At 63.1% G+C, this 57671-nt stretch carries 45 protein-coding genes and 1 pseudogene (2 of these 46 running past the window's edge); 6 read left to right on the top strand and 40 right to left on the bottom strand.

All coding sequences use genetic code 11. The features are described from left to right. Positions 1-2724, top strand: partial view of an Ig-like domain-containing protein gene (locus D5041_RS15025; RefSeq protein WP_265285068.1) — the end only. Its footprint begins 3438 nt before the window's first position; the window shows 2724 of its 6162 coding nt (coding positions 3439-6162); its start codon lies beyond the left edge, outside the window; its stop codon occupies positions 2722-2724. 26 nt (positions 2725-2750) lie between these two features. Here D5041_RS15025 and D5041_RS15020 read toward each other — a convergent pair whose 3' ends face one another. From D5041_RS15020 to D5041_RS14830, 39 genes and pseudogenes are all read right to left on the bottom strand, one after another. Beyond that, the gene (locus D5041_RS15020; RefSeq protein ID WP_265285067.1) at positions 2751-3920 is read right to left on the bottom strand and encodes a hypothetical protein; all 1170 of its coding nucleotides are present in this window, start codon (positions 3918-3920) and stop codon (positions 2751-2753) included. Between the two features lie 93 nt (positions 3921-4013). Then, positions 4014-4607: a hypothetical protein gene (locus D5041_RS15015; RefSeq protein WP_265285066.1), complete on the bottom strand. Its 594-nt coding sequence runs from the start codon at positions 4605-4607 to the stop codon at positions 4014-4016. Continuing rightward, a complete protein-coding gene (locus D5041_RS15010) occupies positions 4604-4810 on the bottom strand; it encodes a hypothetical protein (RefSeq protein ID WP_265285065.1) in 207 nt (68 codons plus the stop codon). The genes D5041_RS15015 and D5041_RS15010 overlap by 4 nt, the downstream gene beginning before the upstream one ends. 21 nt (positions 4811-4831) lie before the next feature. Next, on the bottom strand, positions 4832-5446 hold the full coding sequence (locus D5041_RS15005) for a DUF1444 family protein (RefSeq protein ID WP_029554408.1): 615 nt from the start codon (positions 5444-5446) through the stop codon (positions 4832-4834). 47 nt (positions 5447-5493) lie between these two features. Beyond that, entirely contained in the window at positions 5494-6822 is a 1329-nt protein-coding gene (locus D5041_RS15000; protein WP_265285064.1) for a DUF6630 family protein, read from the bottom strand. 25 nt (positions 6823-6847) lie between these two features. Next, entirely contained in the window at positions 6848-7390 is a 543-nt protein-coding gene (locus D5041_RS14995; protein ID WP_265285063.1) for a hypothetical protein, read from the bottom strand. A gap of 47 nt (positions 7391-7437) precedes the next feature. Next, positions 7438-8388: a DUF6630 family protein gene (locus D5041_RS14990; protein ID WP_265285062.1), complete on the bottom strand. Its 951-nt coding sequence runs from the start codon at positions 8386-8388 to the stop codon at positions 7438-7440. Between the two features lie 404 nt (positions 8389-8792). Beyond that, the gene (locus D5041_RS14985; protein ID WP_265285061.1) at positions 8793-10466 is read right to left on the bottom strand and encodes a polymorphic toxin-type HINT domain-containing protein; all 1674 of its coding nucleotides are present in this window, start codon (positions 10464-10466) and stop codon (positions 8793-8795) included. Further along, positions 10457-11380, bottom strand: a complete 924-nt coding sequence (locus tag D5041_RS14980) for a TadE family protein (RefSeq protein WP_265285060.1) — start codon at positions 11378-11380, stop codon at positions 10457-10459. The genes D5041_RS14985 and D5041_RS14980 overlap by 10 nt, the downstream gene beginning before the upstream one ends. A 40-nt stretch (positions 11381-11420) precedes the next feature. After that, complete coding sequence (locus tag D5041_RS14975; protein ID WP_265285053.1) at positions 11421-12539, bottom strand: hypothetical protein; 1119 nt, start codon at positions 12537-12539, stop codon at positions 11421-11423. A gap of 74 nt (positions 12540-12613) precedes the next feature. Further along, complete coding sequence (locus D5041_RS14970) at positions 12614-13147, bottom strand: DUF192 domain-containing protein (RefSeq protein WP_265285059.1); 534 nt, start codon at positions 13145-13147, stop codon at positions 12614-12616. After that, positions 13147-14085 (bottom strand): type II secretion system F family protein, encoded by a 939-nt coding sequence (locus D5041_RS14965; protein ID WP_265285058.1) that lies wholly within the window; start codon positions 14083-14085, stop codon positions 13147-13149. Before D5041_RS14965 ends, D5041_RS14970 begins: the two co-directional genes overlap by 1 nt. Before the next feature lie 4 nt (positions 14086-14089). After that, positions 14090-14326, bottom strand: coding sequence for a hypothetical protein (locus D5041_RS14960; RefSeq protein WP_265285057.1), 237 nt, complete (start codon positions 14324-14326; stop codon positions 14090-14092). Between the two features lie 10 nt (positions 14327-14336). Next, entirely contained in the window at positions 14337-15206 is an 870-nt protein-coding gene (locus D5041_RS14955; protein WP_010106643.1) for a type II secretion system F family protein, read from the bottom strand. After that, positions 15203-15943 (bottom strand): annotated as a pseudogene (locus tag D5041_RS14950) (CpaF/VirB11 family protein); the annotation flags it as partial. The gene D5041_RS14955 and the pseudogene D5041_RS14950, both read right to left, overlap by 4 nt. 400 nt (positions 15944-16343) lie before the next feature. After that, positions 16344-17123, bottom strand: a complete 780-nt coding sequence (locus tag D5041_RS14945) for a hypothetical protein (protein WP_265285056.1) — start codon at positions 17121-17123, stop codon at positions 16344-16346. Next, the gene (locus tag D5041_RS14940) at positions 17075-22474 is read right to left on the bottom strand and encodes a phospholipase effector Tle1 domain-containing protein (protein WP_265285055.1); all 5400 of its coding nucleotides are present in this window, start codon (positions 22472-22474) and stop codon (positions 17075-17077) included. Before D5041_RS14940 ends, D5041_RS14945 begins: the two co-directional genes overlap by 49 nt. Beyond that, positions 22471-23415 (bottom strand): TadE/TadG family type IV pilus assembly protein, encoded by a 945-nt coding sequence (locus D5041_RS14935; RefSeq protein WP_265285054.1) that lies wholly within the window; start codon positions 23413-23415, stop codon positions 22471-22473. The genes D5041_RS14940 and D5041_RS14935 overlap by 4 nt, the downstream gene beginning before the upstream one ends. A gap of 41 nt (positions 23416-23456) precedes the next feature. After that, a complete protein-coding gene (locus D5041_RS14930) occupies positions 23457-24575 on the bottom strand; it encodes a hypothetical protein (RefSeq protein ID WP_265285053.1) in 1119 nt (372 codons plus the stop codon). A 74-nt stretch (positions 24576-24649) separates the two neighbouring features. Then, a complete protein-coding gene (locus tag D5041_RS14925; RefSeq protein WP_265285052.1) occupies positions 24650-25183 on the bottom strand; it encodes a DUF192 domain-containing protein in 534 nt (177 codons plus the stop codon). Continuing rightward, entirely contained in the window at positions 25183-26121 is a 939-nt protein-coding gene (locus tag D5041_RS14920) for a type II secretion system F family protein (RefSeq protein ID WP_265285051.1), read from the bottom strand. Before D5041_RS14920 ends, D5041_RS14925 begins: the two co-directional genes overlap by 1 nt. A gap of 10 nt (positions 26122-26131) precedes the next feature. Then, on the bottom strand, positions 26132-27001 hold the full coding sequence (locus tag D5041_RS14915) for a type II secretion system F family protein (protein WP_265280831.1): 870 nt from the start codon (positions 26999-27001) through the stop codon (positions 26132-26134). Beyond that, positions 26998-28824: a TadA family conjugal transfer-associated ATPase gene (locus D5041_RS14910; protein WP_265285050.1), complete on the bottom strand. Its 1827-nt coding sequence runs from the start codon at positions 28822-28824 to the stop codon at positions 26998-27000. Before D5041_RS14910 ends, D5041_RS14915 begins: the two co-directional genes overlap by 4 nt. A 59-nt stretch (positions 28825-28883) precedes the next feature. Beyond that, positions 28884-29420 (bottom strand): hypothetical protein, encoded by a 537-nt coding sequence (locus D5041_RS14905; protein WP_265285049.1) that lies wholly within the window; start codon positions 29418-29420, stop codon positions 28884-28886. A gap of 42 nt (positions 29421-29462) precedes the next feature. After that, positions 29463-30563, bottom strand: a complete 1101-nt coding sequence (locus D5041_RS14900) for a hypothetical protein (protein ID WP_265285048.1) — start codon at positions 30561-30563, stop codon at positions 29463-29465. Between the two features lie 71 nt (positions 30564-30634). Next, entirely contained in the window at positions 30635-31582 is a 948-nt protein-coding gene (locus D5041_RS14895) for a hypothetical protein (RefSeq protein WP_265285047.1), read from the bottom strand. A 156-nt stretch (positions 31583-31738) separates the two neighbouring features. Continuing rightward, on the bottom strand, positions 31739-33898 hold the full coding sequence (locus D5041_RS14890; RefSeq protein WP_265285046.1) for a secretin GspD/PilQ domain-containing protein: 2160 nt from the start codon (positions 33896-33898) through the stop codon (positions 31739-31741). 45 nt (positions 33899-33943) lie between these two features. After that, positions 33944-34954: a Flp pilus assembly protein CpaB gene (cpaB, locus tag D5041_RS14885; RefSeq protein WP_265280968.1), complete on the bottom strand. Its 1011-nt coding sequence runs from the start codon at positions 34952-34954 to the stop codon at positions 33944-33946. A gap of 54 nt (positions 34955-35008) precedes the next feature. After that, positions 35009-35314 (bottom strand): hypothetical protein, encoded by a 306-nt coding sequence (locus tag D5041_RS14880; protein WP_265285045.1) that lies wholly within the window; start codon positions 35312-35314, stop codon positions 35009-35011. Further along, on the bottom strand, positions 35311-36111 hold the full coding sequence (locus tag D5041_RS14875) for a hypothetical protein (RefSeq protein ID WP_265285044.1): 801 nt from the start codon (positions 36109-36111) through the stop codon (positions 35311-35313). The genes D5041_RS14880 and D5041_RS14875 overlap by 4 nt, the downstream gene beginning before the upstream one ends. Positions 36112-36138: 27 nt before the next feature. Continuing rightward, positions 36139-36960, bottom strand: coding sequence for a hypothetical protein (locus D5041_RS14870; protein ID WP_265285043.1), 822 nt, complete (start codon positions 36958-36960; stop codon positions 36139-36141). After that, positions 36957-38411: a pilus assembly protein TadG-related protein gene (locus D5041_RS14865; protein ID WP_265285042.1), complete on the bottom strand. Its 1455-nt coding sequence runs from the start codon at positions 38409-38411 to the stop codon at positions 36957-36959. Before D5041_RS14865 ends, D5041_RS14870 begins: the two co-directional genes overlap by 4 nt. A gap of 19 nt (positions 38412-38430) precedes the next feature. Further along, positions 38431-38706: a Flp family type IVb pilin gene (locus tag D5041_RS14860; protein WP_265280973.1), complete on the bottom strand. Its 276-nt coding sequence runs from the start codon at positions 38704-38706 to the stop codon at positions 38431-38433. Between the two features lie 497 nt (positions 38707-39203). Further along, positions 39204-39917, bottom strand: a complete 714-nt coding sequence (locus tag D5041_RS14855; RefSeq protein WP_265285041.1) for a choice-of-anchor U domain-containing protein — start codon at positions 39915-39917, stop codon at positions 39204-39206. A 196-nt stretch (positions 39918-40113) separates the two neighbouring features. Beyond that, complete coding sequence (locus D5041_RS14850; protein WP_265285040.1) at positions 40114-44157, bottom strand: Ig-like domain-containing protein; 4044 nt, start codon at positions 44155-44157, stop codon at positions 40114-40116. A gap of 585 nt (positions 44158-44742) precedes the next feature. Next, entirely contained in the window at positions 44743-45522 is a 780-nt protein-coding gene (locus D5041_RS14845) for an ABC transporter ATP-binding protein (protein ID WP_010105173.1), read from the bottom strand. Continuing rightward, complete coding sequence (locus D5041_RS14840; protein ID WP_265256888.1) at positions 45519-46349, bottom strand: ABC transporter permease; 831 nt, start codon at positions 46347-46349, stop codon at positions 45519-45521. The genes D5041_RS14845 and D5041_RS14840 overlap by 4 nt, the downstream gene beginning before the upstream one ends. A 19-nt stretch (positions 46350-46368) precedes the next feature. Beyond that, complete coding sequence (locus tag D5041_RS14835; protein ID WP_265280978.1) at positions 46369-47343, bottom strand: ABC transporter substrate-binding protein; 975 nt, start codon at positions 47341-47343, stop codon at positions 46369-46371. 166 nt (positions 47344-47509) lie between these two features. Next, positions 47510-47761, bottom strand: a complete 252-nt coding sequence (locus D5041_RS14830) for a hypothetical protein (protein ID WP_265256890.1) — start codon at positions 47759-47761, stop codon at positions 47510-47512. 437 nt (positions 47762-48198) lie between these two features. Here D5041_RS14830 and D5041_RS14825 point away from each other — a divergent pair, with 437 nt between their 5' ends. From D5041_RS14825 to D5041_RS14805, 5 genes are all read left to right on the top strand, one after another. After that, complete coding sequence (locus D5041_RS14825; RefSeq protein WP_265285039.1) at positions 48199-49890, top strand: SulP family inorganic anion transporter; 1692 nt, start codon at positions 48199-48201, stop codon at positions 49888-49890. A gap of 171 nt (positions 49891-50061) precedes the next feature. Beyond that, positions 50062-50913, top strand: a complete 852-nt coding sequence (locus D5041_RS14820) for a segregation and condensation protein A (RefSeq protein ID WP_265280980.1) — start codon at positions 50062-50064, stop codon at positions 50911-50913. 72 nt (positions 50914-50985) lie between these two features. Continuing rightward, the gene (locus tag D5041_RS14815) at positions 50986-53196 is read left to right on the top strand and encodes a malate synthase G (protein ID WP_265285038.1); all 2211 of its coding nucleotides are present in this window, start codon (positions 50986-50988) and stop codon (positions 53194-53196) included. A 35-nt stretch (positions 53197-53231) separates the two neighbouring features. Continuing rightward, complete coding sequence (locus D5041_RS14810) at positions 53232-53420, top strand: 4-oxalocrotonate tautomerase (RefSeq protein ID WP_265280981.1); 189 nt, start codon at positions 53232-53234, stop codon at positions 53418-53420. 718 nt (positions 53421-54138) lie between these two features. After that, complete coding sequence (locus tag D5041_RS14805) at positions 54139-57114, top strand: SwmB domain-containing protein (protein WP_265285037.1); 2976 nt, start codon at positions 54139-54141, stop codon at positions 57112-57114. 146 nt (positions 57115-57260) lie between these two features. Here the strand turns inward: D5041_RS14805 and D5041_RS14800 are convergent, their stop codons facing one another. Then, on the bottom strand, positions 57261-57671 hold the 3' end of the coding sequence (locus tag D5041_RS14800) for an Ig-like domain-containing protein (RefSeq protein ID WP_265285036.1). Its footprint extends 25473 nt past the window's final position; 411 of the gene's 25884 nt are visible here — the last part of the coding sequence; the start codon falls outside the window, past its right edge; the stop codon is at positions 57261-57263.

The raw sequence follows: 57671 nt of genomic DNA, 5'->3' as shown, positions 1-57671 counted from the left end.
GCGGCCAACACCACGGCGGCGGCGAACACCATCAGCGTGAACAACCTCAGCGGCGTCACGGACGCTGCCGGCAACCTGGCCACGGGCAGCGACGTCACCAGCACCAACTACCGCGTGGACACCGTGGTGCCGCAGTTGCAGCGCATCACGCTCGACGACAGCGCGCTGAAAATCGGCGCGACGACCACCGTCACCGTCACCTTCAGCGAGGTGGTCGATGGCTTGGTCGCCGCGCACCTGACCACTCCCAGTGGCACGCTCGGCCCGCTCACGCGCAGCGCCTACGGCCTGAGCTGGACCGGCACGCTGACCCCGGCAGCGAACACCACGGCAGCGAGCAATGCCATCAGCGTGAACAACCTCAGCGGCGTCGCGGACGCTGCCGGCAACCCGGCCACGGGCAGCGACGTCACCAGCACCAACTACCGCGTGGACACCGTGGCGCCCCAGCTGACGCACATCGCGCTCGACGACAGCACGCTGAAAATCGGCGAGACGGCCACCGTCACCGTCACCTTCAGCGAAGCGGTCGATGGCTTTGGCGCCGCGCACCTGAGCACTCCCAATGGCACGCTCGGCGCGCTCACGCGCAGCGCCGACGGCCTGACGTGGACCGGCACGCTGACCCCGGCAGCAAACACCACGGCGGCGAGCAACGCCATCAGCGTGAACAACCTCAGCGGCGTCACGGACGCTGCCGGCAACCTGGCCACGGGCAGCCCGAGCAGCGCAAACTACGCCGTGAGCACCGTTGTGCCCACGCTCAGCAGCATCGCCATCGACGACCGCGCGCTCAGGACCGGCGAGACGGCCACCGTCACCATCACCTTCAGCATCGCGGTGAGCGGCTTTGGCAAGGCGAACCTGAACGTGCCCGCCGGCACGCTGTCCGATCTGACCGCGTCCGCAGGCGGCAAGGTCTGGACCGGCACGCTGACCCCCGCGGTGAACGTCACGGCAGCGACCAACGCCATCAGCGTGAACACCCTCAGCGGCGTCGCGGACGCTGCCGGCAACCCGGCCATGGGCAGCGACGTCACCAGCGAAAACTACGCCGTGGATACCGCCGTGCCCACGCTGAACAGCATCGCCATCGACGACCGCGCGCTCAAGGCCGGCGCGACGGCCAGCGTCACCATCACCTTCAGCGAAGCGGTGATCGGCTTTGGCAAGGCGAACCTGAGCGTGCCCCACGGCACGCTGTCCGATCTGAGCGCATCCGAAGGCGGCAAGGTCTGGACCGGCACGCTGACCCCGACAGCGAACACCACGGCGGCGACCAACGCCATCCACGTGAACACCCTTGGCGGCGTCACGGACGCTGCTGGCAACCCGGCCATGGGCAGCGACGTCACCAGCGCAAACTACGCCGTGGACACCGTGCGGCCCGCGCTGCTCGCGAGCAACGCCATCATGCTCAACGAGCGCATGTTGGCCTTCGGAGAAACCGCCAGCGTCAGCTTCCACTTCAACACGGCGGTGCAGGACATCTCCGCCGCCGCGAGCGCGAACAACGGCACACTGTCCAACTGGAGCGCCAACGCAGACGGCACGGTCTGGAGCGCCACCCTGACGCCCACGGCGAACGTGGAGGCCAGCACCAACCAAGTCACGCTGGACCCTTCCCGCGTGCTCAGCGTCAGCGGCAACGCCGGCGAGGGGCCCCCCGGATATTCAGAAAACTACACGGTCGACACCGTGGCCCCGACGTTCAACCGCGCCACGGCGAGTGGCAACCAGCTGGTGCTGAGCTACACCGAGGGAACGACCCTCGATGCGATGCATCCCCCGGCTCCCGGAAATTTTGAGGTGCGCTTGGATGACGCAGTCAACGCCGTCACCGCAGTCGCCGTGAATGCCGTGGCCAAGACCGTGACGCTCACGTTGGAGCACGCCGCGCTCCCCGGCCAGAAGATGAAACTCTGGTACACCAACCCCACGGCCGGCGACGACACCAACGCCATACAGGACGCCGCAGGCAACGACGCCGCGAGCCTTGCCGACGAATCGGTGGACAACCCCCGGCTCCCGAGCCGCAATAACGCGTCGGACCGCGACAACGACAGCGTGCCCGGCAACGTCGAAGACCGGGTCCCCGGCCTCTCCCGCCCCGACGGCTCGCTCCCCGTGGCGGGCGACGGCAACGGAGACGGAATCAAGGACAGCGAACAATCCACGGTCGGCTCGACCAACACCGCAGCCCCCCCTCCGGAGGAACGCGACAACCCGGGCAACGCGCCGGACACTGCCCCCTCCACCACCACGACCACCCTGGTGGCAAACAACCGGGGTGACCAGGACGGCAAGTCCGACACCGAGCACGGCACACGCGTCACCCACCTGGAGCAAAAAGACGCCCCCACCGACCTGCCCCCGGCGCTGGAGATGCCCATCGGACTGACCAATTTCCGCGCGGAACTGTCCATCGGCACGCACGTCGGGCATTTCAGCCTCTACGTGGACGCAGCGCAGGAAATCAACGGCTACTGGATGAAGAACCCCAGCGGCACCTGGGTGAACCTGGCGAGCGAGCCCTGCGGCGGCCAGATGGTGCTCGAGGGCGAGCGCCTGCGGCTCGACTTCCAGATTGAGGACGGCGGCGTCTTCGACGCCAACGGCCTGGTCGACGGAACCATCACCGCCCCCTGCGGCGCGGCGGCGCGCATGCCACTGTCCATCGCCGGGCAGGCGTCCGACGCGGAGTTGCTCGGGTTCTGGCTCTGAGGGAGGGGGCTTGCACGGGCGGGGGTTCAGGGCTTGGCAGGGGTCAGGGGGTAGTGGATGACGGGGTTCTTCCCCATCAGCTCAAACAAATCCTTGCGTACCAGCACTACGCGAACAATCCCCTTGGATCCCACGCCCCAAAGATTGATGAGCGCGGCCTGCTTGCCCACGATATCGCCTTCCAGCGCCTCGATGGCGAAATCGTGTCGGATGCGCGGGGTATCAGGGCGCGGTGCCCTCGGACGCTCGCCCTCGGGGCTATCGATCTCCGCGGGACCATCGATCTCGATGTCGAAGCGCTGCGTCCTTGAGATGCCCTCCAGCCGCGAGTGCTTGAACGTCAGATCGGGCAGTTTCAGGCGCGTATGCCTCTGCGTCTCGGGATTGGTGTAGTCGATGCGGACCCCGCTGAGCGAGCCCGTGTGCAGATCCAGCTCGGCCTCGTAGGTGACATGTGTATACAGAAAATCCGTACTACCGTTCTCGTCGAGCCGCTCTGCCGTACCTGAGAGTGAATGGTAGGTACCCACATAGGTCACTTTTCGGGTCCTGGGGGCATCGGTCTGGTCGGTGAGCAGTCCGAGCGAGGTACTCCAATTCGCAGTTCCCCTGTGGCTGACCAAACCGTGCTCTGCGAAGGAAAAAGACCAAGCCTGGTTCTGACCCATCTCCAGGTTGAACATCAAGGCGACGCCTCCCCCCTGTTCGCCTGTGTAATCGATCATTGCGGCAGACGGGTGGCGTTTGGCATTCCCGTACCGCCTGCCATCCACGACGAAGCCATTGCGCCCGGCCTGGATATGGCGCCACACCAAGTCGCGGGAGGGATTGGTCAGGGCGGGGTTGCCCTGACTGTCCTTGGTGAGGAGACCGTCGATCAGGTAGCCCGGGCTGTCAAAGTTGATCATCGGGGCGTCGGGGTCCGGGTTGGTCATGGCCTTGTGCAGCGCCAATTCATCGGTGGATGACGACGTGGGTTGGACGCAGTTGCCGTCCCTCTCGCGCCGGGCGCACAGCGCACCAGCCGGAGCAATGAAGAGGTCACCGTGCATTGCGTCACGCGCAACGGCCCCGGGTTCCTGGGCGTCACCGCCTCCATTGCAGGCGGCAAGGCTCAGGCCGCAGGCCAGCAGCCAGAACAGGAAGCGGATATGGCGCGCGATGGCGCGTCCCGGGGATAAGGGTCGATGGGGCATGGGGATCCAATCAGAAAAACAAAGGGATGGGGAAGCGCGCACCCGAAGACGGCGATCACGGCCCGCGTGACCCAGCCCACGCGGGTGCGCGCATCATGCACCGAGGTACTTGAGTTTCCCCCAGGCACGGCGCAAGACCTCGCGCAGTTGGCCCAGCTTTCCCCGTTGGGTGTAGACCAGCAAGACCACCAGAAAACGCCCTGGCGTGTGGCCAATGAAAATCTTCACGTCCAACTCCTGGCCATTGCCCGTGCCGGCAAAATCGGCCTCAAACCCTTGCAGCACGCCGTAGCTCGCCGCCACGGGCGACAGGCCACGGCTCTGCCCCAGGTTCAGGCCAAAGTTCTGACTGGCTCTGCGGATCGCGCTTGTCGCGACCTGCTCCAGGTCCTTCTGCGCCACGCGCTCCTTGGGCCAGCTCGTATAGGTCATGACGGTCGGCGGGAAGTAATTGTCCGGGCTCTGCGCCGTAAATTCGGGATGGGGCTGGCTCGTGGACTTGGTTTCCCAGGGAGGCTGGTTTTCCACCCATATCTCCAGACCCAGTGGCTCCACACGATGGATCTGCATTTCGCGCAGCGCGCGCGCCGGTTCTTGTTTCTGCGCCTGCGCCGATACGCCCAGCAGCGCCAGCGCGGTGGCGCCCATGACCCGGCGGCGGCGCCTGCTGCATGCGGCGGCCGTCACAGCGCCGCTCCCTGACGCACCAGGGCGCCGCCCATGCCCAGCAGCGTCAGCACGAGCACCGCGAGCCCGCTGTACCAGCGCACCGAACTGCGCCATGCCGCGCGCCAACGAAAGCGGCAGGCCAGCACGCAGACGGCCCACACGATGGCGTAGCTCACCAGCGCACGCCCCAACAGATTTCCCAAGATATAGCTGATCGTCACTGTGTACTCCCTGTGCCAGGCTCAATGCCCCGTAAACAGTTCCCAGCGGCCATCACGGCGCAGCATTTTCTGCGCGGAGAGGGCGTGGGCGTCCTGCGCTTCGGTGAAGATTTTCTCCGCCAGGCTGCCCAACTCCGCGAGCGCCCCGGCGTTCCTGGCGTCGCACAGCAGCAGGCAGTCGCGTCGCGGCACTGCGGCCACGATTTCCTTGCCCAGGCTGTTGACATGCATATATTCCATGAAGGTGTCGAGCAACAGCAGCGTGGCCTCCAGTTCCCCGCCCGTGCGCACCACCATGCAGCCCTGCTTGTCAAAATGCTCAGTCCGCGGCATCAGCCGTGCCAGATTCCACAAAGCCAGCGCAGGCACCTCGGAGACGGCAATACCGGCTTGTTCCAGCTGGGACGGTGAGGCCATGATGAATTGATCCGGCAGGTCAAAGGCGTAGCTCACGAGCAACTCCCCGCACAGCGCCGTGGTCACGGGTTGCTGCTGCTCGGGAACGCCGTGCTCTTGCAGTATCTTGAGAAAACTCACGTGCCTGATGCGCGGCACCAATTGCTCGCGCAGCGACACCTGCTTTGGCGGCTCCGTCCTGAGCGCTTTTTTAAAGAGATTAAACAAACTGTTGATCATGATGAAAAGTCCTCGTGCATGTGGAAATCAAAATATCTTGCCCGCCATCAGTCCTCGTAGACCTGCTCCGGCGTGCGCGTGCGCAGGCCCAGCGATCGGCTAAGCGCCAGAAACTCCTCGTGGTATTCGGCCCGGACCAACACGGCGTGCCAAGCGTCGTCTTCGTCGTCCAGATCGATCATCCGGTAGCCGCGCGGTGCCACCCAGGCGGCCAAGGCACGCAGGATTGCCATGCAGCGCCCCGGGCCCTCGGGCGGGTCGCTTGCCGGCGCTTCGAAGGGGCCGATGCCGCGTGCGTCGCTCAGGTCGGACGCCTGGCAGCCCAAGCTGTCATCGTCCTTGATATCGGCCTGGATGGCGTGACCCGCATCTTGCAGCGCGTTAAGCAGTTCAAAGAAATTCTCGACCTGGCGTGGCGTGCCCATGGTCTTCAGCACGTCCTCGACGGCATCGTCATAGCCGTCGCAGACCAGTTCCACCCAGCGGGCGAAGTTTTTGCGCTGGGACTGGGCCAAATCGATGCGCCTGGGCGGCGCGGATGGAAACAGTTCAACGTCCGCGCCCACGCCCTCTGCGCGCCAAGCGTCGCGGGTATGGCGGATATGCTCGCGGTAGTGATCGACCAGATCGCGCGGGTAATGGGGATGGTCGCGGAAACTGCTGTCGTCAATATCGTAGGCGCATACGGCCAGCGCGACTTCAAACGCAAAATCGCGGAAATGGTAAAACTTTTTGCGCTCGTTCTTGGGCCTCCAACCCAACGGACGCATCAGCCGGTGCCAGTTGCCCATATGCGCCGCCAGCGCCGCTGGACGCTGCTCCGGAGGCTGCGCCAATGCATCGAGCAAGGGCGTCATCCACCATTCACGGTAGTTGCTGACTTCATACTTTGGCAAGTATGGATATCCCGGGATGAATGATTTTATAAGAACGTCCATCATTCGGCATGGGAGGTTAACATTCAACCAGTTTTTATAATTGTGCAAACGTTCCGGAGAATGATCCATGCAGACCAAAATGGTAATGAAAAACAAAAGCTCTCTCGACGATGACTCACCCACATGCAAGCGATTCGCCGCCCAGCGCAGCTCGCCATTTGGCAATGGCCTGGATCTGATAAATTCTGCAGAATACAGATAATCGGGCCAACCTTTTTTCTCAAAAAAATTCCAGATATCTGCAAGAGGATCCCCTCTGTCATATAGGCGCTTCATGTAATCCACAACCTCCCCAAATATGCAAGAATGAAAATTTACAAGAATTTCATCCGTGTAGTTTTCATTTTCCCACGTACGCTCAAACCGGCTGGCAAGAGACTCCAATTCTCCGTCGCAAAATACTTTATCATCTGCATTTGCATCTGGATTTCGCATCATTTTTAACTCCTTCGCTTTATTTCGTTTATGGTTTCCACGCAACACTGGTTACTCGTACTTGTTCGTCATTAACGATGTTATCCGGTTTTATTACATCCTTGATTTCATGGTATGTCGTTCCATCGGCATCTTTTTGGGAATAAATTCTTTTTACCGATCCACTCATGAATCCACGGATGATTGCATTCTTCTCCTTCTGGCTCATTTCTCCTTTTCTAACCATATCCTCAAGATGATTTGATATCCACTTGATGCTCATCTGACGGCCACTATGCTTGGTCATGGTCAGTTTCGCGACAGTATCATCTGGTATTCCATTTTTCGTACCGCCTGTTGCCTTGGATTCCAAAAGTACATAAGTATAAATATAGTCCCCGTCCCCATCTTTAAGCCCGGTATTTTTCCTGTATAGACCATCAATGGCATTTTTTCCGCTCCATTCACTGAAAGCCCCCGTGGGACTTTTTCTGCTATCCGGGTTGAAACTGCCTTTCATAGACTTTGTTGCTTGCTTGGGCGGCTCCGTCCTGACCGCTTTTTTAAAGAGATTAAACAAACTGTTGATCATGATGAAAAGTCCTCGTGCATGTGGAAATCAAAATATCTTGCCCGCCATCAGTCCTCGTAGACCTGCTCCGGCGTGCGCGTGCGCAGGCCCAGCGAGCGGCTAAGCGCGAGGAATTCCTCGTGGTATTCGGCCCGGACCAGCACGGCGTGCCAGGCGTCGTCTTCGTCGTCCAGATCGATCATCCGGTAGCCGCGCGGTGTCACCCAGGCGGCCAGGGCGCGCAGGATTGCCATGCAACGACCCGGGCCCTCGGGCGGGTCGCTCACGGGCGCTTCAAAGGGGCCGATGCCGCGCGCGTCGGTCAGGTCCAAGGCTTGGCAACTCAGGCTGTCGTTGTCCTTGATATCGGCCTGGATGGCATGGCCGATACTGGCCAAAGTTTCAAGCAGTCCAAAGAGATTTTCGACCTTGCGTGGCTTGCCCGAGGTCTTTAGCACGTCTTCGACGGCGTCGTCGTACCCGTCGCAGGCCAGTTCCACCCAGCGGGCAAAGTTTTTGCGCTTGGACTGGGCCAAATCGATGCGCCTGGGCGGCGCGGATGGAAACAGTTCAACGCCCGCGCCTACGCCCTCGGCGCGCCAAGCGTCGCGGGTATGGCGGATATGCTCGCGGTAATGATCGACCAGATCGCGCGGGTAATGGGGATGGTCGCGGAAACTGCTGTCGTCAATATCGTATGCGCATACGGCCAGGGCGACTTCAAAGGCAAAATCGCAAAAGAAATAAGGCTCGCTGCGCGCGTGCTTGGGCTCCCAACCCAGTGGACGCATCAGTCGGTACCAGTTACTCATATGCGCCGCCAATGCCGCTGAGCGCTGCTCCGGAGGCTGCGCCAGTGCATCAAGCAAAGGCGTCATCCACCATTCACGGCAACTTTCAAGCTCGCGACTGACTTCATAGTTCAGTAGATATGGATATTTTGGAATAAATGATTTGAGTAGAACGTCGATCAATCGGCATGGAATTTCAACATACATCCAGCTTTTATAATCATGCAATCGATCTGATGACTTGTCCATACAGACAAGAAAGGCTATAAAAGAGATAATCCTTCTCGATCTCAATGGGGACTCATCCACGGACAAGTAACCTGGATGTCGATGCTTGCCATCTGGTAGTGGCCTTAGTTTTATAAACTCAGCAGAGTGCCGATAGTCAGGCCAGCCTTCGTCATCGAAGTAATTGGAGATATCCCTAAGAGACGCTCCCGCTCCATATAGATATAACATGTATTCTGCAATTTCCCTAAATCTTGCATAATGAAATCTCATAAGAATTTCATCTGTATATCCGTTATTTTCAAGCAAATGCATTCGTCTATGGATAATATATTCCAATCTATTGTTATAAAATTCTTTGTCGATTACGTCTGGATCGCGCGTCGGTCTTTTTTTATTCCACATTATGGGCTCCAAATTGCATTGCTAACTCGCACTTGCTCTTCATCAATGTTTCCATTTTTCATCACGTCTTTAATCTCGTGGTACGTCGATCCATTGGCATCTTTTTGAGCATAAACTCTCTTGGTTGATCCATTATCCAATCCACCCAATATATCATCCATCTCATTTTTACTTATCTTTTTACTATCAACCATTTTTTGAAGATGGTTTGCAATCCATTTCCTGCTCATCTGGCGACCATTCTCTTTTGTCATGTCCAGTTTCGCAACAACGTCATCCGGGATGTCATTTTTCGAACCACCTGTCGCCTTGGATTCCACAAGTATATACTCGTAATATTCCTTTCCATCTTTATCTTTGACTTTTCTTCTGTAAATTCCATCAATACCGTGTCTACCGCGCCAGTTCTTGATGGCATCCGCCGGATTCTGATTTTTCATATCAAAATTAAAGCTGCCTCCAAAAGGTTCAAACCCTTTTTCTTTTGCTGTCAGAGCATCAAAAACCGCCTTCTCCCCCATAAACCCCTTTTCATGGGGCGTCAGTTTTGCCCATGCCTTTGTAAGAATCGAGATATCACAGTCCGAGTTATGTGCCCATATCGCACCAGACCCCACAAAGTAATTGGCAGTCTTGGCAACGCTAAAGTTATATACCGGCAGCGGTTGGTGCACCGCTTCATTGCTCAGCACGCGCACATCGCCCTGCGCGCCAGCGATTACGTCGTTGTCCGTGATGTGCTGAGCCTGCGTCCAGCCCTTGCCCTGTACCCAGAGCGGGTGCTCCTCAGTGAGTTTGAATTGATCAAATTCGGTGCTGAGCAGCCAGTAGCCCGGCGCCGTGCGCGCAAAGGTGTTGGTGACGGCTTGCGGTGCTTCGGTAAACAAGCGCTCATGGCGTGACTGCACCTGCTGGCCTATGCGAATCTGCTCGATTGGCTGCATGCCCTGCGGGGTCAGCACGAGGGTGGCTGCGGCAAAGCTCGCACAGCCCAGGTCGCGCTTGGTGTGTTTGACCGCATCGGCCAGTTTGCCGCCGTACTTGGCCAATTTGACGGCCAGTTTGACTACGGTGCCGGGATTCACGTATTGGCCGACCACCTTGCCCAAATCGTAGGCACCGCACTGGGTTGCGCGTTTGATGGTGTCTATCGTCTCCTGACCCAATAATTCGGCGAGCATTTTCAAGGTGCCCTCGAAGTCATTGAAGAAGGCCTTGCCCAATTCGACCAAGCCGCGAATGACCTCGCCCGGGTCGCTGACCATCTCCCACAGGTCGGTGACCTGCTCCTTGAGGCCATGCACCAATCCCTTGACGAATTCGTAGCCGTAGACCAGGGCCCCCTTGACCTCGTCCCACATCGGTCCCCAGAATCCCCGGTCCTCGTCCTTGGCTCCCTTGTTGTCCTGTCCCGGGGGCGTGCCTTCGCAGACGTCTTCGAGAAACTTGCAGTCGTTCTTGGCGGCCCACTGCTGGCGGGACTCCTTGTCCGCAAAGCAGAGGGCCGGGGGAGTGCAGGTTTTCCAGGCAATGCCCCCGCTTTCCTGCCCGGGCGTGCTGGTGGCTTGCGCCCGTGCCGCTTGCGGATGCAGTTGCGCAAGCGCCAATACCAACACCAGCCAGAGCAACAAAAGGGAGCGCAGGCCGCGCCGTGTTCGTGTCATCAAAAACATGCTGGCGCTCCGCCTGATCCACCATTGCCATTCCCGCCACCGCCCGCGCCGCCACCGTCACCGGTACCAGCGCCCGTGCCCGAGCCGTTGCCCGAGTCGAGCACCGTGCAACCCATGGTGATGCAGTCGGGTGCCGGGGATTTGCCACCCGGGCCGCCTGGGCCGCCCGGCCCCCCTCCTGGGCCATCCGATCCCCCCGGATTCACGGGGCTGCCGGTATTGCCTGCGCCCGGGTTGGAAATCGTGCTCTCGCCTTCGACGGCGTCGCTTTGCATATGCAGCGTGACGTACGTGACGACCGGTAGCCGGCCCTGCGCGATGAGTTGGCTGTGGAAACTGTCGCCGCCGTTGTCGAACCACTTCAGGTAGTGCTTGTAGATGGTGCTGACCAACGGAATCTTGAGTTCGTAGCCGTGCGTCACCTTGATCTTGAGCAGGTTCGCGTCCTGCACGCTCTGGCCCGATTGGCTGCCGACGTTTCTGTTGCGGTCTGCCAGGCCGGCGTTGGGTATTGCGCGTGCGTTGTACTTTTGCTCCAACCAGGGATCGTTCCAGTCGTCAAAGCTCGCGTGTGTGGGGTTGAGCAGGTCGATGCGCAAATTGCCCTGCAGGTCGGCCGCCGCCTTGGCCTTGGCCTGCGCCAGTTCGGTGCTGTCGCTGCCCCCGCCGTATAACGGCACCAGCGCGCGCAGGTAGCTTTCGCGGATGTCCGAGAGTTTGGCGTGGGCCATGCTGCCCGAGCGCGCGGCCATAAAGCTCGCGTGGTTAATCTGGTTTTTGGAGAAAAACACCAGGCCGTATTGCAGCATGGCCAGCCCCAGCAGCGTAATGATGGGGCCGACCACGGTGAACTCGATCATGGCGCTGCCGCACTGGCGTGGCGCAGCGGTCGTCGGTGTGCTGTGTTGGCGCATGGGTCTTCTCTCAGGCTGGGGCGCCCGCATGGGCTGGGGTTCAGGGCTTGGCAGGGGTCAGGGGGTAGTTGATGACGTGGTCATCCATAAACTCAGACAATTCCTTTCGATACAGCATGATCTGAAAAATCCCCTTGGGTCCCGCGCCCACAAGATGGATGAGCGCGGCCTGCTTGCCCAAGATCTCGCCTTCGAGCGCCTCAATGGTGAAATCGTGTCGGGTGCGTGGGGTATCCGGGTGCGGTGCCCCCGGGCGCAAATCCTCCCCGGGGCCATCAATCTCAATGTCGATGCGCTGCGTCTTTGAGAGGCCATATAGCCGCGAATGCTTGAACGTCAAATCGGGCAGTTTCAGGCGCGTGTGCCTTTGCGCCTTGGGATCGGTGTAGTCAATGCTGACCCCGCTCAGCGAGCCCGTGTGCAGATCCAACTCGGCCTCGTAGGTGACGCCTATATTCAGAACGTCTGTGCCGTTCTCGTTGAGGTCCTTTGCCGTACCTGACAATGAATAGTAGGCACCCACATAGGTCACTTTCCGGGTCCTGGGCGCATCGGTCTGGTCGGTGAGCAATCCGAGCTTGGCATACCAGCCGGCCCCTCCCTTCTTGTTAGTGACGCCTTCGCCCTCTACGAAGGAAAAGTCCCAAGCCGGGTTATGACCCATCTCCTCGTTGAACGTAAAGTAGGCGCCGCCACCACCCTGTTCGCGCGTGTAGTAGATATCTGTGTTGCGCAGATGGTTGGCATTCCCGTAACGCCTGCCATCCACAATGAAGCTGTTGCGCCCGGCCTGGACATGACGCCGTGCCAAGCCGTAGGAGGAGTAGCTCATGTCGATGCTGCCTTGGCCGCCCTTGGTGAGAGGGGATTCGATGATGAACCCCGAGATGTCGAAGTTGATCATCGGGCTCTTGGGGTCAGGGTCGGTCATGGCCTTGTGCAGCGCCAATTCATCGGTGGATGACGAGGTAGGTTGAACGCAGTTGCCGCCCATCTCGCGCTGGGCGCACAGCGGTCCGGCCGCAGTAATGAAGATATCGCCGTTTATGGCGTCGCCACCGATGACCCCGGGATCAGAGGCGTCACCGCCCCCATTGCAGGCAACGAGGGTCAGGCCGCAGGCCAGCAGCCAGAACAGGAAGCGGGTACGACGCGCCATGGCGCGTCTCGGGGATGAGCGTGGATGTGGCATGGGAGTCCAATCAAAAAAACAAAGGGGTTGGGAAACGCGCGTCACCCGGTGGTGCTTGCGCGGGAACTGCTGCTGGTGAATGGGGAACTGGCGTCGTCTTGATCCTTCTTGCAACGGCCGTATGCCGTGGTGGACGGCGGTGTGCTGGCTGTCTTATGGTCCTCATGGCCCTCACGTCCCGGCCTGACAAACCGGGCGCTGCAGACACCATGCACCGCACCCGCATCCACCGGCCAAGGCCGCAGCTGCATGCCGGGCTCCAGTCCCTGGCTGGCGATCGCGCCCGCGGGCATCTCCAGCACGTGGGCGGCGCCCGGCCCGCCCCAGCTGCACCGCCAGGGGGCCAGTGCCGGTACCTGGCGCGTGATGCGGCCCCGGGTGTCGAGGTAGACGAGGTCCAACGCGTAGCGCATGAAGCAGCTGTGCACGCTGGTGCAGCGCGCAATCAGCAAGGCGCTGCCGTCGCCGGCAGCAGTGCCGCGCGGGTCGCTGCGGCCCATCAGACCGATGAAGCGGCCCCAGAAGCCCCGGGCTTGGCGAATCTGCAGTGCGTGCTGCTCCGGCTGGCCCGTCATCACAGCCCCGCGTTCATGAATTTCATCGCGATCGGGAACAGCAGCACGATGAAGGTGCAGGGGAAGATAAATGCGATCAGCGGAAAGAGCATCTTCACGGGGGCTTCCATCGCCAGCTTCTCGGCGCGCAGAAAGCGCTCCGAGCGCCGCTGGTCGGCCTGCGCGCGCAGCACCGGCCCGAGGCTCATGCCCATGCGCTCGGCCTGGATCACGGCCATGATGAAGTTCGTCACGCTGGGCTCGTTCAGGCGCTCGCCCATGTCGCGCAGCGCTTCGGCGCGCCCCTTGCCTGCGCGCAGGTCGCGCAGCACGCGCTGGAACTCTTCGCGCACCAGACTCGGCGGGCCCTTGGCCACGGCCTGCGTGATCGCTCCCTGCATGTTCAGCCCGGCCTCGACGCACAGCGTGATGATGTCCAGGAAGAAGGGCATCATGCGCAGCAGTTCGCGCCGGCGCAGTGCGATGCGGTCCCGGATCCAGATCGCAGGGTAGATCCAGCCGAGCAGCGCGCCGATGGCCAGGGCCTGCGCGTAGACGCCGCGGGGAACATGCCGGGGCTCGGCATCCGCGCTCGCGCCTATGGGCACGCCGTCGAAGCTGGAGACGATCCACCAGACCACGAGCAGCGCCACCAGCGCGCTGATGACGCGGCTGGCGATGAACTGCGCGGGGCTCATGGTGTAGTCCAACCCCGCCTGGCGCAGCTTGAGCCGCAGGGCCTGCACGGCCTTGCCGTCGCCGAGCTGTGGCGCCAGCAGGTAGCTGATCCATTGGATGGGCCACCAGAGCAGGCGAAAGACCAGGGGCGGCGAGTCCTTGTAGCGGCGGTCCTCGGACGGGACGCTGGCCATCGAGCGGCTGAGCAACCAGGCCACGAGGCCGGCACTGAGTCCCGCGGACGCAGCGATCAGGGCGAGGATCAGGGTGTTCGGTTCCATGGGGCTAAACGTCGATGGCGACGATCTTGCGGATGATGTGCACGCCCATGAGCGCCACCAGTGCGCTGATCCATTGGATGGGCCACCAAAGCAGGCGCAAGGCCAGGGGCGGCGAGTCCTTGTAGCGGCGGTCCTCGGATGGGACGCTGGCCATCGAGCGGCTGAGCAACCAGGCCACGAGGCCGGCACTGAGTCCGGCGGACGCGGCGATCAGGGCGAGGATCAGGGTGTTCGGTTCCATGGGGCTCAACCTAAACGTCGATGGCGACGATCTTGCGGATGATGTATACGCCCATGAACTCGAAGACGGCGATCACGGCCAGCGTGGCCCAGCCCATGCGGGTGTGCCAGAGCATGGACATGGCTTGCGGCTCCATCTTGTTGAGGATGAGCATGAGCACCAGGGGCAGGGCTCCGACCACCCAGGCTTGCAGCTTGCCCTGCGCCGTCAGCGAGCCGATCTTTGCCTCCATTTGCAGCCGGCTGCGGATCGTCACCGAGGTGCGTTCCAGGGTTTCGGCCAGGCTGCCTCCGGTTTCGTTGGCGATGCGCATGGCCGAGGTGATGAGGACCGTGGTCTGCGTGGGCATGCGCCGGCTCAGGTTGTTCAGTGCCTGCTCCAGCGTCACGCCCAGGCGTTGTTCGCGCAGCATGAGCGCGAATTCCTGGCTTAGCGGCGGGCTCGATTCGGCCACCAGCTGCGCAATCGCGCTACTCAGGCCCACGCCCGCGCGCAGGCCGCCGCTGAGCATCATCAGCGCGTCGGGCAGTTGTTCCTCGAACCGGCGCAGTCTGCGCTTGCGCATTTGCTGGTAGAGGAAACGCGGCAGCAGTCCGAGCACGAAGAAGGTCGGCAGCGCGAGCAGTTCGCTGCCGCTGATGAGCCACACCAGCACGCCGCCGAGCGCCATCACCGCCAGGTTGGCGACGAACAGCTTGCGCGGATCGATGAACAGGAAGAACTCTGCCGCCTGAAAGCCCGCGCGCTCGGTAAAGCTGGCGCGGTAGCGCCGCAGCGAGGAGCTGCCGATGTCGATCAGCAGCCAGGTCAGCAGCGTGGTCGACAGGGCGACCACGGAGATGATCACGAAAAAGAGGGTGTCCGGCGCGAGGCTGCTCATGCTCTCTCTCTTTCTCCCGGCGCGTTGCCGCCGGCGCCGGCGGTGCTGGTCCCGGGGACACCGCGGAAGATGTCCAGGTCGAGCACCGCGCCGCTGGCACGCAGTTCGTCGTAGAAATGCGGCACCGTGTCGCAGCCGCTGAATTGCCCTTGCACCTTGCTCAGGCCGTTGGCCTGGATTGCGTAGCCCCGGTTCACGAAGAGGAACAGGTCCTGCAGCTGGATCTTGCCGCTTTCCATGCCGCTGATCTCGGTGATGTACGTGACCATGCGCGTGCCGCAGGAGAAGCGCGTTTGCTGCACGATGATGTCCACCGCGCTGGCAATCTGCTCGCGGATCGCCGCCAGCGGCAGTTCCATTCCGGCCATGAGCACCATGGTCTCGAGCCGGGCCAGTCCGTCGCGCGGGCTGTTCGCGTGCAGCGTGGTCAGCGAGCCTTCGTGGCCGGTGTTCATGGCCTGGAGCATGTCCAGCGCCTCGGCGCCCCGGCATTCGCCGACGACGATGCGGTCGGGCCGCATGCGCAGGGTGTTGCGCACCAATTCGCGGATGCTGATCCCGCCCTTGCCCTCGACGTTCGCCGGGCGCGATTCCAGGCTGATCAGGTGCTCGTGGTTGAGCTTGAGCTCGGCGGCGTCCTCGACGGTGATGACGCGCTCGCCGGGCGGGATGAAGTTCGACAGGATGTTGAGCAAGGTGGTCTTGCCCGAGCCCGTGCCGCCGGAGACGATGATGTGTGCGTTCTGCGCGTAGCCGTAGCGCAGCTGCCATTGCGCGGGCTGCGCGCGCCCCTTCGCGTAGGCCACGGTGCTGATTTTTACCGGGCGGCCGTAGACGTCGAGTTCGGTGCACTTGCCGCTGACCGGCTGGCCTTGCGGGTCCAACTGGGTCACTTCGGTCATCCGGCCCATGGTGTCGTACTGGTAGCGCGCGTTGCTCGGTCCGCAGCTGGCGCAGCCTGCGCCGCGCACCTCCAGCAGGCGCCATTGCATGGCAATGATTCCGTGCCGGTAGGTGGTTTTTTGTCCCTGGCTATTCGTCAGCACGGTTTGTCTGGGCGTGCGGGTATCCAGGCAGGCTGGCCGCTGGCAAATGGTGGGGGAGTACGCTGGGCTGGTGAGGGATATTTTTCATGGCTTATCTAGTCCAATCCATCTCAACCTTCTTTCCATCGGGCATGATCATCCAACCACGCTCAACGACTTCGCCATTATCTCTCTGCGGTTCCCTGAAATCCCCGCCGGGCATTACATAGCGATAAGTTCGTCCACCTATCGCGTTGTACCACTCTTCCACATCCCAGCCAACCAATACACCATGATCCGCCAAGCGGATCTTGAGACGCAACAACGAACTACCATTTTTACGGATAAAGTCCAAGACTTCATCGGGAATCCTTGATGCAACTTGGACGGTGTAGTCTCCAAGGATGGTTCCCCCTTCATAGCCAGCAGTAACTTCACGCAGTCCATTGCGATTTTTTCGAGGTTCTGCATCATCCGTTCTCCATGTCACATGCAGTGTTCTGGGAATGGACATGGCGTCGGGATAGGTTGAATGGCGATCACCTCCTTCACCAAGAGATAATGCAGCTTCCCATACTTCACCATTTTGATCAAGCATCGTGACATTATTTTTATCTTCACCTACCGTACTGATGTACAAGACCCCTCCACGAATCCCTCGATATTTATGGATCAGCATTTTTTCTTCAGGCGTCAAATTGGACACGTTCCATGGGCGCGCTTCCGGACTCAGAAAAATATAGACTCCACTCACCAAAAAAATCAACAACAGAATCGGCAGAAATTGCCGCCGATAATATACTAGCGTGGCGCGTCTGCTCAAGATATTGGTATTCTTCATAATTATTTGATCACCAGATTTCCAAGCTTGTACCCATTTTTTGACAACCAATCCCGGTAGCTTCCCATATTTACAGTACCTGTCTCATCGGTTGTATACAGATACTTTGTTTCCGGAGGCAAAGGGAGAGACGGATCCATATCTATACGAGGAACCAAATCGCGGGGTGTGTAGCTTATAAGGTTGTGCTTTTTTATTTCTGCATAAGTCAGTCCTGTACCAGTCATCTTAAGCTGCTTCACCTTGCGACCATCGGTATAGCGTACATCCCGATCCTCAAGGCGGCCAGTGGCTTCACCCAAGGCTATATTGGTACTTTTGTCATGCAATACGGGATTGGGTGGCATATCGATCGATTTTTTGCTCATCTCGACTCCAGCGCTTCTGGCTTGCTCAACCATCCATGCCAATGCTACTTTGGACAAGGAGTTATCCTTGTAACCACCACCAATGTCTGAGTGTGAGCCAATAAATCCCTGTTCAATTCGGGTTTTATCTTTTGGTATCTCGGTGCCCATGATGGACTCCAATGGAAATTCACCCCATGAACTTTTCCCATTCGCCATCGGTCGGTATGGTGAATTGGGATCACCACGATGCTCATTCAATGCCACCGCGTGGGCGACATAGGAAAATTGTGCAGGGATGGCTAATTGATAGTTTTGATGTGATGAAAAATTGGTACTCAACACCGTATCCCACAAACCCATAAAACGGAAGTTGACCTTTCTGCAGACTTCCTCTTTCGTCTTCTTGTTTTTATAACGATACCAACCTTTAGAATCCGTTTTTTCCGCAATCCTGTTAGCAAAATCACGTGCCTGTGCAGCACCCCGACTAAATCCGATGATATCTACCTGCATGGTCTCATCTTCTTTTGTGTCTTTGGCTTCTGTATTGAAATATTCAATCATGCGCTCAATTCTCTCTGGTCCCGTACAATTTAACCCCTTGTCTTGGGTGGTAGGAATAACTAAAGGAACAAGACATGTTTTTGGCTCGATGGGACGCGTGGGATCGCTCATGTCTGTCGTTCCGACTCCACTGATATAGCGAATTCCTCCATTTGATTTTTCGTAGTAATTTTGGAAAGAAACCACATTGGTCATGCTATCTCCTGACTTACTAAGTTCAGACTTATCCTTGCTATTCCCCGTCCCATCAAACGCAAACAGCACCAACCCATCCGGATCAATGTATTTGAGCGGGTTGTAGCGCACATAGCTATAGGGATTGGGTCCGTCGGGCGTGCCCAGGGGGTCGGGGGTCAGGTATTGACCGCGTTCGGGGTCGTAGTAGCGCTGGCCGTTGTAGTACAGCCCGGTTTCGCTGTCGGCGTACTGGCCTGGCAGGCGCAGGTTTAGCCTGAAGTCCGTTTGCTCTGCTTGTGCATCCAGCCGCACCGTGCGGATATTTGCCTGCCCAAAGGGCGCGTAGCTGGCCTGCCATACCAGTTGCCCTTGTGCGTCGGTCGCCGCTTCAATGGCCCCGAGGTGGTTCGCGTGCAGCCATGCAATTTTTTCTGCTTGCTCAAACCAGCCTTGCACGATGATTTTCAGATCGGCCAGCACGCCGCGGGGGGCGTCGGCCAGTGGGCGGCCTGCGGGGGTGTCGATGATGGCTATGGGTCTGTTGGCCAAGTAGATGTATTGGCGCGTGATCCGACCCTGTGCGTCGAGTTCGGCGCTGAGTTGGTGGTCCTCGTACAGGTAGGCTGTGTTGCTGCTGGCTGTAGTTTTGCTGATGCGCTCGCCCCGGTGGTTGTAGTGGTAGCGGGCCAGGCTCGTGCCTTTTTCGCGCACCTCGGTCAGTTTGCCCAGTGCGTCCCATTGGTATTCGCGTTGCCCGATTTGTGTGGGTTGACCATTGGCGTCGTAGCGTGCGAGCACGGCAGTCGCCCCTTGCGCTTGTTCTTCGCTCCAGCGGTGGTTTTGCGCGGGGTAGCGGGTTTGCTGTGTGGCTTTTTCCAGTTCGTCCTGCGTTTCTACGCCCTGCTGGCTCAGCACGCGCCGCTCGTCGGGGTCGTAGTGGTAGCGGTTGACTTGGTTTTTCTGCCCTTGTGCCTGCACTCCGGCGACCAAGCGGTTGCGCGCGTCGTAGGCGTAGCTGCTGCGCGCGGATTCTCCCGCGCGGTCCTCGCGGTGCAGCAAGTTGCCGCGCGTATCCCACAGGTAGCGTTGGTCCATTAGCGCCTGCGGGTCCGCTGCCAATCCCAGCGCGCCGGGCAGGGCTTCGGTGTCGGTCTCGTGGTCCGTGGGCTTGGTCGGCGCGGACTGGGCGTGTGCGCTGCGGACTCCCAGCAGCAGTTGGCTGGTCTGGCCCAGCAGTTCTGCTGCGGCCGCGTGCCGCGCCGTTCGCGTTGGCTGCGTCCGGCGGTACACGACGCGCGCCAGTACGCCTTCCTGGCTGCGCTGGTAGTGCGCTTCGATTCCATTGCCCGTGCGTAGCTGGCTCAATCCCACCAGATCACGTTTGAGGTCTTGCACGATGGTTTGCGGCGGGCTGAGCCATTGCAGCCAGCGGGTCTGGATGCGGCTGCGCTGCAGGGCGACGATTTGGCCCTGCGGGTCGCGCTGATAGATCAGGCGGCTGCCGTCGGGCAGGCTGGTGCTACGTACGTTGCCTTGTTCGTCGTAGGTGTAGCGCGTGAGGCTGTTTCGGGTGCTGCCGTCGGCCTGGTGCCGGATGGTGCGCCGTTCGGTTCGCAGGCCCTGCGCGTCGTGCTGGTAGTGCTCGCTTTGCGTGGGATGTTCGAGGGCAGTGAGTTGGCTGCCTGTGTAGTGCCAGGTGGTTGTGGTGGTGGTTTTTTTCGGGTCGGCTGTGTCGCTGATGTCTTGGCGCAGGATGCGTCCTGCTGGGTCGTACGCGTAGTGCGCCTGGTTGCCGGCGGCGTCGCGGTTGGTTATCAGGCGGTCTGCTGCGTCGTATTCCCAAATGCTGGCTCCTGCGTCGGGGTTGCTGGTGCGCACGGTGCGGCCAAAATCGTCGCGCATGGGCTGTGCGCCCTGTCCGCCGGCTATGCCGGGTTGGGGCGGCAGCAGCCGGTTGCGGCCTGCGCCGTCGGTCAGGTCCTGTATCTGTCCCCGGGCGTCGTAGCCAATGTGCAGCACCGCTCCGGTGTTGTCCCAGGTGGTCAACAGTTGGCCTTGTGCGTCGTAGCGGTAGTGCTGTTGTTGCGCCATGCCGGCGCTGTAGCGGCCGGTCTCGAGCAGCCGGCTTTCGCTGTCGTAGCGGTTGTGCACGATCACGCCGTGGGCGTTTGCCTGCCATTGCAAACGCCCCTGCGCGTCCACGCTCAGGCGGGTCTGGGGACGGTAGGCTTCTTCGGCCCTGTCGTTGTTTGCGTCCAGGCTGCCTTGCCCGGTTTCGCTGAGCTGGCCCAGTGCGTCGTAGCGGTAGCTTTGTTCCTGGGGTCGGCTTCTGCCCGGGCCGGTGCTGCGGGTGCTGATGAGTTGGGTGGCGCTGTTGTAGCGGAACCGGGTTTGCCCGTTTTGTTCGTTGCTCACCTGGGTGATCAGGCCCGTGCGCGGGTCGTGTTCGATCTGGCTGCGCCGCCCGCCGGGCTGCTCGATGCGGGTGATGAAGCCACCGCCCCGGTCCCATTCCAGGCGCGTGACGTCGCTGTCCTGCGGGGTTTTCAGGGGGCCGTCTATTTCTACCAGCACGCTCTTGCCGCCGACCATGGCGTAGCGGTAGTGCGTCGTGCGGTTGATCGGCGTGGCCTGCTCCGCGTTGGCAATGGGTCGCCCCTGGGGGTTGAGCGGGCTGAATCCGCTTTCGGTCACCTCGGTCGGCTGGCCTGCGGCGTTGTAGCGGATGCGCGTTTGCTGTTCCCTTCCGGGCACCACGCTGGGCCGTGCGATCAGTTCGGGCGCGTATTGCGCGCTTGCGTAGCCGTAGCGCAGCTGCCATTGCGCGGGCTGCGCGTGCCCCTTCGTGTAGGCCACGGTGCTGATTTTTACCGGGCGGCCGTAGATGTCGAGCTCGGTGCGCTTGCCGCTGACCGGCTGGCCTTGCGGGTCCAGTTGGGTCACTTCGGTTATCCGGCCCATGGCGTCGTATTGGTAGCGCTCGTTGCTCGGTCCGCAGCTGGCGCAGCCTGCGCCGCGCACCTCCAGCAAACGCCATTGCATGGCAATGATTCCGTGCCGGTAGGTGGTTTTTTGTCCCTGGCTATTCGTCAGCACGGTTTGTCTGGGTGTGCGGGTGTCGAGCGTGATCTTTTCGGTGTCGCTGTCGGGTGCGCCGCGCACGCTGCGGATCGCCAGCGCGTTGGCGTCGTAGCCATAGCTGGCGATGCGTTCGTTCATCGGCCGGCCGTCGCTGCCTTGGCCGCTGACGCTAATGCCCGTGAGCAGGGTCGGGAAGCGCGCGTCTTCGTAGTGGTAGTGCCGGGTGATTCCCTTGCCCTGTTCTGCGGGGTGGCGCACCTGCACCAAGTTCGCGCTCACCTGGAGTTCCTGCTGCTCTCGGGGTTCCTGGACCTTGGCCTGTTCACTGCCTTGCGGCAAGGCGCTGCCATAGCTGTATTCGAAGCGTCCTGCGGGGCTGTCCATGCTTTGCACGCCGTCGTAGCGCGGCGGTTTGGCGATTGCCCGGGACGATTCCTCGTAGCGCTCCAGGCGGGCCTCCCGGTAGTTCAGCCGCAGTTTGCGCCCTTGCGGGTCGGTGACTTGTTGCAAGCGGCCTTGGGCGCCGTATTGCAGTTGCACGCTTTCGCCACTGGGCAGGCTGATGCGCATGAGCCGGCCCCGGTGGTTGAAGAGCAGTTCGCGCCCGTCGGTCCAGCGCCACAGGTATTGCTGGGTCCGCGGCGTTCTGCCCGCGTTGCGGATGCTCACCACGCCGTTGTCCGGCTGCTCGCTGGCGCACTGGCTGGGGTCTTGCGCGGTTTTCTTGAAGATGATGCGTGTGCCGTCGGCCTGCACGATTTGCACGGTGTTCCCGATGTCGTACAGATCGGTTTCGTAGCTGAGCTTCCAGCCGCGCCCCAGGATTCCCGGGGGCACGTTGCTGCGGCCGTACTGGCTGTTGTAGTGGCGCACGATTTCCAGACCGAGCAGGCCGGGCAGCGCGGGCATGTCTTCCTCGCGCTGGTATTTGTTGCCGCTGATGACGTTGATCGGGTTGCCCGCGCCCTGGTTCGTGCCGCTGGTGTTGCCCTGGCTCGCGGGGCCCGGGCTGCCGCAGGTTGCACCGCCTGGCGTAGGACTGCAGACCCCGCCGCCCGGTCCGGCGGGATCGGGCTTTTCTGTGCCAGGCATGCAGCTTTGGCGTTTCGGGTCGCAGGTCCCCGGCGTCTTGCCCCCGGTCAGACCGTCGAGCGGACCGGCCGATGCGCTTTGGCCGAGCAATACCGCCCATACAAGGCAGGCTGCGTGCAGCAGTTGCTTCGGGTTCATTTGGTGGCTCCACAGGATGGGCAATGCGTACCGACACAGTCCGTGTCTCCCCCGCCGGTGCCCGGGTTGTCAGCGCCACCGGTGCCGCCGCCTGGGCCCGGGCCAGCACCGTCGCCGGTACCACCGCCTGCACCCGAGTCGCCTCCACCCGGATCGAGCACCGTGCAACCCATGGTGATGCAGTCGGGTGCCGGGGATTTGCCGCCTGGGCCATCCGATCCTCCCGGATTTACGGGGCTGCCGTTATTGCTTGCGCCCGGGTTGGAAACCGTGCTCTCGCCTTCAACGGCGTCGCTTTGCATGTGCAGCGTGACGTGCGTGACGACCGGCAGCCGGCCCTGCTCAATGAGTTGGCTGTGGAAACTGTCGCCGCCGTTGTCGAACCACTTCAGGTAGTGCTTGTAGATGGTGCGGACCAACGGAATCTTGAGTTCGTAGCCATGCGTCACCTTGATCTTGAGCAGGTTCGCGTCCTGCACGCTCTGGCCCGATTGGCTGCCGACGTTTCTGTTGCGGTACGCCAGGCCGGCGTTGGGTATTGCGCGCGCGTTGTACTTTTGCTCCAACCAGGGATCGTTCCAGTCGTCAAAGCTCGCGTGTGTGGGGTTGAGCAGGTCGATGCGCAGATTGCCCTGCAGGTCGGCCGCCGCCTTGGCCTTGGCCTGCGCCAGTTCCGCGCTGTCGCGGCCCCCGCCGTACAGCGGCACCAGCGCGCGCAGATAACTTTCGCGAATGTCCGGGAGTTTGGCGTGGGCCATGCTGCCCGCACGCGCGGCCATAAAGCTCGCGTGGTTAATCTGGTTTTTGGAGAAGAACACCAGGCCGTATTGCAGCATGGCCAGCCCCAGCAGCGTGATGATGGGGCCGACCACGGTGAACTCGATCATGGCGCTGCCGCGCTGGCGTGGCGCAGCGGTCGTCGGTGTGCTGTGTTGGCGCATGGGTCTTCTCTCAGGCTGGGGCGGCCCGCATGGGCTGGGGTTCAGGGCTTGGCAGGGGTCAGGGGGTAGTTGATGACGTGGTCATCCATAAACTCAGACAATTCCTTTCGATACAGCATGATCTGAAAAATCCCCTTGGGTCCCGCGCCCACAAGATGGATGAGCGCGGCCTGCTTGCCCAAGATCTCGCCTTCGAGCGCCTCAATGGTGAAATCGTGTCGGGTGCGTGGGGTATCCGGGTGCGGTGCCCCCGGGCGCAAATCCTCCCCGGGGCCATCAATCTCAATGTCGATGCGCTGCGTCTTTGAGAGGCCATATAGCCGCGAATGCTTGAACGTCAAATCGGGCAGTTTCAGGCGCGTGTGCCTTTGCGCCTTGGGATCGGTGTAGTCAATGCTGACCCCGCTCAGCGAGCCCGTGTGCAGATCCAACTCGGCCTCGTAGGTGACGCCTATATTCAGAACGTCTGTGCCGTTCTCGTTGAGGTCCTTTGCCGTACCTGACAATGAATAGTAGGCACCCACATAGGTCACTTTCCGGGTCCTGGGCGCATCGGTCTGGTCGGTGAGCAATCCGAGCTTGGCATACCAGCCGGCCCCTCCCTTCTTGTTAGTGACGCCTTCGCCCTCTACGAAGGAAAAGTCCCAAGCCGGGTTATGACCCATCTCCTCGTTGAACGTAAAGTAGGCGCCGCCACCACCCTGTTCGCGCGTGTAGTAGATATCTGTGTTGCGCAGATGGTTGGCATTCCCGTAACGCCTGCCATCCACAATGAAGCTGTTGCGCCCGGCCTGGACATGACGCCGTGCCAAGCCGTAGGAGGAGTAGCTCATGTCGATGCTGCCTTGGCCGCCCTTGGTGAGAGGGGATTCGATGATGAACCCCGAGATGTCGAAGTTGATCATCGGGCTCTTGGGGTCAGGGTCGGTCATGGCCTTGTGCAGCGCCAATTCATCGGTGGATGACGAGGTAGGTTGAACGCAGTTGCCGCCCATCTCGCGCTGGGCGCACAGCGGTCCGGCCGCAGTAATGAAGATATCGCCGTTTATGGCGTCGCCACCGATGACCCCGGGATCAGAGGCGTCACCGCCCCCATTGCAGGCAACGAGGGTCAGGCCGCAGGCCAGCAGCCAGAACAGGAAGCGGGTACGACGCGCCATGGCGCGTCTCGGGGATGAGCGTGGATGTGGCATGGGAGTCCAATCAAAAAAACAAAGGGGTTGGGAAACGCGCGTCACCCGGTGGTGCTTGCGCGGGAACTGCTGCTGGTGAATGGGGAACTGGCGTCGTCTTGATCCTTCTTGCAACGGCCGTATGCCGTGGTGGACGGCGGTGTGCTGGCTGTCTTATGGTCCTCATGGCCCTCACGTCCCGGCCTGACAAACCGGGCGCTGCAGACACCATGCACCGCACCCGCATCCACCGGCCAAGGCCGCAGCTGCATGCCGGGCTCCAGTCCCTGGCTGGCTATTGCGCCCGCGGGCATCTCCAGCACATGGACGGCGCCCGGTCCGCCCCAGCTGCACCGCCAGGGGGCCAGTGCCGGTACTTGGCGCGTGATGCGGCCCCGGGTGTCGAGGTAGACGAGGTCCAACGCGTAGCGCATGAAGCAGCTGTGCACGCTGGTGCAGCGCGCAATCAGCAAGGCGCTGCCGTTGCCGGCCACCGTGCCGCGCGGGTCGCTGCGGCCCATCAGACCGATGAAGCGGCCCCAGAAGCCCCGGGCTTGGCGAATCTGCAGTGCGTGGTGCTCCGGCTGGCCCGTCATCACAGCCCCGCGTTCATGAATTTCATCGCGATCGGGAACAGCAGCACGATGAAGGTGCAGGGGAAGATAAATGCGATCAGCGGAAAGAGCATCTTCACGGGGGCTTCCATCGCCAGCTTCTCGGCGCGCAGAAAGCGCTCCGAGCGCCTTTGGTCGGCCTGCGCGCGCAGCACCGGCCCAAGGCTCATGCCCATGCGTTCGGCCTGGATCACGGCCATGATGAAGTTCGTCACGCTGGGCTCGTTCAGGCGCTCGCCCATGTCGCGCAGCGCTTCGGCCCGCCCCTTGCCTGCGCGCAGGTCGCGCAGCACGCGCTGGAACTCTTCGCGCACCAGACTCGGCGGGCCCTTGGCCACGGCCTGCGTGATCGCTCCCTGCATGTTCAGCCCGGCCTCGACGCACAGCGTGATGATGTCCAGGAAGAAGGGCATCATGCGCAGCAGTTCGCGCCGGCGCAGTGCGATGCGGTCCCGGATCCAGATCGCAGGGTAGATCCAGCCGAGCAGCGCACCGATGGCCAGGGCCTGCGCGTAGACGCCGCGGGGAACATGCCGGGGTTCGGCATCCGCGCTCGCGCCGATGGGCACTCCGTCGAAGCTGGAGACGATCCACCAGACCACCAGCAGCGCCACCAGCGCGCTGATGACGCGGCTGGCGATGAACTGCGCGGGGCTCATGGTGTAGTCCAGCCCTGCCTGGCGCAGCTTGAGCCGCATGGCCTGCACGGCCTTGCCGTCGCCGAGCTGCGGCGCCAGCAGGTAGCTGATCCATTGGATGGGCCACCAAAGCAGGCGAAAGGCCAGGGGCGGCGAGTCCTTGTAGCTGCGGTCCTCGGACGGGACGCTGGCCATCGAGCGGCTGAGCAGCCAGGCCACGAGGCCGGCACTGAGTCCGGCGGACGCGGCGATCAGGGCGAGGATCAGGGTGTTCGGTTCCATGGGGCTCAACCTAAACGTCGATGGCGACGATCTTGCGGATGATGTATACGCCCATGAACTCGAAGACCGCGATCACGGCCAGCGTGGCCCAGCCCAGGCGGGTGTGCCAGAGCATGGACATGGCTTGCGGCTCCATCTTGTTGAGGATGAGCATGAGCACCAGGGGCAGGGCGCCGACCACCCAGGCTTGCAGCTTGCCCTGCGCCGTCAGCGAGCCGATCTTTGCCTCCATTTGCAGCCGGCTGCGGATCGTCACCGAGGTGCGTTCCAGGGTTTCGGCCAGGCTGCCCCCGGTTTCGTTGGCAATGCGCATGGCCGAGGTGATGAGGACCGTGGTCTGCGTGGGCATGCGCCGGCTCAGGTTATTCAGTGCCTGCTCCAGCGTCACGCCCAGGCGTTGTTCGCGCAGCATGAGCGCGAATTCCTGGCTCAGCGGCGGGCTCGATTCGGCCACCAGCTGCGCGATCGCGCTGCTCAGGCCCACGCCCGCGCGCAGGCCGCCGCTGAGCATCATCAGCGCGTCGGGCAGTTGTTCCTCGAACCGGCGCAGTCTGCGCTTGCGCATTTGCTGGTAGAGGAAACGCGGCAGCAGTCCGAGCACGAAGAAGGTGGGTAGCGCGAGCAGTTCGCTGCCGCTGATGAGCCACACCAGCACGCCGCCGAGCGCCATCACCGCCAGGTTGGCGACGAACAGCTTGCGCGGATCGATGAACAGGAAGAACTCTGCCGCCTGGAAGCCCGCGCGCTCGGTAAAGCTGGCGCGGTAGCGCCGCAGCGAGGAGCTGCCGATGTCGATCAGCAGCCAGGTCAGCAGCGTGGTCGACAGGGCGACCACGGAGATGATCACGAAAAAGAGGGTGTCCGGCGCGAGGCTGCTCATGCTCTCTCTCTTTCTCCCGGCGCGTTGCCGCCGGCGCCGGCGGTGCTGGTCCCGGGGACACCGCGGAAGATGTCCAGGTCGAGCACCGCGCCGCTGGCACGCAGTTCGTCGTAGAAATGCGGCACCGTGTCGCAGCCGCTGAATTGCCCTTGCACCTTGCTCAGGCCGTTGGCCTGGATGGCGTAGCCCCGGTTCACGAAGGTGAACAGGTCCTGCAGCTGGATCTTGCCGCTTTCCATGCCGCTGATCTCGGTGATGTACGTGACCATGCGCGTGCCGCAAGAGAAGCGCGTTTGCTGCACGATGATGTCCACCGCGCTGGCGATCTGCTCGCGGATCGCCGCCAGCGGCAGTTCCATTCCGGCCATGAGCACCATGGTCTCCAGCCGGGCCAGTCCGTCGCGCGGGCTGTTCGCGTGCAGCGTGGTCAGCGAGCCTTCGTGGCCGGTGTTCATGGCCTGGAGCATGTCCAGCGCCTCGGCGCCCCGGCATTCGCCGACGACGATGCGGTCGGGCCGCATGCGCAGGGTGTTGCGCACCAATTCGCGGATGCTGATCCCGCCCTTGCCCTCGACGTTCGCCGGGCGCGATTCCAGGCTGATCAGGTGCTCGTGGTTGAGCTTGAGCTCGGCGGCGTCCTCGACGGTGATGACGCGCTCGCCGGGCGGGATGAAGTTCGACAGGATGTTGAGCAAGGTGGTCTTGCCCGAGCCCGTGCCGCCGGAGACGATGATGTTCTTGCGCGCCTCGACGCAGATGCGCAGGAAGTCGGCCATGGCCGGGCTGAGCGCGCCAAACTGCACCAGGTCGTCGGCGCTGAGCTTGCGCTTGGCGAATTTGCGGATGGTCAGCGTGGAGCCCTTGAGCGCCAGCGGGGGAATGATGGCGTTGACGCGCGAGCCGTCCTTGAGCCGCGCGTCGACCATGGGCGAGGATTCGTCGATGCGCCGGCCCAGCGGGGCGACGATGCGCTCGATCACGCCCATCACGGCGTGGTCGCTGGTGAAGGTCAGCGAATGCTTTTGCAGGCGGCCTGCGCATTCGATGTAGATCTCGTCGAAGCGATTCACCATGACTTCGGTCACCGTGTCGTCGCTGAGCAGTTCCTCCAGCGGCCCCAGGCCCACGGCCTCGTCGAGGATTTGCTTGCGCAGCGAGTCGCGGTCGAGCGGAGTCGGAATGTCGGCGTCCATGTCCTGCATGATTCTGGCGATGAGCTCGCCAGCCTCGGTGCGCAGGTGCTCGTCGGACATGCCCGAGACGTCATGGCGGCGCAGGTCCATGGTCTCGATGAGCTTGGCGTGCAGGCGCTTGCGCCATTCGAATTCGAGCGCGCGCAGGGATGGGTCCCGTTCGATCGCGAGCGGCGACGCCGCGTCGGTCAGCGTGTGCAGCGTCGGCAGGGAGGGTGCTGCCGTGGCAGCCATCAGGTCGGGTGGTGGTGCGGCGGCGCGGGTGCCGGGCGAAGGGGCCTTGGATTCGGCGCTATCGTGCCGTGCGGGCGCTGATGCTGATGTATGGCCGGGAATGGTTTCCTGGCCAAGCACGCGCAGTCGAAAGGAGCCGATGCCGATGGTGTCGCTGGCCTGCACGGGCCCGTACTGCGCGTCGATGCGCTGGCCATTGACGAGCACGCCGCCAAAGCTGCCGCCATCTTCGAGCAGTACGCCCGCCGGACTTTGGAGCAGACGCGCATGCTCCTTGCTGATGCGCCAGTTGTCCAGCCGCAGCTCGCAGTGCATGCCCTTGCCGATGGAGCATGTGTCCGGCACCTGCATGCGCTGCTGCTGGCCGTCCGGGTGGGTGATTTCCAGATCGATCATGGTGAAGTTGCATTTCCGTTGGTAAGGACCTGTGGGATGTGGAATGGGGCGCAGTCGGGTTACATGGACCTATTGGGCAGGGCCATTTTGTGAACCAATGCGGTCATATCGCTTTCAGAAGTCAGGCCCATAAACACCTTGGCGTCACCTTGCCGCGTGCGGTAGAAAAGCATCGGGGTTCCGCCACCAAGAGTAATCCATAGCGCTTCTGCGGAATTTAGAGCGGAACGCTCCGCCCGGGTGGGTTGCACGCCGGGTATTCCGCCCAGGCGCTGTTGCCGGTTGTAATTGGAAAAATTGAGTTGCAAATCTTCCTTTCGGCCGCCTCGCAGGCATGCCGCACTCTTGTCAAGACTGCTTTTCGAAAGATACGCAACGGGTATCCAGACGGACGGAAGATCATGAAATGGCTTGCCGTCAATCGGTATTGACCACAATTGAGCGCAGTAGGGACAGTTTGGATCGAAGAACACATACAGCGAGGGATTCGTCATTCCGGATTGCGTGGGTATCCCGCGCAAAGCCTGGGCCTGACTCCATACCTGATGCGGAATTTCCTGTGCAAATACTGGCCATCGGGGCAGCAAGGCAGCCATGCCGAGAAAGTGTCGTTTTTTTCATGCTCTGTACCAGTGGTCTCAAGAATCAGGTTGCTCTATAAAGCAGAACTCGGTGATTTTCTCTGGTGGATTTTTGGACCGCGCTGCCGCGCCACGAACATAAATATCGTTCCCTGACGAATAAACTGAATAAATATCGGGAATTGGAATGCCGATATTGGTTTTTGTGTCGATGGACGTCTGAATTGACTTTCCGTCTTGTGCAAGACGATGTATCAGTAGCTTGTTGTCGTTTGCTCCAACCCATGCAATATGGCTTCCGGCTTCCAGCAAGTATCCTTTGATGGAAGCAATTCCATTGCTTTGATGCAGTTTGGTGGACCACAGGATAGAGAGGTTTGCATCGCGTTTCTCCATGAATAACTGCTCGCCTATCCAGTAGCTGATGGCAATACCGCCATCTTTCAGCGCCGTTCCGATGGACGCTATGCCGTTGAGTGGTGTGCGCGAAACAGGAGTCCCGGTAGCGGAATATTCGCGCAATTCCGCGCCGGGAGATGCGCTCTGGTCCTTGCTGTCACCATGGCGGTTGAATAGCGCAAAAACACGACCACGGCTTTCAAAGACACTCGATACCTCGCCGTTGCCATCATTGGCTTGGCTCAATATTTTCCGGTTCTTGAGGTCAGCACTGAAATACATGAGCACGGGCTGCTTGTTCATACTGGCTCCTGCGATAAAGTACCCGGCCTTGGACGATGCGCTTGCCCAGATGACGCCCACGTCGCTCAAGGGCAGCGACTTCCTGATGCCTGACAGGTTGGCCTGCAACTGGACCATGCTCCATTCACCCAAAAAATTCGCTCCGATTACCAAGGCGTTTTGCCATACGGATTCGGACACTGGCGTCAGTGCCATATAGTTGTCTGGCATTTTTATTTTTCTTGTTTCTCCCTTGGAGCGGCAATCCATTCCCCGCATCACAAGAAAAGTCTCCACCGCGCTGTCTGCATTGAGTTGCCCGGCAGATATCCAAAAAGACTTTCCATCCTTCAGAATGATTTGTGCATAGGGTCGATCTGCTTGCTGAGGGGTCATACTTCCTACACCCAATTTTGCGCTTGCAGAATCGAGGGTTGTGGCGAGGACAAAGAGGGCGGCTGTGAATTTTGATTTCATGACTTGTATCACTTTCGATATTCGTGTTTACGGAGCAATGAGATTAAAATTACTCATGCGTTTCCCGGTATTCATTTCGGAGTATCCTGTTTTCCCGGGGACATAAGATCCACAGGTGGTGGCAATCCAATTTTGTCCCGACAGCATTGACAATATTGCTGGCGACGCAGGCTGAAAGCATCTGACCCAAAATATTTCAATCCCGTGTGCATGGTATTGGCCGCCGACAGGCAAGCATCATGGGTGTTGAATATTTGTTTTTTCGAACCCCTATCGAAAATCGTTGTATGATCTTCTGGAATCTTTGCACAAACAGCGCGCATGTTTGAGAGCATTTCATTATCACATGTCTGTTGATTGTTGGAATTACAAGTTTGGTAGCACTTGTCATGTTCTGAGCAAGCAGAAAGAAAACTGGATGCATTGCCGACGCCGCCTGAGCCGGCTCCTGTCGGATTATTCCTGTCGGCAAATATGAATGATCCAAAAAAGACTGCCAAACTTACGGCTTTCGGAGGCGTACTGCACCCATCAATGCAATAGGATCGAGCCGAACCATTCTGCTCAACACGCGCCACGGGATAATCATCACTTACAGAATGCTTTTGACCAACCTTGCATTGCGCCCACAATCCATCGGGCGTTGCGTGGCTTTGTTGCATATCCTCGCATTCTTTTGCGTAAATATCCCATTTGAAGTTCTTGTCCAGTTCCGTGTGTTGCTTCTCCCGAGGCTTGCTCTTTCCTGTTTTGGCATCTTTGACGCAGCACTTTGTCTCGGTGTTCATGTCTTTACCATTGCAGCGACTACCATCCAGAAAAATGCAGTTGTTTTTTTGTTCGTACCTTATTTTGGATCCTGCGTCCACAAAACACATATTTGCCGAGCAGATATTTGGCAAGGTGATCCGGGAGTTCGGAGTGCAGTCTTGTGTGACGCCACATTGCGCCCAAGATGCGCTGGCGATGAGAACCACCATCCATGCGATGGCTACCTTGAAGCAGAGGAGCTTGCTCATGGCACTACTACCGCGCCATGTGACGCAATAGACGTTGGTGTGCTGCGCTGGCGCACGATGAGCCTGCATCTCGGCTGGCGGACAGCGGCCACCCGTACGGGCTTGAGCGGGCCGTCAGGGTGGGTGATTTCCAGATCGATCATGGCCGGCTGCGGCTTAGAAAACGGGGAACAACCACTGGGTCTCGACCCAGCCGCGCCGCCCATCGACCTGTACCGCAGAGAACTGGGCCTGAGGGGCCTGGGGCAGGACCTCGACCTCGCTGCCCAGCGCCAGGCGTTGCAGCACGGGCGCGTTGACGTCGGGCGTGACCCGCAGCGCGAGCGCGTCAAGGGTGACGCGGTAGCTGCCGGGCGTGGGGTGGGCGTCCCCGCCGGCGGCTTCGCGCGCGGCGATGTCCTGGCCCTGCCGGGCCTGGCGGGCGTGCGCGCCGTCAGGCGGTGCAGCGGTGCTGGGCGTGTGCGCAACGGGTTGCAGGCTTGCGTCGCGCACCCAGCCTTGCAATGCGCCGACCGCGACGGCGCGCCAGCCCGGGGCGGCGGTGGCAGTCGGAGGCTGGTGCGGTGCTGCGCGCACGAAGCTGCCCTGGCCCAGTTGCAGCAGCACCTCGCTGCCGGCGTCGGGCCGGGCGTGCAGCACCAGGCCGTCGTGCACCACGCGCCAGTTGCTGACCAAGGGCTCCAGGGGATTTTTCCCTTCCGACAGCACGGCCAGTTGGTCGGGGTGCTGGATCGGAGCGGGGGCGGGCATGGCCGTGGCAATGCTGGCGTTGGCGCTGGCCACGGGGGCGGGCGCGAGCTGCGGCGGATGCGCGGGCGCGATGCCGGGCGCGGTCAGGAAGGGCTCGGCGCCGTGGCGCTGCTGGCGCAGGGTCTCGGTGGCGCGCTCGACGCGCTGCATCAGGCCGGGCGACTGGCTGTTGATCACCGTCGGGGTGACGAACACCACCAGCTCGGTTTCGTCGTTTTGAAAGCGCTTGGAGCGGAACAGCGCGCCGAGTATCGGCAGGTCGCCCAGAAAGGGAACTTTGTCGATGCTGTCGCTGGTCTTGCGCGACATCAACCCGGCCAACACCATGGTTTCGCCGTTTTGCACGTTGAACTCGGTTTTCGTGCGCCGTGTGCTCAGCGCCGGCCCGGAAACGGTTGAGATGGAGGAGTCTATGTGGCTGACTTCGCTGGTGATCTCTGCGCGGATGACCCCATTGCGATCCACGCGTGGCGTGATGTCGAGCTTGATTCCGTAGGGCTTGAAGAGGATGTGCGGTCCTTCCCTGGTCTGGACGGTGTAGGGGTATTCGCCGCCCGCGAGGAATTCGGCTTTGGCTCCATTGCGCGCCGACAGCTGCGGCTGCGCCAGGATGCTGGCCTTGCCCTCCTGGGCCAGCAAGTCGAGCTTGGCGCTCAGGCCCATATTGATCGCACTCAGGACGTTCAGGCCCCCGGACAGCGGAGTGAGCTCACTGCCGTCCGCGGAGGTGATGGGCGGCTTCTGGACACCGATGACCAAGCCTCCTTGGTGGCCACGCCGGCCGGGCGACCAGAGACCGGCAACGCTCGCGCCGCCCGTGGAACCCCAGCGCAGGCCGATTTCGCGCAGTTCATTCACCGGAAACTCGACGACCTTGACGTCCATCAGCACCATCTGCTCCCAGCCGATCTGGTTGGTGAAGTTGACGATCTGCGGATAGTGTTTTGCAAGGCCCTCGATCTTCTTGAGGTCGGTGTCGCCCAGGCTGTCGCCTTCGACGATGACCTTGTCGCCAATGACGGATGCCTTGGCGTTGGGGATGGTGCTCAGGAACGCGGCGATCTCGCGCGCATAGCGGCTGGTGTCACCGGGGACGACGTTGATCTTGACGCGCTGGTAGCGGCCCTCCTCGTTCCACACGAACAGCGAGGAGGTCCCGACCTCGTTGGCAAAGATGATGACTTCGCGCTCGTCGAGCGCGGCGGCCGTGAGCACCTTGCCATTGCCCACGGCAATGCGCGCGACGCCGGGGCTGGGAAAGACGCGCGACTCGCCGACGAACATTTCGATCTCGGGCACCTGGGCCTGGTCGTCCGGTTTCTGGATGGGGCGGTAGGGTTGACCGGAAACCGCCGCCGGAGTCTGTTTTTTGGCCCGCAGCGCCGGTGCGAAGCCGCCACGCGAGAGCGCGGGCGGCGCGGCAAGGTCCGTGGTGTCGGATGCTGGCTGGGTAGGTGTTTGGACCGGCGTTTGGGCGCCGGCAGACAGGGCCGTGGCGCAGGCCAGGGCCAGGATCCAGCGCAATGCGCGGCCTGTAGCGGTGATCGGAATGGTGCGATAGGACATGGGTGGGCGGAGAAACGTCTGCCTGGGGTTAGCTGAGGGGGGAGGTTATGGGGCCGCGCGGGGTGGCACGGCAATCACCAATACACCGGGGTTGCCCGGGGGTTGGTCTGGCTTGGGGTTGAAGGCCAGCAGCCCGGACGGTGGCGCGACCGGCGCGGCCCGCGTGGCCGGTTCATCGGCGCCGCCCTGGTTCGCGGCCTGGCGCAGCGTCAGTTCCTCGGGCTTGAAGTCGCTGCGGCGCCCTCCGTAGAGCACGGGCACCGTGCGGCCCGTCGAACCCGCGGAGTTGGCCAGGGACTGCACGTCGCCGGCGAGGCCCAGCAGCGCCGCCATCGCCGCACTGTCCTCCGCCAAGACCTGCGTGTCCTGCGGATTGCGCAGCAGCGCCGTGATCTTGCCGGCCTCGCGCGCAATGACCACGCTCTGTGCCTGCGCCTGCGTGGTGTCCAGCGTGACCGTGGAGTACTGCCGCCGCTCGCCGCTCTTGGGGTCGTCCACCACGCGTTGGCCGGTGGCCATGACCCGGACGTTTTGCAGCAGGGGGAAGGTGGTCTTTTTGCCGCCCTGCTCGAGCGTGAGTATCAGGTCGATCGCGTCGCTTGGCTCCAGCAGACCGGAGATGGAGTTGATCTCATCGACGTGCACGGTGATCGCGCGGCGCCCGATCCCGACGCGCGCGGAGAAACTCGGGGCCTTCTTGGTCTGCATGAGGCTCCAGAGCAGGATTTCGCCCTCCCTGACGTCGTGCTCGACGCTCTGGCCCTCGACGCGATCGAAATGCTCGGGCGTGATGGCGTTGGAATGCGCGTAGTCCACCGGAACATCGCGCACCGCCACGGTGTCGGTGGACAGGGCATCGCCCTTTTTAAGGCCCTGCTTGGCCACCAGCAGGGCGGCGGTCTTGCTCTTGGACCGCGCCTCGATCGCCGCCATATAGTTGCTCAGGTAGCTGCGGGCGCCCAAGGCGGCCAGCAGGCCGATCAGCAGCGCCACCCCAAAGAGTAGCCAGGTCTTGTTGGGCCGCAGCGCGGTGATTCGGGACAGGGAGAGTTTCATGGGACAAGTGGGACAAGGGATACGAAAGACATGGCATGCGCCCAAGCGGGCGGCTCAGATGGGCAGCGAAATGGCGAAGCTGAACTTTTGGTAGGCGAGTTGGAAGGCGTTGAGCAACTCGCGCAGCACACTGCTGTCGTCGAGCATGCCCACGCCGAGCGCGAAGGCCAGGGCCGCGCAGACCACGCCGTACTCCACCGAGGATTGGCCGCATTGCAATGCAGCGCCCCCGATGCGCCTGCGCACCGGCCTCGAAGGGACGACGCCAAATGCCTGGCAAAGCCGATTCCGCGCCGTCCCTGGCTTGGAGACCGCGTCCATGGGGTGCGCATAGCGCGGGGAAAAACGCCAACGATTCATGGCAATGACTCCAACTGGACACTGGTGAGTAGCACGATGCTGGTCTGGCCTTGCGCGCCGCGCGTGATGGTGGCCATGGCCTCCTTGCCCGGGCCGCGGAAGAGCAGGGTCAGGCCCGCCGCTTGTTCGGATAAGCCGGCGATGGTGTCGGTGGTGATGCTGCGCTCGAGCACGTAGCCCTGTTCGCGCAGGGCTGCGCCGAGCCGCTGTGCATTGAGCTGCTCGCCGTGCCGGTTCAGCGCCACGAGATGGGTCGCGAACCGGCCGTTGTCCTGCGTTTGCAGGTGGCTGGTAACTTGGGTGCCTGCCGGCAGCAGGCGGCGCCAATGGGCGACCGTCTCCCGGGTCTGCGGCTGCGGGGCACTGGGCAACTGCGTGACCGCGACCATGCCCCGGCTGCCCCGACCGTCGCTGCCGGGCTCGATCTGCACGGTCAGGTAGTACCCGCCCTCGGCGCGGCCCAGGATCTGCTTGCGACCCAGGCGGGTTTCCACCAGGGGCTGGCCCAGCGTGCGGCGAAACCACGCGGCGGTTTGCTCCGGAGCGGCCTCGGTGGCAAAGCCCGTCAGGCGCATGGGCAGGCCGTTTATTCCCAGTTGCTGGCCGACGCCGTAGCTCTGGGCCTGCGCGGGCAGGGCGACCTCGGGCCAGGGGGCTTGCGCTCTTGCGGCGGGTGCGCCCAGGGCCAGCAACAACAGGCCAAGGCACAGGCCGACGCGCTGGGGCAGGGGCCTGCCTGGCCGCGCAGAAGCGGCTCGCGCACCCGGCGGGCGCGGTAGTGGAAGGGCCTGTTGCATGGTCCTGAAGTCTGCTGTCGCGCGGGTTCAGTTCTTGGACTCGTCGGCCTTGAGCCGGTCCTCGGGCACCACGTCCTGCCAGCGTTCCAGGCGCCCGAATTGGGGGGCCGATACCTCCCCCAACTCGAAGAGCGGGATGACGATGCCCAGCGCCGCCTCGATCGGGGAGAACAAGCTGTTCAGCGGGACGAGCTTGCCAAAGCGGTCCATGGTCTGCTGCACCGATTCCGCGGCCCAGGGATCGATCAGCACGCTGGTATGGCGCGTGATGCGCAGATCGATTTTGTCGAAAGGCGTGTAGCTGACGATGCCTTCGGGCAGGTTGGCCAGGGGCACGGAGACGTTGACGCGGTAGATGCCCCGGGCCTGCAGGTCGAGCGTCTTGTGGTTCGCCAGGGGCATCAGGCTGAAGGGCTTGCCGTCGCTGCTGCCCTTGAAGGCCTGGTTGTGCGAGGGGGCCTCGTCTTCGCCGAAAGTGACCGCGACGTCGGAGAAGTTGCGGATCAGCGGCTTGCCCCGGGGGTCGGTCCAGAGCGGGTTCTGCTGGGTCTGGGAATCGTCGCCGGTTGCATCGCCGGTCCTGATGGGCGCGTCGGGGTTGCTGAAGTAGCGCCTGCGCACTTCCTCGGCCAGTTGTGCCTCGGGCTTGAAGTTGTTTTTTGCATCGTTGTGCACCGTGGCGTCGAACGCCGCGTAGCGGCTTGCCATATGCGTGGCATGGGCAATGTCCTGGTACTTGCCGATCATCGGCATCAGCAGGAACAGGCCGAGGACGGCTGCGGAAATGGTGAGGAACTCGACCAGCGCCTGGCCCTGCTGCGGCGCACCCCGGAAAGTTGTGCGGTTCATGGGATGTGCGCTCCCTGGAGCAGTTGCTGCGCCTGCACGTCGGTTTCGGAATGGACCAGGCGCACGCGCCAATAGGGGTTGAACAGGCTGGGGAGTTCGCGGGGGCGGCCCAGGGTCTTGCCGTAGAGGTTTTCGCGCTGATCGAATGGGCGCTCGAAGTACACCTCGGAGGTGGCCACCGCGGCCATGACGTTGCTGGCCACCTGGCTCTTGTAGGCGTTGATGCGGCTGTCGCTGCTGGCCCTTATCTCGCTCTTGCCGTCGGAGGTGCGCAGCTCGCTGCGTGCGCGGACCAGGCGCACGCTGAATCGCAGCGCGGGATCGCTCTTGTCCAGTTGCTGCTGGCTGAGATCGTAGTAGCTGGGGATGCCGCTGTAGCCCGTCCAGTGCGAGGACGATGCCATGCTCGACGCCTCCGGGTTGTCTCGGGCGCCGCCCAAGGAGGCGCCGGAATCGTCTTGGTCCTGGCCCTTGGGATGCGCCTGCTGCTCGCCATAGGCGATGGGACTTTCCCAGTATTTGCAACGCAAAAAGCGGGGGTACGCCTGCCACAAGGATTCGGTGTCTTGCGCGATCCACTCGTCGTAGTTGACCAGATCGGTGCCTCCACCTCGGCTCACTCTGCTTCTGCCAAGGGGCAAAAGACAGGTCGGAAATGCTGCATAGGAGTCCCAGTTGCGCTTGTGTGTGAATTCGTCGGTGTGTGCGGCATAACGGGCCAGTTCGGCCATGCGCTTGCGGTCCTGGCCGCTGTACTTGCGCGTGAAGCTGCCCCAGTCGTCGGTCAGCGCCGAGGCCATGCCCGGACCCAGGGGCTCTACCTGCACGCTGCCGTCATTGGCGTAGTTGGCCCGGGCGACGTCCTGCATCACGTCGGCGCGCAGACTCTGCAGATAGAGCGGGGCATGCAACAGGTTGTGGGCTTGCTGTATCGCCTTCTTGTTGAGTTCCACCGCCTTCACTACTTTCTCCGTCAGGTCCGGCACCTCCTTGGCTACATCTTCTATGTACTCGCCCAGATACTGCACGACGGCATAGCACATGATCGCGTACTTGGCGCCGTAAAGAAAAGCACCAGCTGCCGATGAATAGCCGCTTGAATCGAGACAGTGGGGGAATTGGCTTGGCAGGTTTTGCACGCGGGTTTCCGCGTACTGCGCCCACGATGACAGACTGACCATCTGGGCCACGAGCACCTCGTTGGCGACCAGTGCGCGGTTGCCGTAGGCGCTGAAGTTCAGCGCCCGTGCGTGCATCACGCCGGCGCTGTAGGCCACTGCATCGGCTGTGTTCACCAACTTGGTCTTTTCCTGGGACAGTTGGCCGGTGTTGAACAGGAAGAACAGTGCAGCCAGGGCGCCGATCACGACAAACATGCCGTAGATCAGCGCCTGCCCGCGCTGTTGCCGCCTGGCGGCTCTCCGCCTGCCATGTGGGACGATGCAGTGCATATGGGGCAGTTACTTACTTTTACTTGTTCTTGTAAGCGTCAAGGCCCTTCTCTTTGCGCTCGTCATCGGCCTTCTTGGCCGAGGTGCCGGCTGCAGTGATGGCTGTCTGCGCGGATTTGCCTGCAACTTCGTTGGCGATGCCCGACATTTGCGCCCGGATGGTCTCGCCAAAGGCCTGATAGACCGCGATGGCAGCGACCCCGATCAGCGCGACAATCACGATGTATTCTGTCATGCCTTGACCACGTTGTTGCTTCTGGGTTGCGCGGCGGGTGTTGGAGAGAGTGCGGATCATGCGAGAGCCTCCTGAGGTGGGTTGTGGATGAGAAAGAATAGCGCCTTTCCTGCGCAATCATACAGCGGCTTTTGCAATCCAGGAGTAACTTTTTTTCGAAGTCCCCGAGAGGGGTGTGTCGATGAAAGAAGTGAGAACAGAAGTCACAATGCAAATGTATTGCAACTTTTACAGACAAGGCGGGATTCTAAAACATGGCTTCCCGTAGCTCGCCCGCGCTTGGGTGACGGCGACCTGCCGTCCTTGCAGAGGCCCGCGAAAACGCGCATCTCGGGGCGGTAGACGCGAAGCGCCGCCAGCGCCTGCGTGGCGATGGCGGCGTTGTTCAGATGGAAAAACGGTTGCGCACCCTGGCGTGTACTGCCTGCGTACCGCCTGGGTTGAGCAGGTGCAATGCCGCGCTGGGGCGTACCTGCACCCTGCTCACCGACCCGGGTCTGCGCCCGGTATTTCGCCGGTATTACCCCCCGAGGGGGATGAACCCGGGGGCTGCTCTTTCAGAATCCGGCCGCGTCGGGCGCCGACTCAGCCGTCTGCCCTACGATGGACAGCGGCATGCGCGCCGCCGCGCCCGAGATGAAGGAGACGCTGCCGTCGGCCACGCCATCGGCGTCGAACTCCCCGCCATCCTGGATCGAGAAGTCCAGCCGCACCTGCTCGCCTTCGCCCGTCATCTGGCCGCCGTAGGACTCGCTGGCCAGATTCACCCAGACGCCGGCGCTGTTCAGCGCCCAGTACCCGTTGACGTCCGTATTCGGGTCCAGGTACAGGCTGAATTTCGCACTGTCGCCGGCAGTCTCCACCGTGGCAAAGAAGTCCGTCACCCCGATCGGCGTCTCCGCCCCCTCGGGGAAGTTGGCGGCCGCCTTTTGCTCCAGGTTGACGATGTGGGTGTTGCTGCCAGCGCTGACCTTGCCGTCCTGGCTGTCGGCGACCAGGGTGATCGGGGCCGTGGAGTCGCCGTCTTTCGCAACGGTCTTCGAAGCGGCTGCCGCCTGTGCGCTGTTCTGGATGCCGTCGCCGGTCACGGCACCCGGGATGCTGACGGTCCGTTCTTTCTGGGCGTCGGGAACGCTGCCGCGGCCCGCATCCGACCCCTCGGGGGGTGATGCGAGCGTGAGTTTGCCCACGGGCTGATTCAGTTTGTCGTCGCTGACCGTGTTTTGCTGCAAAGGGGAAGATGCCGGTGTGGACGCTGTGGTGTCGGACATGGTATTGCTCCTTGAAACGGTGGATTCGATGAACAGGGGTCAGTGGTTTGCACTGCTCCCCACGGTGGGCAACGCGCGGAGCGCGCGAGGTAACCCGCCGAAAACTGTATCACGGGTGACAAGTTGATGCAGCCGCTGCTGCTGCCCCCGGTCGCGCCCCCGAGGGGGATGGACCCGCCGGGGGCTGCTTTCAGAGTCAGCCCCCGCCGGGCGCCGGCTCAGTCGTTTGTCCCATGAGGGACAGTGGCATGCGCGCCGCCGCACCCAGAAAGGAGGAGATGCTGCCGTTGGCCACGCCGTCGGCGTCGAACTGCCCGCCATCCTGGATCCAAAAGTCCAGCCGCACCCGCTCGCCTTCGCTCGTCATCTGGCCGCCGTAGGACGCACTGGCCAGATTCACCCAGACGCCGGCTCCGTCCCTCACCCAATAACCGTCGATGTCCGCGAGACTGATGAGGGGGTCGCCCCCCACCGCGGTTCCGTCCCTCACCCAATAACCGTTGCCGTCCGTATTCGGGTCCAGATACAGGCTGAAGTTCGCACCGTTGCCGACAGTCTCCAGCGTGGCGACGAAGTTCATCAACCCGATCGGCACCTCCGTCCCCGGCCCCCAGGAGAAGCCGTGGGCCAAGTTTTGCTCCAGGCTGACGATGCGGGTGTTGTTGCCAGGGATGGAGCCACCCGGGCTGTCGACGACCAGGGTGATCGATGCCGTGGAACCACCGCTTGTCGCAACGGTCTTCGAAGCGACCGTAGCTTGTGCGCTGTCCTGGATGCCGTCTCCGTTGCCGTCGCCGGTTACGGCACCCCCGGTGCTGACGGCCCGTGCTTCCTGGACGTCGGAAACGCTGTCGTGGTCCGCGTCCGGCCCCTCGGGGGTTGACGCGGGCGGGAGGTCGTTCACGAACAGATGGACGAAGTTCGCCGCAGCGTTGCCCGCCGTGTCCTGCACCCCAGGGCTGTCCGCGGGTTTGACGTAGCTGACGATCAGCAGTTCGCCGTTGTTCACGGCGCGGCTGAGCGTCAGGGTGACGGTCTTGGTGTTTGCATCCACGGTGACGATCCCGACGCCGATTTCCACTCCCGTGGCACTGTGCACCGCAAAGCCTGCGCTACCGTACAGGATGGCCGCGTCCAGGCTGTTTTGTTCGGTGTAGCTGAGCACCAGTCGGTTGCCTTCGATCCGGGGGGCGTCAGCACCCTCCATGATGAGTTCGGGCGGCACGAGGTCGGGCACCGTGTCCACGCTGTAGGGGTTGCTCTTGGCGATGCCGTCTCCGGCGTTGCCCGCCAAGTCCCGCACGCCCTGCGTGTTCACGATGATGGCGTTGCCCTCCGCGTGGACGTTGGCCGTTGGCGTGAAAGTGGCGCTCCAGGTTTGGCCGTCTTCGCTGGCCGTCAGCGGACCCAGCGTGCCGTTGGCATGCGAGAGGTTGATGTCGCTGGCGTCAAAACCGGTGACGGACTCGCTGAAGCTAAAGGTGACGGTGGTGCTTGCGCCCACGGTGAGGGCGCTCTCGGCCAGCGTGATGGTGAGCGTGGGGCGCTGGACGTCGATGCCGTAGGTAACAGTGGAGGCGACCTTGCCCACGCCTGCATGGCCCGCAAGGCTGCGCACGCCGGCAAGGTTGACGCTGATCCGGTTGCCCGTCGAGTCGCGGACGTCGTCGGGGTTCGCGAGGATGTCCTCGATCCCCGGAGCCGTGAGCGTGACCGCCCAGGTGGTGCCGCCGTCGATGCTGTACAGGTCGGAGAGCTTCGCGCCCCCGGTCACGCCCAGATCGGCGAGGCTGAAACTCTTGGTATTGATGGCTTCGGAGAAGCGGATGATGACGGTGGTGCGCTCGTCCTGGCTCAGTTTGTCGTCGTGGATCGTGATCGGATCGGTGCGGGCCAGCGTGGGGCGCGCGAGGGTGTCCACGGTGTAGTTGGCGCTTCTGACGGTGCCGACTTCGGTGTTGCCCGCCCGGTCCTGCACGCCCTTCGTATGCACGCGGATGGTGTTGCTCGCGTCGTTGACGTTGTCCGTGGGCGTGAAGGTGGCGCTCCAGGTTTGGCCGTCTTCGTTGGCCATCAGCGGGCCCAGCGTGCCGTTGGCATGCGAGAGGTCGATGTCGCTGGCGTCAAAACCGGTGACGGGCTCGTTGAAGCGGAAGATGACGGTGGTGGTTTCCCCTGCGGTGAGGGTACTTTCGAGCAGCGTGATGGTGGCCATGGGGCGCTTGAAGGCAACCGGGGAGACGACCTTGCCCACGCCGGCGTTGCCGGCGAGGTCGGTCACGCCGGCGAGGACGACCCGGAGCTGGTTGCCCGTCAAATCGGAGGCGTCGGAGGGGATGTCCGTGCGCTCCGGGGCCGTCAGCGTGACCTCCCAGGTGATGCCCCCATCGATGCTGTGCAGGTCGGACAGCTTCGCGCCATCGCCCACGCCCAGATCGGCAAGGCTGAAACTGCTCGCATCGATGGCTTCGGAGAAGCGGATGGTGACGGTGGCGCTCTCGCCCGGGCCCAGCCTGTCGTCGCTGATCGTGATCGGATTCGTGGCAGCCAGCGTGGGGGCCGCGAGGGTGTCCACGGTGTAGTGGGCGCTCTTGGCGACGCCGCTTCCGGTGTTGCCCGCCAAGTCCCGCACGCCCTTCGTGTTCACGCGGATGGTGTTGCTCGCATCGCTGACGTCGTTCGTTGGCGTGAAGGTCGCGTTCCAGGTTCTGCCGTCTTTGCTGGCCGTCAGCGGGCCCAGCCTGCCGTTGGCGTGCGAGAGGTCGATGTCGCTGGCGTCAAAACCGGTCACGGGCTCGCTGAAGCGGAAGGTGGCGCTGGTGGTTTCCCCCGCAGTCAGGTGGCTATCGGCCAGTTTGATGGCGACCATGGGGCGCACGGTGTCCACGGAGTAGTTGGCGCTGGAGGCGTTGCCGCTACCGGTGCTGCCCGCATCGGTGCCCAAACCGGCGAGGTTTACGCGGATGGTATTCGCCCCGGCGCTGACGTTGGCCGTGGGCGTCAAGGTGGCCGTCCAGACCGTGTGGTTGGCGTTGGGCGTGAGCGGGCCCAGCGTGCCGTTGGCATTCGAGAGGTTGATGTCGTTGGCATCAAAGCCGTTGACGGGTTCGTTGAAAGTGAAGGTGACGGTGGTGGTTTCCCCCACGGTGAGCGCGCTGTCGGCCAGCGTGATGGTGGCCGTGGGGCGCACGGTGTCCACGGAGTAGTTGGCGCTGATGGCACCGAAGTTGCCCATATAGTCGCCTACACCGGCGAGGTTTACGCGGATGGTATTCGTCGTGTCGTTGACGTTGGCCGTGGGCGTGAAGGTGGCCGTCCAGACCGTGTGGTTGGCGTTGGACGTGAGCGGGCCCAGTGTGCCGTTGGCATTCGAGAGGTTGATGTCGCTGGCATCAAAGCCGGTGACGGACGTGCTGAAACGGAAGGTGACGGTGGTGGTTTCCCCCGCGGTGAGCGCGGTGTCGGCCAGCGTGATGGTGGCCGTTGGCCGCATGGTGTCCACGAAGTAGTTGTCGCTGGAGGCGCTGCCGGTGGCGGCATTGCCCGCGTCGTCGGTCACGCCGGCGAGGTTTACGCGGAGGGTATTCGTCACGTCGCTGGCGTTGGCCGTGGGCGTAAAGCTGGCCGTCCAGACCGTGCGGTTGGCGTTGGGCGTGAGCGGGCCCAAGGTGCCGTTGGCATCCGAGAGGTTGATGTCGCCGGCATCAAAGCCGCTGACGGGCTCGCTGAAAGTGAAGGTGACGGTGGTGGTTTCCCCCGCGGTGAGCAGGCTGTCGGCCAGCGTGATGGTGGCCGTGGGGCGCCGGACGTCGATGTCGTAGGTCACCGTGGAGACGGCCCGGCCCACACCGGCGTTGCCTGCGAGGTCGGTCATGCCGGCGAGGTTGACGCTGATCTGGTTGCCCGACGAATCGCGGGCGTCGGAGGGGTTGGCGGGGGAGTCCTGGACCCCCGGGGCCGTGAGCGTGACCTTCCAGGTGGTACCGCCGTCGGTGCTGTGCAGGTTGGACAGCCTCGCCCCCCCGCCCACGACCAGATCGTCGAGGCTGAAACTGCGCGCATCAATGGCTTGGGAGAAGCGCAGGGTGACGGTGGCGCTCTCGCCCCGACTCAGTTTGTCGTCGCTGATCGTGGTTTGTTGCAGATGGAAAGATGGCGCTCTGGCATCGGGCACGGTGTTGTTCGCTGCGCGCTTCGTATGGGCTCCCGTCATGGGTGCGGGCGCTGTGATGACGGACATGGTGTTGTTCCTTGGATGGCGGATTCGACGGACAGAGTTGGTGGTGTGCGCGACTCCCCGCTCTCCCCGCTCGGGGTAGCGCGGAGAGCGCAGGCCGCCGAAAAATTGTAATACAGAGTGTTATTTTGAAACTATTACCTGCGCGACACAGTCAACGCGCGGGCGCGTGGGTGGCGAGTCTGCGATCCGACAGATTAAGAAACGTGAAAATGGACACCTCCACAGAGTGAAACGCATCCATCACGTTTCATTATTTAAAATCGCACGCACGCGTGTTCTGCCCCGAAAATAGCAGAACAAAATGAAATGGCTGCATTTCGCGCCATGGCAAGGCGCAAACCGCAGCAACTCCCAAGAGGTATCGCGAGTATTTGCAACGCCGCCAGGGCACGAAAAGCGCAGTTTTATGTGCTGATATTTGCAGGGCGAAACACCCATGTTTTGCTCAGCGAAACAGTCGCATAAAATGTAACTGTTGCATTTTGCGACAGGGCCAGGCGCAGCGATTCCCTCAGGTATCGCGAGGATTTGTAACGCCACTATGGCGCGAAAAGCGCCGTTTCATGCGCTGATACTTTTCAGGCTTCAGCGCGCATCGGCCGCCATGGCCTCGGCGCGGATTTCTTCGGTCAGGCGCGCCTTGAGGTCCATGAATTCGGGGCTGGTCTTCATGCGGTAGTCGCGCGGGTGCGGCAGGGGCACGGCCAGTTCGGTCTTGATGCGGCCGGGCCGGGCGCTGAACACGGCCACGCGGTTGGCCAGGAAGATGGCCTCGTCGATGTCGTGCGTGACGAACAGCACCGTCTTGCGCTCGGCCTCCCAGATGCCGAGCAGCAGTTCCTGCATGAGCGCGCGGGTCTGGTTGTCGAGCGCGCCGAAGGGCTCGTCCATGAGCAGGATCTTGGGGTCGTTGGCGAGCGCGCGCGCAATCGCCGTGCGCTGCTGCATGCCGCCCGAGAGCTGCCCGGGGAAATGCTGCTCGAAGCCGCGCAGCCCGACCTTGGCGATGAAGTACGCGGCGCGCTCCCTCTGCTGCGCCCCGGGCAGGCCGCGTTCGCGCAGGCCAAAGCAGATGTTCTGCTCGACGCTGAGCCAGGGGAACAGCGTGTAGCTCTGGAACACCATGCCGCGCTCGGCGCCCGGCCCCTGGACCGGCGCACCATCGAGCAGCACGCGCCCGCTGCTCGCGCGCTCCAATCCGGCGACGATGCGCAACAGCGTCGATTTGCCGCAGCCCGAGGGCCCCAGGATGGTGAGGAAATCGTTCTCGCGCACCTCCAGATCGACCGGCTGCAAGGCCTGCATGCGCTGCCCCCGGGCGCTCTCGAAAACGCGGGCAACGCCTTCGATGGAAACGCAGCTCATGGCACGCGGCCCCAGGCAAACAGGCGCTGGTTGAGCGCCTTGAAAGCGAAGTCGGAAACCAGCCCGATCAGGCCGATGGTGATGATTCCGAAGATGATCTGCCCGGTGTTGAGCAGCGTCTGGCTGTCGGTGATCATGTGCCCGATTCCGGACGAGGAGCCGATCAGTTCGGCGACGATCACATAGGTCCAGGCCCAGCCCAGAACCAGGCGCAGGGTTTCGGCGATCTCGGGCGCGGCGCCGGGGATCAGCACCCGCGTGACGATTCCCCTGTGGCCCGCGCCCAGCGTGTACGCCGCCTCCACCAAGTCGCGCCGCGCGCCGCCGACCGTGACCGCGACCATCAGCGTGATCTGGAACACCGCGCCGATGAAGATGACGAGGACCTTCTGCGCCTCGCCGATTCCCACCCACAGGATCAGCAGCGGGATGAACGCGGACGCGGGCAGGTAGCGGCAAAACGAAATGAAGGGCTCGAAGAACGCTTCGACGCCCTTGTACGCGCCCATGGCAATGCCCAGCGGCACGGCGACGGCGGCGGCCAGAACGAAGCCGCCGGCCACGCGCCACACCGTCATCCCGATGTCCCTGAGGAAGTCGTACTCGGTGAACAGCAGCCAGCCCTCGCTGAGCATGGTGATGGGGCTGGCCAGAAAGGTCGGCGAGACGAATCCGCCGAGCGTGAAAAACGCCCACATTGCGACGAACACGGCGAAGAAGGCCAGGCCCAGCAGCCAGCGGCTGCGCGCGCTCACCGGCGCCAACGGCGCCAGTGCACGCGCGCGCCGCAGGGGCCGGGGCGCAGCGGACAGGGCGCGCTCTGGCATGGGGTGCGGCTGCCGGAGCCTATTTGACGAAGCGCGCGTCGAACATGGCGGCCAAGTCCTGCGGCGCCTTGCGGATGACCCCGGCCTCGAGCAGGATGGCCGTCGCGTCCTTCATGAACGCGCTGATTTCTTCGGTAAAGAACTTCTGGTTCGCGGCCCGGTCCTGCCAGCGCAGAAAGGACGCCGACTTGGCAAACTGTTCGCCCGTCTGCTTGACCGCCGCGCCCATGATTTCGTTGGACCGGGCGGGGTCGGCGGCGATCAGGTCCAGCGCCGCGAAATAGGAATCGGCCAGCGCCTGCGCCGCCTTCGGATGCTCCTTGAGCCAGGCGGGGGCGCAGCCCACGGTGTCGATCACCATCGGATAGTCCAGCGTGGTCGCGAGGATTTTGCCGGCGCCGGGGTTCTCGCGCACCGTGGAGAGATACGGCTCGTAGGTCATGGCGGCGTCGTTCTGGCCGGCAACGAAGGCCTGCGCCGCGGCCTGGGGCGAGAGCGTGGTGAGTTTCACGTCCTTCAGGCGCATGCCGTTCTTGCTCAGCATCCAGGCCAAGCCGAAGTAAGGGGCCGTTCCGGGTGCGTCCACGCCGATGGTCTTGCCCCGCAGGTCGGCAAAGCCCTTGATGCCATCGCGCACCGCGAGGCCGTCGGCGCCGTAGGACTTGTCCGTCTGGAAGATCTGCACGATGGGAACGCCGTTGGCGTTCCACGCGACATGGGTCTCGACCGTGGTGGCGGCGCACTGTATGGACTTGGAGGCCAGCGCGAAATGGCGGTCCTTCTGCGGAATCAGCTTGATCTCGACGTCCAGGCCGTTTTTCTTGAAGATGCCCGCCTTGTCCGCCAGCGTCAGGGGGGCGAAACCCGTCCAGCCGGACATGCCGAGCACCACCTTGGTGCCGGGGCCGTCCTGCGCCCGGACCGCTGTGGCCAAACCCAGCGTGCATGCCGCAGCCGCGGCCAACGGCGCCCATTTCACAAGCAATCGCTTCATCTATCTGCTCCTGTTGGAATAAGTCTTCAAAAGCCCAGCCTCCCCGACCAAGCTGCCATGATGGCAGTTGCTGCACGCTTGTATAGACAGGGAAAACGCCAGGGGGTCCAAGCCATCACGCAAAAAATGGGCCCGGCCGAGCGCGTGCTGCCGGCGTCGGCGGCAATCAGCCAAAGCCGGGAACAGAAATGCCGGCCATGCGCACGACGACGAAAGCGACCGCGATCAGCCCGATCACGAGCAACAGGCTGCGCAGCAGGCGCGCGAGCACCAGACCGATGACGATCCCCAGCAGCAGCGGCACCGGGGCCTCGTCCCAGATCCGCTGCAACCAGCTCCAGGCGCTGCCGAGATGCGACGCCAGCATGGCCCAGGCCTGGGCCAGCATGTCGCCCACCGGCAGGTCGTTCATGTTCATGTGCGGGCCCTCCAGCCGACGCGTTGCAGGGGCGCGGAATCCGGCGCGGGGCCGGACGGGCTGGCCGCTGCCGTTCCTGAACCGCCTGGCAGGGCCGTGAGCGTCCGCCGCATCGCCCATCGCGCCAAGATCGGTTCAGCCATCCAGGTGTGGCTGCGTGCGCTGAGGTCGGATCGCTGTTGCATCGGGTCGCGGATTATGGCCTGCGGCGACGGGGCTCCGTGGTGACTGAATGAAATACCTCGTCTGCGCAGCCCGCTCAAGACCCTGGGCGCAGTTGCAAATAGTTCAGGGCCATGCGCCCGATGGCCGGAAAAAAACAGGGGCGTCCCCGGTGGCCCACTACACTGGGAGCCACCATGCACCGCCCGCATCCCCTCCCCTGCGCCCGCCCTGCGGCAAGCTGAACGTCCCTGCCGCCCATCGGGCCCGCCGCCATGTCGTTCTCGCTTGCCTTTCGCCCCCGCGTGATCGACGCGCTGCGCGGCTACAACCGCGGCCGCTGGCTGGCGGATGTGGGTGCCGGCGTCACCGTGGGCATCGTGGCGCTGCCGCTGGCCATGGCGTTTGCGATTGCCAGTGGCCTCAAGCCCGAGGCCGGGCTGTGGACGGCGATCATCGCGGGCTTTCTGATCTCGGCGCTGGGCGGCACCAACGCCCAGATCGGCGGGCCGGCGGGCGCCTTCATCGTCATCATCTACGACATCGTCAATCGCTACGGCGTGGCCAACCTGTTGATCGCCACGGCCTGCGCGGGCGTGCTGTTGCTGCTGCTCGGGCTTTTCCGGCTGGGCACGGTGGTGCGCTTCGTCCCGGTGGGCGTCGTGATCGGGTTTACCAACGGCATCGCCGTGCTCATCGCGCTGTCGCAGGCCAAGGACTGGCTGGGCCTGTCGATCGAGCACATGCCGGGCGACTTCTTCTCGCAGATGCGCGCGCTGGTGCGGCATATGGACAGCTTCAACCCCTACGCGTTCGGGCTGGGTACGGCCTGCGTGGTCGGGCTGTTCGTCTGGCCCCGGCTGACGATGAAGGGCTCGCCCGTGATGCAGGTGCTCGAGCGCCACACCGTGCACGGCTTCGCGCACCTGCCCGCGCCCGTGGTGGCGCTGGTCACGCTGAGCCTGCTGGCCTGGGCGCTCGGGTTTCCGGTGGAGACCATCGGCTCGCGCTTTGGCGGCATTCCGCGGACGCTGCCGGGGTTTGCGCTGCCCGATTTCTCGTGGGAGACGGTGCGCCTGCTGGTCACGCCGACGGTCACCATCGCGCTGCTCGGCGCCGTCGAATCGCTGCTGTGCGCGCGCGTGGCCGACCAGCTGACGAGCGACCCGCAGCACAAAAAGCACGACCCCAACCAGGAGCTGATGGCCCAGGGCCTGGCCAACCTGGTGGTGCCGTTCTTCGGCGGCATGCCCGCCACCGGAACCATTGCCCGCACGGTGACGAATATCCGCGCGGGCGCCACCTCGCCCGTCGCGGGTATGGTGCACGCGCTGACCCTGGCGCTGATCGTGCTGCTGGCCGCGCCGCTGGCGCTGCACATTCCGCTCGCGGTGCTCGCGGGAATCCTGCTGTACGTGGCCTGGAACATGGGCGAGTGGCACGAGTTCGTGCGCCTGCGCCACTTCAGCAACCACTACCGCTTGCTGATGCTGGGGACGTTCTTTCTCACCGTGGTGTTCAACCTGATCGTCGCCATGGAGGTGGGCCTGTTCCTGGCCTGCGCGCTGTTCGTGCGGCGCATGAGCGCGCTGTTTCGCGTGGAGCGCCAACCCGAGTCCGAGTCCGGGTCCGAGGCCGGCGCCGCGCCGCACCCCGGCGCCACCTGGCGCCTGCACGGCGCGCTCTTCTTCGGCGCGGCCGCGAAGATCGACCCCATCGTGCAGGCCGTGGAAGCCGGACCGCCGGGAATGGAGCTGGTGCTCGACGCCAGCGAGCTGGTGGCGCTGGACACCACGGGGCTCGACGCCCTGGTGCAGATCCTCCGGGCCGTGAACGCGCGCGGCGGGCGACTCTGCGTCATCCATCTGCACGAGCAGCCGCGCTCGTTGATCGAGCGCTCGGGCTTTGGCTTGCAGCTGGCCGCGCAGGCCGCGCCGTGCACCCGGGATGAGAACGCCGCCCAGTAGAATCCGGGCCCCAGAGGTTCTCCGTCCATGTCCATTCTCCGCCGCCCCGCGCCCCCATCCGCCACCCCGCAGTCCATCGAGCCGCTCCAGGCCGGTCGGGCCCTGCCCTGGGATGCGAGGGTCGGGCGCAGGATATTCCCGCGCTGAGCGTTGCGTATCCGACAGCAATCCATGGTCGCCGCGGCTGCCGATGCGCCAGGCACGCCCCCGCTGGACGCGGGCGCAATGCCCGTGGTGGTCGACCAGGTGGCGCTGGCGCGCCTGTATGGCGAGCCGCTGTTCGCTCTGCCCACCGACCTGTACATCCCGCCCGACGCGCTCGAAGTCTTTCTCGAAGCCTTCGAAGGCCCGCTGGACCTGCTGCTCTACCTGATCCGCAGGCAGAACTTCAACATCCTCGACATCCCCATGGTGGGCGTCACGCGCCAGTATCTGGCGTACGTGGACGAAATCCGCAGCCGCAACCTGGAACTGGCCGCCGAGTACCTGCTGATGGCGGCCATGCTGATCGAGATCAAGTCGCGCATGCTCCTGCCACCCAGAAAGCAGGCCGAGGGCGCAGAGCCCGAGGACCCGCGCGCGCAGCTCGTGCGCCGCCTGCTGGAGTACGAGCAAATGAAGTTGGCCGCGCTGCGCCTGGCGCAAATTCCGCAGTACGGGCGCGACTTCCTCAGGGCCCAGGTGTGCGCCGCGCAAAGCCTGCAAGCGCGCTTTCCCGATGTGCACGCGGCCGATTTGCAGGCGGCCTGGCGCGACATCCTCGGGCGCGCCAGGCTCGTGCAGCACCACCGGATCACGCGCGAAGAGCTCTCGGTGCGCGAATACATGGGCCTGGTGCTCAAGGCGCTGCAGGGCCACCGCTTCGTCGAATTCGAGGCGCTGTTCGAGCCCGCAAAGGGCAGCAGCGTGCTGGTCGTGACCTTCATCGCGCTGCTGGAACTGGCCAAGGAAACGCTGATCGAGATCACGCAGGCCGAGGCCTTTGCGCCCATCTACGTGCGGCTGGCGTACACGCCGGTCTGACGATACAGTCAGTCCGCCCCGCAGAGACGGGCCCCGATTCCCCCCCTCCCAACGTCCCGACATCCCATTCCCATGACCGACCGCACCACCGTCCACGGCCTGCAAGTGGCCACCCCCCTGTTGCGCTTTGTAGAAGACAAGGTGCTGCCCGGAACGGGCGTCCACAGCGCCGCTTTCTGGCAGGGCTTTGCCGCCATCGTCGCCGATCTGGCGCCGCACAACGACGCCCTGCTGGCCGAGCGCGAGCGCCTGCAAGCCGAACTCGACGGCTGGCACAAGGCGCACCCCGGCCCCATCGGGGACGTGGCGGCGTACCGCGGCTTTCTGGAGAAGATCGGCTACCTCGTGCCCCAGCCCGCCGGCGTGCGCGCCACGACGGACCAGGTCGATGACGAACTGGCCACGCAGGCCGGCCCGCAGCTGGTGGTTCCCATCCTGAACGCGCGCTACGCGCTGAACGCGGCCAACGCGCGCTGGGGCAGCCTGTACGACGCGCTGTACGGCACCGACGTGATTCCCGACGCCGGCGACGCAGAAAAGGGCCCGGGCTACAACCCCGTGCGCGGCGCCAAGGTGATTGCCTTTGCGCGCCAGGTGCTCGACGAGAACGCGCCCCTGACTGGCGCTTCGCACCGGGACGCGACCGGGTACCGCGTCGCCGGCGGGCAACTCGTGGTCGCGCTCAGGAGCGGCGCCGCCGCGGGCCTTGCGGACCCCGGCCAGTTCCGGGGCTACCAGGGCAGCGCCGCCGACCCGTCCGCGGTGCTGTTGCAGCACAACGGCCTGCACCTCGACATCCGGATCGACCGCAGCACCCCCATCGGCCAGGCCGACGCTGCGGGCGTGAGCGACCTGGTGCTGGAAGCGGCGCTTTCCACCATCCTGGACCTGGAAGACTCCGTGGCCGCAGTGGACGCCCAGGACAAGCTGCTGGGCTACGGCAACTGGCTGGGAATCATCCAGGGCACGCTGACGGAGCCGGTCTCCAAGGACGGCCGGACCTTCACGCGCGGCCTCAGCGCCGACCGCATCTACACCGCCCCCCGGGGCGGCGAAGTGCGCCTGCATGGCCGCGCGCTGATGTTTTTGCGCAATGTGGGCCATCTGATGAGCAACCCGGCGATCCTCTACACCGACGCGCAGGGCCGGGAGCGCGAAATCCCCGAAGGCATCATGGACGCCGTGCTCACCAGCACCATCGCGCTGCACGACCTGCGCAAGGAGCAGGCAGCGGAAATCCGCAACTCGCGCAAGGGCAGCGTCTACATCGTCAAGCCGAAGATGCACGGCCCCGCCGAAGTGGGTTTTGCGAGCGCGCTGTTCGCCCGCGTGGAACAGCTGCTGGGCCTGCCCGCGAACACGGTCAAGCTCGGAATCATGGACGAGGAGCGCCGCACCAGCGTCAACCTCAAGGCCTGCATCGCCGCCGCCAGCGCGCGCGTGGCCTTCATCAACACCGGCTTTCTGGACCGCACGGGCGACGAGATCCACAGCACCATGCACGCCGGCCCGATGCTGCGCAAGGGCGACATGAAAACCAGCGCCTGGATCCAGGCTTACGAGAGGAACAACGTGCTCGTGGGCCTGGGCTGCGGCCTGCGCGGCAGGGCGCAGATCGGCAAGGGCATGTGGGCCATGCCCGACCGGATGGCCGAGATGCTCCAGGCAAAGATCGCCCACCCCCGGGCCGGCGCCAACACCGCCTGGGTGCCGAGCCCGACCGGCGCCACACTGCACGCGCTGCACTACCACCAGGTGAAGGTGAGCGAAATCCAGATCGAACTGGAAAAGACCGACGCCGACGCCGCGCGCGAGCAGTTGCTCACCGGCCTGCTCACCGTGCCCGTGAGCACCCACCCGGACTGGAGCGCCGCGGACCGGCAGCAGGAACTGGACAACAACGCGCAGGGCATTCTGGGCTACGTGGTGCGCTGGGTGGACCAGGGCGTGGGCTGCTCCAAGGTGCCCGACGTCCACAACGTGGGCCTGATGGAGGACCGCGCCACGCTGCGCATCAGCAGCCAGCACATGGCCAACTGGCTGCTCCACGGCGTCGTCAGCCCCGCCCAGGTGCGCGCCACCTTCGAGCGCATGGCCGCCGTGGTGGACCGGCAAAACGCCGGCGACCCGCTGTACCAGCCCATGGCCGGCCACTTTGACACCAGCCTGGCCTTCCAGGCCGCCTGCGACCTGGTTTTCCAGGGACTGGTGCAGCCCAGTGGCTACACGGAACCCCTGCTGCACGCCTGGCGCCTGAAGCGCAAGGCAGCGCAAACAACCTGAACCAACGCCCAACGACACCCCCGAAAGGACCCCCCATGCCCACGTACCACATCGAGATGATGGAAGGCCGCACGCGCGAGCAAAAGAAAAAGCTGGTCGAAGAAATCACCCGCGTCAGCGTCGAGGTACTCGGCGGATCGCCCGAGTCCGTGGACATCCTGATCACCGACGTCAAACGCGAGAACTGGGCCACGGGCGGCAAGCTCTGGCTGGAGCGCAGCTGACCGGATCGACTCGCGGGGCGCAGCGCCCTGCCCTTTCCTGGCGGTGCAGGGCAGGCGCTCAGGCCCAACCCCTGCCAGGCCGGCGCCGGTGTCCAAGCTATTGAAACCACCGTAGCCGGCAGGGAGCCCACACGGTAGGCCGCGCTGGGCCGGGCTCGTGGGTTGCGGTCCGTTCCGCAGTGGAAAAAAGCACGCCGCCGCCGTTGCGCACAAACGTCCGCGCGCCATGCGGCGCATGGATGTATGCAACAACGCCCTGGTGTCTGCAACATGGCCCATTGCTCCAGGATCAGTTCACTCCGTTGGTGTCTGGCTGAATATGCCGGGCTCCAAGAGCCGATGCATGGGAGCGGCAATCATCCCCTGCGGCCAGAGAGTTCCGAGCAGTTGCATTCGACACAAAAATAAATCGATTTGTCGCCTGTAATTTGTCACCAGGGCTTACGCGAAACAAATTCAACAACCATAAGATGGCTTGAATACCGTGTACCCATTCAGGGTGCGTGATCATCAGAAAATTTCCCGTATCGAAGCAAACGAAGTACATATCTTGATCAGGCATCGGCCAACGGCGCAGGAGTGCAATATTGCAGACTCAAATGAAACATGCGCTTATCCACCCCGGTGTGCCCATACCCTTCTTCTGAATTGAGTCCGCATGAGGCCATAAGGAATAGGCGCCCCCATCCGATTCAGCCCCCGGCATCGAAGGAATACCATGGCATCAGACACCAAGGCCCCAAAACTCATCATCACGGGCGCCAACACCCCCACGGCCGCTGGCGACCAGTTGGTGCTCACGTACGACGGACCGAACGATCTGGACAGAAACATCGACGCCGCAGGCTTTACCGTGACCAGCACCACGGGCACGGCCATTACCGTCGTCAGCATCGCCAGCGTAGATGCAAAGGCCCAGACCATTACCCTGAAGCTCAGTCGCGCCATCACCGAGCAGGATGGAATAAAAATCAGCTACACCCCACCCGCGAGCGGCCATGGGGTGCAGGACGTGGCAGGCAATGACGCGCAGGGTTTTGCGGACCAGGATGTGCTCAACAACATCGATGCCCCGGTGCTGATCGTCGATGACAGCTCAATTAACGGTGCGGAGCTAACGCTCGCTTACACCGGGGGGGACTTGAGAAGCGGGAGCGTTCCGGACAGCACAGCCTATACGGTGCTCGTCAATGGCAAACCCAAGTCCATCGACCACATGGTCGTGACTAGATACTGGCTTGGCAATGGGTATGTCACTTTGTGGCTCAGCCGCTCCGTGGTCGAGGGTGACGCAGTGACCGTCAGCTACACCAAGCCCAGGACCGGTAACGTGGTGGAGGACGAAACATCCCACGCCGCAGCCAACTTCAGCAACCAGAGCCTGCAAAACCTCACACCAGACAGCACGGCCCCGGTATTCAGCAGCGCCACGGTCGATGGCACCCAGTTGGTGATCACCTATACCGAACGCAACGAACTGGACGGGGCTGCGCTGGATGGCTCCGCAGGCTTTGCGGTGGTGAGTCGCCCCGCGGGTACGAGCATTGCCGTCAACAGCGCCAGCGTGAACGCGGCGACCAAGACCATCACCCTGACGCTTGGCCGCACCGTGACCGACAGCGAAACAGTGACCGTCAACTACACCAAGCCCGGGAGCGGCAACGTGGTGCAGGACAAGGCAGGCAACGACGCAGCCGACTTCAGAGACCAGAGCGTGACCAACCTCACAGACAGCACGGCCCCGGTGTTCAGCAGCGCCACGGTCGATGGCGCCCTTCTGGTGCTCACCTATACCGAACGCAACAGCCTGGACGGAGCCCCGCTGGCGGGCTCTGCAGGCTTTACGGTAAGGAGCGACACGGGTCCGCCCATTACCGTCAGCAGCGCCAGCGTGGACGCGAAGGCCAAGACCGTCACTCTGACGCTTGACCGCGCCGTGGCCAACGGTGAAACGGTGATCGTCAACTACACCAAGCCCGGGAGCGGCAACGTGGTGCAGGACAAGGCAGGCAACGACGCAGCCGACTTCAGCAAGCAGAGCGTGACCAACCTCACACCAGACAGCACGGCCCCGGTGTTCAGCAGCGCCACGGTCAAGGACACCCAATTGGTGCTCACCTATACCGAACGCAATAGCCTGAACGGAGCTCCGCTGGCGGGCTCTGCAGGCTTTACGGTACGCAGCGACACGGGTCCGCCCATTACCGTCAGCAGCGCCAGCGTGGACGCGGCGGCCAAGACCGTCACTCTGACGCTTGACCGCGCCGTGGCCAACGGTGAAACGGTGACCGTCAACTACACCAAACCCACGACGACCGGCAACGTGGTGCAGGACAACACAGGCAACCATGCAGCCGACTTCAGCAAGCAGAGCGTGACCAACCTCACACCAGACAGAACGGCCCCGGTGTTCAGCAGCGCCACGGTCGATGGCGCCCTTCTGGTGCTCACCTATACCGAACGCAACGAGCTGAACGGGGCCGCGCTGGATGGCTCCGCAGGCTTTGCGGTGGTGAGCCACACAACGGGTAAGTCCATTCCCGTCACCAGCGCCAGCGTGGACGCGAAGTCCAAGACCGTCACCCTGACGCTTGACCACGCCGTGGCTGACGATGAGGCGGTGAGCGTCAGCTACACCAAGCCCGGGAGCGGCCACGTGGTGCAGGACAAGGCCGGCAACGACGCAGCCGACTTCCGCGACCAGAGCGTGAACAACCTCACGGACAGCACAGCCCCGGTGTTCAGCAGCGCCATGGTCAATGGCACCCATCTGGTGCTCAGCTATACCGAACGCAACGACCTGGACGGGACCCCGCTGGATGGCTCTGCAGGTTTTGCGGTGAGCGGCGCCGCGGGTACGGCCATTCCCGTCAGCAGCGTCAGCGTGGACGCGGCGGCCAAGACCGTCACCCTGACGCTTGGCCGCGCCGTGGCCAACGGTGAGGTGCTGACCGTCAGCTACACCAAGCCCACGACGACCGGCCCCGTGGTGCAGGACAAGGCAGGCAACGACGCAGCCAACTTCCACGACCAGAGCGTGAACAACCTCACGCCCCCACCCCCACCCGCACCAAGCCACGTGGCGTCGGACGCAGACAACGACGGCGCTCCCAACGCCCAGGAAGATCAGGCCACCGGCCCCGCTGGTGTGGCGACCGGCGACGGCAACGCAGACGGCATCGCGGACAGCGCACAGGCCGCAGTCGGCTCGATCAACGTCACGGCGGTCGGCGGTTCCAGCACCTCGATCACCCTGGTGGCCGACAGCCAGGACGGCAATGTCAGCCCCGGAAACAACGACCGCATCACCAGTCTGGAGCAAAAGGACGCTCCCGCCGAGTCGCCCCAGGGGCTGGAGATGCCGATCGCACAGCTGCGCTTCGAGGTCGAACTGGACACCTCCGGCAGCAGCGAGAAGTTCAGCCTGTATGTGGACCGGGAGACGGGCGTCAACGGCTACTGGATCAAGAACAACACCGACACCTGGACGAACCTGGCCAGCGAGCCTTACGGCGGCAAGATGGCAACCGAAGGCGAGCGTCTGCGGCTGGACTTCTCGATTACCGATGGTGGGCAGTTCGACATGGATGGCAAGGCCGACGGCGTCATCACCGCCCCCAGCGCCGCAGGGCATATGCCGCTGTCCATCGTGGGGCTGGCATCGGATATGGCGCACAACGGGTTCTGGCTCTGACGGCAGCCCCCGGCTTGCCCTCCTGTCGGACAGAGGCAACGCCACCGGCGCAACGCTTGCGGGGGCGCCGAACACCGGGCCCAGCTTCAGCGCCACTGCCGCATGCGGCCAGAGCGGCCGGCATGCGTGCACGCTGCCCGAGTTCGTCAGAACCAAGACTCAAACTGTCCCACGTCGGACCCCTGCCCGACGATGGACAGCGGCATCTTCGCCACCCCACCGGGGGCGGTGATGACGCCGTCGGCCTTGCCATCGGCGTCGTACTCGCCCCCATCGGTAATCGAGAAGTCGAGCCTGAGTCGATCGCCCTCCAGTTCCATCTTGCCGCCATAGGGATCGCTGGCCAGGTTCACCCAGACTCCGTGGCCGTCCTTCCTCCAATAACCGTTGATTCCCAACGTCGGATCCACGTACAGGCTGAAGGCCTCACTGTGGCCTCGGGCCAGCAGCACCCGGAAGCTGGTAAGCCCGATGGGCATTTGCATCTCCTGGGACAGATTCAGCGGCGAGTCCTTCTGAACCAGGCTGGTGATGCGCACACTGCTGTCGGGGTCGAT

Origin of the sequence: Verminephrobacter aporrectodeae subsp. tuberculatae (assembly GCF_026127385.1) — a bacterium.
GTDB lineage: Bacteria > Pseudomonadota > Gammaproteobacteria > Burkholderiales > Burkholderiaceae_C > Acidovorax > Acidovorax aporrectodeae.
Note: the sequence above shows the minus strand (reverse complement) of the source record. Positions and strands in the feature narration are given on the sequence as shown.

Bases quoted from the DNA above. Each gene is read 5' to 3' on its own strand.
- D5041_RS14820 (WP_265280980.1), top strand. From the start codon at position 50,062: ATGGTCGCCGCGGCTGCCGATGCGCCAGGCACGCCCCCGCTGGACGCG.
- D5041_RS14960 (WP_265285057.1), bottom strand. From the start codon at position 14,326: ATGGAACCGAACACCCTGATCCTCGCCCTGATCGCCGCGTCCGCCGGA.
- D5041_RS14900 (WP_265285048.1), bottom strand. From the start codon at position 30,563: ATGAAATCAAAATTCACAGCCGCCCTCTTTGTCCTCGCCACAACCCTC.
- D5041_RS14920 (WP_265285051.1), bottom strand. From the start codon at position 26,121: ATGGAACCGAACACCCTGATCCTCGCCCTGATCGCCGCGTCCGCCGGA.
- D5041_RS14880 (WP_265285045.1), bottom strand. From the start codon at position 35,314: ATGAATCGTTGGCGTTTTTCCCCGCGCTATGCGCACCCCATGGACGCG.
- D5041_RS14915 (WP_265280831.1), bottom strand. From the start codon at position 27,001: ATGAGCAGCCTCGCGCCGGACACCCTCTTTTTCGTGATCATCTCCGTG.
- D5041_RS14840 (WP_265256888.1), bottom strand. From the start codon at position 46,349: ATGCCAGAGCGCGCCCTGTCCGCTGCGCCCCGGCCCCTGCGGCGCGCG.
- D5041_RS14955 (WP_010106643.1), bottom strand. From the start codon at position 15,206: ATGAGCAGCCTCGCGCCGGACACCCTCTTTTTCGTGATCATCTCCGTG.
- D5041_RS14815 (WP_265285038.1), top strand. From the start codon at position 50,986: ATGACCGACCGCACCACCGTCCACGGCCTGCAAGTGGCCACCCCCCTG.
- D5041_RS14980 (WP_265285060.1), bottom strand. From the start codon at position 11,380: ATGCGCCAACACAGCACACCGACGACCGCTGCGCCACGCCAGTGCGGC.
- D5041_RS14995 (WP_265285063.1), bottom strand. From the start codon at position 7,390: ATGATCAACAGTTTGTTTAATCTCTTTAAAAAAGCGGTCAGGACGGAG.
- D5041_RS14875 (WP_265285044.1), bottom strand. From the start codon at position 36,111: ATGCAACAGGCCCTTCCACTACCGCGCCCGCCGGGTGCGCGAGCCGCT.
- D5041_RS14805 (WP_265285037.1), top strand. From the start codon at position 54,139: ATGGCATCAGACACCAAGGCCCCAAAACTCATCATCACGGGCGCCAAC.
- D5041_RS14935 (WP_265285054.1), bottom strand. From the start codon at position 23,415: ATGCGCCAACACAGCACACCGACGACCGCTGCGCCACGCCAGCGCGGC.
- D5041_RS14845 (WP_010105173.1), bottom strand. From the start codon at position 45,522: ATGAGCTGCGTTTCCATCGAAGGCGTTGCCCGCGTTTTCGAGAGCGCC.
- D5041_RS14865 (WP_265285042.1), bottom strand. From the start codon at position 38,411: ATGCACTGCATCGTCCCACATGGCAGGCGGAGAGCCGCCAGGCGGCAA.
- D5041_RS14860 (WP_265280973.1), bottom strand. From the start codon at position 38,706: ATGATCCGCACTCTCTCCAACACCCGCCGCGCAACCCAGAAGCAACAA.
- D5041_RS14825 (WP_265285039.1), top strand. From the start codon at position 48,199: ATGTCGTTCTCGCTTGCCTTTCGCCCCCGCGTGATCGACGCGCTGCGC.
- D5041_RS14905 (WP_265285049.1), bottom strand. From the start codon at position 29,420: ATGGCTGCCTTGCTGCCCCGATGGCCAGTATTTGCACAGGAAATTCCG.
- D5041_RS14835 (WP_265280978.1), bottom strand. From the start codon at position 47,343: ATGAAGCGATTGCTTGTGAAATGGGCGCCGTTGGCCGCGGCTGCGGCA.
- D5041_RS14925 (WP_265285052.1), bottom strand. From the start codon at position 25,183: ATGACGGGCCAGCCGGAGCACCACGCACTGCAGATTCGCCAAGCCCGG.
- D5041_RS14855 (WP_265285041.1), bottom strand. From the start codon at position 39,917: ATGTCCGACACCACAGCGTCCACACCGGCATCTTCCCCTTTGCAGCAA.
- D5041_RS15005 (WP_029554408.1), bottom strand. From the start codon at position 5,446: ATGATCAACAGTTTGTTTAATCTCTTTAAAAAAGCGCTCAGGACGGAG.
- D5041_RS14930 (WP_265285053.1), bottom strand. From the start codon at position 24,575: ATGGCGCGTCGTACCCGCTTCCTGTTCTGGCTGCTGGCCTGCGGCCTG.
- D5041_RS14940 (WP_265285055.1), bottom strand. From the start codon at position 22,474: ATGAACCCGAAGCAACTGCTGCACGCAGCCTGCCTTGTATGGGCGGTA.
- D5041_RS15020 (WP_265285067.1), bottom strand. From the start codon at position 3,920: ATGCCCCATCGACCCTTATCCCCGGGACGCGCCATCGCGCGCCATATC.
- D5041_RS14870 (WP_265285043.1), bottom strand. From the start codon at position 36,960: ATGAACCGCACAACTTTCCGGGGTGCGCCGCAGCAGGGCCAGGCGCTG.
- D5041_RS14830 (WP_265256890.1), bottom strand. From the start codon at position 47,761: ATGAACATGAACGACCTGCCGGTGGGCGACATGCTGGCCCAGGCCTGG.
- D5041_RS14895 (WP_265285047.1), bottom strand. From the start codon at position 31,582: ATGAGCAAGCTCCTCTGCTTCAAGGTAGCCATCGCATGGATGGTGGTT.
- D5041_RS14890 (WP_265285046.1), bottom strand. From the start codon at position 33,898: ATGTCCTATCGCACCATTCCGATCACCGCTACAGGCCGCGCATTGCGC.
- cpaB (WP_265280968.1), bottom strand. From the start codon at position 34,954: ATGAAACTCTCCCTGTCCCGAATCACCGCGCTGCGGCCCAACAAGACC.
- D5041_RS14850 (WP_265285040.1), bottom strand. From the start codon at position 44,157: ATGTCCGTCATCACAGCGCCCGCACCCATGACGGGAGCCCATACGAAG.
- D5041_RS14970 (WP_265285059.1), bottom strand. From the start codon at position 13,147: ATGACGGGCCAGCCGGAGCAGCACGCACTGCAGATTCGCCAAGCCCGG.
- D5041_RS14965 (WP_265285058.1), bottom strand. From the start codon at position 14,085: ATGGAACCGAACACCCTGATCCTCGCCCTGATCGCTGCGTCCGCGGGA.
- D5041_RS14975 (WP_265285053.1), bottom strand. From the start codon at position 12,539: ATGGCGCGTCGTACCCGCTTCCTGTTCTGGCTGCTGGCCTGCGGCCTG.
- D5041_RS15000 (WP_265285064.1), bottom strand. From the start codon at position 6,822: ATGATGCGAAATCCAGATGCAAATGCAGATGATAAAGTATTTTGCGAC.
- D5041_RS14910 (WP_265285050.1), bottom strand. From the start codon at position 28,824: ATGATCGATCTGGAAATCACCCACCCGGACGGCCAGCAGCAGCGCATG.
- D5041_RS14985 (WP_265285061.1), bottom strand. From the start codon at position 10,466: ATGTTTTTGATGACACGAACACGGCGCGGCCTGCGCTCCCTTTTGTTG.
- D5041_RS14810 (WP_265280981.1), top strand. From the start codon at position 53,232: ATGCCCACGTACCACATCGAGATGATGGAAGGCCGCACGCGCGAGCAA.